This window comes from Undibacterium sp. Ji83W (assembly GCF_049340385.1).
In the GTDB taxonomy this organism is placed as follows: Bacteria; Pseudomonadota; Gammaproteobacteria; order Burkholderiales; family Burkholderiaceae_D; genus Undibacterium.
The window spans coordinates 115344-173014 of the sequence record NZ_JBMPOZ010000001.1; the positions used below are offsets into that span (position 1 = coordinate 115344).

At 50.6% G+C, this 57671-nt stretch carries 53 protein-coding genes, 3 tRNA genes and 1 riboswitch (2 of these 57 cut by a window edge); of the genes, 20 read left to right on the forward strand and 36 right to left on the reverse strand.

The features are described 5' to 3' along the window. Both yiaA and ACO0LD_RS00500 read left to right on the forward strand, forming a co-directional pair. A protein-coding gene (yiaA, locus tag ACO0LD_RS00495) for an inner membrane protein YiaA (RefSeq protein WP_423002708.1) crosses the window boundary here: on the forward strand, window positions 1–333 show its 3' portion. The gene continues 108 nt to the left of window position 1, outside the view; only the last 333 of its 441 coding nucleotides appear in the window; the start codon falls outside the window, past its left edge; it ends in the stop codon at window positions 331–333. Between the two features lie 37 nt (window positions 334–370). Beyond that, window positions 371–865: a hypothetical protein gene (locus ACO0LD_RS00500; protein ID WP_423002710.1), complete on the forward strand. Its 495-nt coding sequence runs from the start codon at window positions 371–373 to the stop codon at window positions 863–865. A gap of 88 nt (window positions 866–953) precedes the next feature. On the opposite strand, the gene ACO0LD_RS00505 is transcribed toward ACO0LD_RS00500, so the two are convergent. The 3 genes from ACO0LD_RS00505 to ribB all read right to left on the reverse strand — a co-directional run bounded on the left by ACO0LD_RS00505 (window position 954) and on the right by ribB (window position 3152). After that, complete coding sequence (locus tag ACO0LD_RS00505; RefSeq protein ID WP_423004036.1) at window positions 954–1877, reverse strand: methyltransferase domain-containing protein; 924 nt, start codon at window positions 1875–1877, stop codon at window positions 954–956. A 340-nt stretch (window positions 1878–2217) separates the two neighbouring features. Continuing rightward, a complete protein-coding gene (locus ACO0LD_RS00510; protein ID WP_423002712.1) occupies window positions 2218–2418 on the reverse strand; it encodes a hypothetical protein in 201 nt (66 codons plus the stop codon). A 41-nt stretch (window positions 2419–2459) separates the two neighbouring features. Next, on the reverse strand, window positions 2460–3152 hold the full coding sequence (ribB, locus tag ACO0LD_RS00515) for a 3,4-dihydroxy-2-butanone-4-phosphate synthase (RefSeq protein ID WP_423002714.1): 693 nt from the start codon (window positions 3150–3152) through the stop codon (window positions 2460–2462). A gap of 273 nt (window positions 3153–3425) precedes the next feature. Further along, a riboswitch (FMN riboswitch) is annotated at window positions 3426–3617 on the reverse strand. Window positions 3618–4156: 539 nt separating this feature from the next. On the opposite strand from ribB, the gene ACO0LD_RS00520 reads away from it, so the two are divergent. The 7 genes from ACO0LD_RS00520 to cobA are packed head-to-tail and all read left to right on the forward strand — an operon-like array spanning window position 4157 to window position 10925. After that, window positions 4157–4930, forward strand: coding sequence for a sulfite exporter TauE/SafE family protein (locus tag ACO0LD_RS00520; RefSeq protein ID WP_423002716.1), 774 nt, complete (start codon window positions 4157–4159; stop codon window positions 4928–4930). 49 nt (window positions 4931–4979) lie between these two features. Then, window positions 4980–6686 carry a nitrite/sulfite reductase gene (locus tag ACO0LD_RS00525; protein ID WP_423002718.1) on the forward strand — a complete coding sequence of 569 codons (1707 nt, stop codon included), beginning with the start codon at window positions 4980–4982 and terminating at the stop codon, window positions 6684–6686. 17 nt (window positions 6687–6703) lie between these two features. After that, complete coding sequence (locus tag ACO0LD_RS00530; RefSeq protein WP_423002720.1) at window positions 6704–7225, forward strand: DUF934 domain-containing protein; 522 nt, start codon at window positions 6704–6706, stop codon at window positions 7223–7225. Further along, window positions 7222–7935 (forward strand): phosphoadenylyl-sulfate reductase, encoded by a 714-nt coding sequence (locus tag ACO0LD_RS00535; RefSeq protein WP_423002722.1) that lies wholly within the window; start codon window positions 7222–7224, stop codon window positions 7933–7935. The genes ACO0LD_RS00530 and ACO0LD_RS00535 overlap by 4 nt, the downstream gene beginning before the upstream one ends. A 12-nt stretch (window positions 7936–7947) precedes the next feature. After that, on the forward strand, window positions 7948–8883 hold the full coding sequence (gene cysD / locus ACO0LD_RS00540) for a sulfate adenylyltransferase subunit CysD (protein ID WP_423002724.1): 936 nt from the start codon (window positions 7948–7950) through the stop codon (window positions 8881–8883). Then, window positions 8883–10199, forward strand: a complete 1317-nt coding sequence (locus tag ACO0LD_RS00545; RefSeq protein WP_423002726.1) for a sulfate adenylyltransferase subunit 1 — start codon at window positions 8883–8885, stop codon at window positions 10197–10199. The genes cysD and ACO0LD_RS00545 overlap by 1 nt, the downstream gene beginning before the upstream one ends. A 3-nt stretch (window positions 10200–10202) precedes the next feature. Beyond that, window positions 10203–10925 carry a uroporphyrinogen-III C-methyltransferase gene (cobA, locus tag ACO0LD_RS00550; protein ID WP_423002728.1) on the forward strand — a complete coding sequence of 241 codons (723 nt, stop codon included), beginning with the start codon at window positions 10203–10205 and terminating at the stop codon, window positions 10923–10925. Between the two features lie 46 nt (window positions 10926–10971). Here cobA and ACO0LD_RS00555 read toward each other — a convergent pair whose 3' ends face one another. The 5 genes from ACO0LD_RS00555 to lptF form a co-directional block, all read right to left on the reverse strand. After that, window positions 10972–11742, reverse strand: coding sequence for a substrate-binding periplasmic protein (locus tag ACO0LD_RS00555; protein WP_423002730.1), 771 nt, complete (start codon window positions 11740–11742; stop codon window positions 10972–10974). Between the two features lie 330 nt (window positions 11743–12072). Beyond that, complete coding sequence (locus ACO0LD_RS00560) at window positions 12073–12585, reverse strand: Sbal_3080 family lipoprotein (protein WP_423002732.1); 513 nt, start codon at window positions 12583–12585, stop codon at window positions 12073–12075. Window positions 12586–12892: 307 nt separating this feature from the next. After that, window positions 12893–13264, reverse strand: coding sequence for a sirohydrochlorin chelatase (locus ACO0LD_RS00565; protein ID WP_423002734.1), 372 nt, complete (start codon window positions 13262–13264; stop codon window positions 12893–12895). Next, a complete protein-coding gene (gene lptG / locus ACO0LD_RS00570) occupies window positions 13264–14397 on the reverse strand; it encodes an LPS export ABC transporter permease LptG (protein WP_423002736.1) in 1134 nt (377 codons plus the stop codon). The genes ACO0LD_RS00565 and lptG overlap by 1 nt, the downstream gene beginning before the upstream one ends. Continuing rightward, window positions 14394–15527 (reverse strand): LPS export ABC transporter permease LptF, encoded by a 1134-nt coding sequence (lptF, locus tag ACO0LD_RS00575; RefSeq protein ID WP_423002738.1) that lies wholly within the window; start codon window positions 15525–15527, stop codon window positions 14394–14396. The genes lptG and lptF overlap by 4 nt, the downstream gene beginning before the upstream one ends. A gap of 50 nt (window positions 15528–15577) precedes the next feature. Between lptF and ACO0LD_RS00580 the strand changes: the two genes are divergently transcribed. Next, on the forward strand, window positions 15578–17086 hold the full coding sequence (locus ACO0LD_RS00580) for a leucyl aminopeptidase (protein ID WP_423002740.1): 1509 nt from the start codon (window positions 15578–15580) through the stop codon (window positions 17084–17086). Between the two features lie 81 nt (window positions 17087–17167). On the opposite strand, the gene ACO0LD_RS00585 is transcribed toward ACO0LD_RS00580, so the two are convergent. Continuing rightward, complete coding sequence (locus ACO0LD_RS00585; RefSeq protein ID WP_423002742.1) at window positions 17168–18028, reverse strand: hypothetical protein; 861 nt, start codon at window positions 18026–18028, stop codon at window positions 17168–17170. A 260-nt stretch (window positions 18029–18288) separates the two neighbouring features. Between ACO0LD_RS00585 and xth the strand changes: the two genes are divergently transcribed. Further along, window positions 18289–19053: an exodeoxyribonuclease III gene (gene xth / locus ACO0LD_RS00590; protein ID WP_423002744.1), complete on the forward strand. Its 765-nt coding sequence runs from the start codon at window positions 18289–18291 to the stop codon at window positions 19051–19053. Between the two features lie 31 nt (window positions 19054–19084). Here xth and ACO0LD_RS00595 read toward each other — a convergent pair whose 3' ends face one another. Next, window positions 19085–20965, reverse strand: coding sequence for a methyl-accepting chemotaxis protein (locus tag ACO0LD_RS00595; RefSeq protein ID WP_423002746.1), 1881 nt, complete (start codon window positions 20963–20965; stop codon window positions 19085–19087). A 355-nt stretch (window positions 20966–21320) separates the two neighbouring features. Here ACO0LD_RS00595 and ACO0LD_RS00600 point away from each other — a divergent pair, with 355 nt between their 5' ends. Then, window positions 21321–21833, forward strand: a complete 513-nt coding sequence (locus ACO0LD_RS00600) for a GNAT family N-acetyltransferase (RefSeq protein WP_423002748.1) — start codon at window positions 21321–21323, stop codon at window positions 21831–21833. A 223-nt stretch (window positions 21834–22056) separates the two neighbouring features. Here ACO0LD_RS00600 and ACO0LD_RS00605 read toward each other — a convergent pair whose 3' ends face one another. Next, window positions 22057–22527 carry a DUF1854 domain-containing protein gene (locus ACO0LD_RS00605; protein WP_423002750.1) on the reverse strand — a complete coding sequence of 157 codons (471 nt, stop codon included), beginning with the start codon at window positions 22525–22527 and terminating at the stop codon, window positions 22057–22059. 6 nt (window positions 22528–22533) lie between these two features. Further along, entirely contained in the window at window positions 22534–24789 is a 2256-nt protein-coding gene (locus ACO0LD_RS00610) for an ABC transporter ATP-binding protein (protein WP_423002752.1), read from the reverse strand. Window positions 24790–25185: 396 nt separating this feature from the next. On the opposite strand from ACO0LD_RS00610, the gene cphA (ACO0LD_RS00615) reads away from it, so the two are divergent. Continuing rightward, on the forward strand, window positions 25186–27363 hold the full coding sequence (gene cphA / locus ACO0LD_RS00615) for a cyanophycin synthetase (RefSeq protein WP_423002754.1): 2178 nt from the start codon (window positions 25186–25188) through the stop codon (window positions 27361–27363). Window positions 27364–27554: 191 nt separating this feature from the next. Further along, window positions 27555–30125 carry a cyanophycin synthetase gene (gene cphA / locus ACO0LD_RS00620; RefSeq protein WP_423002756.1) on the forward strand — a complete coding sequence of 857 codons (2571 nt, stop codon included), beginning with the start codon at window positions 27555–27557 and terminating at the stop codon, window positions 30123–30125. An 80-nt stretch (window positions 30126–30205) separates the two neighbouring features. Here the strand turns inward: cphA (ACO0LD_RS00620) and ACO0LD_RS00625 are convergent, their stop codons facing one another. The 4 genes from ACO0LD_RS00625 to ACO0LD_RS00640 form a co-directional block, all read right to left on the reverse strand. Next, complete coding sequence (locus tag ACO0LD_RS00625) at window positions 30206–30982, reverse strand: SDR family NAD(P)-dependent oxidoreductase (RefSeq protein WP_423004038.1); 777 nt, start codon at window positions 30980–30982, stop codon at window positions 30206–30208. 64 nt (window positions 30983–31046) lie between these two features. After that, window positions 31047–31631: a TetR/AcrR family transcriptional regulator gene (locus ACO0LD_RS00630; protein WP_423002758.1), complete on the reverse strand. Its 585-nt coding sequence runs from the start codon at window positions 31629–31631 to the stop codon at window positions 31047–31049. A 245-nt stretch (window positions 31632–31876) separates the two neighbouring features. After that, window positions 31877–32221, reverse strand: a complete 345-nt coding sequence (locus ACO0LD_RS00635) for a ribbon-helix-helix domain-containing protein (protein WP_423002760.1) — start codon at window positions 32219–32221, stop codon at window positions 31877–31879. Window positions 32222–32317: 96 nt separating this feature from the next. Next, entirely contained in the window at window positions 32318–32899 is a 582-nt protein-coding gene (locus ACO0LD_RS00640; protein ID WP_423002762.1) for a DJ-1/PfpI family protein, read from the reverse strand. Between the two features lie 239 nt (window positions 32900–33138). Between ACO0LD_RS00640 and ACO0LD_RS00645 the strand changes: the two genes are divergently transcribed. Then, window positions 33139–34452: a GGDEF domain-containing protein gene (locus ACO0LD_RS00645; RefSeq protein WP_423002764.1), complete on the forward strand. Its 1314-nt coding sequence runs from the start codon at window positions 33139–33141 to the stop codon at window positions 34450–34452. A 159-nt stretch (window positions 34453–34611) separates the two neighbouring features. On the opposite strand, the gene ACO0LD_RS00650 is transcribed toward ACO0LD_RS00645, so the two are convergent. Together ACO0LD_RS00650 and uvrB are read right to left on the reverse strand one after the other, a co-directional pair. Further along, complete coding sequence (locus tag ACO0LD_RS00650) at window positions 34612–34848, reverse strand: hypothetical protein (RefSeq protein WP_423002766.1); 237 nt, start codon at window positions 34846–34848, stop codon at window positions 34612–34614. A gap of 165 nt (window positions 34849–35013) precedes the next feature. Further along, window positions 35014–37104, reverse strand: coding sequence for an excinuclease ABC subunit UvrB (gene uvrB, locus ACO0LD_RS00655; protein WP_186951792.1), 2091 nt, complete (start codon window positions 37102–37104; stop codon window positions 35014–35016). Between the two features lie 98 nt (window positions 37105–37202). On the opposite strand from uvrB, the gene ACO0LD_RS00660 reads away from it, so the two are divergent. The 4 genes from ACO0LD_RS00660 to ACO0LD_RS00675 all read left to right on the forward strand — a co-directional run bounded on the left by ACO0LD_RS00660 (window position 37203) and on the right by ACO0LD_RS00675 (window position 38994). Beyond that, on the forward strand, window positions 37203–38417 hold the full coding sequence (locus ACO0LD_RS00660; protein WP_423002769.1) for an aromatic amino acid transaminase: 1215 nt from the start codon (window positions 37203–37205) through the stop codon (window positions 38415–38417). 59 nt (window positions 38418–38476) lie between these two features. Beyond that, window positions 38477–38552: transfer RNA gene (locus ACO0LD_RS00665), tRNA-Asn, on the forward strand. A gap of 99 nt (window positions 38553–38651) precedes the next feature. Beyond that, a tRNA-Asn gene (locus tag ACO0LD_RS00670) sits at window positions 38652–38727 on the forward strand. A 191-nt stretch (window positions 38728–38918) separates the two neighbouring features. Further along, a tRNA-Asn gene (locus tag ACO0LD_RS00675) sits at window positions 38919–38994 on the forward strand. 287 nt (window positions 38995–39281) lie between these two features. Here ACO0LD_RS00675 and ACO0LD_RS00680 read toward each other — a convergent pair. The 5 genes from ACO0LD_RS00680 to ACO0LD_RS00700 form a co-directional block, all read right to left on the reverse strand. Beyond that, the gene (locus tag ACO0LD_RS00680; protein ID WP_423002771.1) at window positions 39282–39821 is read right to left on the reverse strand and encodes a cytochrome b/b6 domain-containing protein; all 540 of its coding nucleotides are present in this window, start codon (window positions 39819–39821) and stop codon (window positions 39282–39284) included. Next, a complete protein-coding gene (locus tag ACO0LD_RS00685; protein WP_423002773.1) occupies window positions 39811–40092 on the reverse strand; it encodes a PepSY domain-containing protein in 282 nt (93 codons plus the stop codon). Before ACO0LD_RS00685 ends, ACO0LD_RS00680 begins: the two co-directional genes overlap by 11 nt. Before the next feature lie 28 nt (window positions 40093–40120). Beyond that, a complete protein-coding gene (locus tag ACO0LD_RS00690; RefSeq protein WP_423002775.1) occupies window positions 40121–40804 on the reverse strand; it encodes a Fe2+-dependent dioxygenase in 684 nt (227 codons plus the stop codon). Between the two features lie 23 nt (window positions 40805–40827). Continuing rightward, a complete protein-coding gene (locus tag ACO0LD_RS00695) occupies window positions 40828–41931 on the reverse strand; it encodes an alpha-hydroxy acid oxidase (protein WP_423002777.1) in 1104 nt (367 codons plus the stop codon). A gap of 93 nt (window positions 41932–42024) precedes the next feature. Further along, window positions 42025–44286, reverse strand: coding sequence for a TonB-dependent receptor (locus tag ACO0LD_RS00700; RefSeq protein WP_423002779.1), 2262 nt, complete (start codon window positions 44284–44286; stop codon window positions 42025–42027). Between the two features lie 549 nt (window positions 44287–44835). Here ACO0LD_RS00700 and ACO0LD_RS00705 point away from each other — a divergent pair. After that, complete coding sequence (locus ACO0LD_RS00705) at window positions 44836–45684, forward strand: polysaccharide deacetylase family protein (protein WP_423002781.1); 849 nt, start codon at window positions 44836–44838, stop codon at window positions 45682–45684. On the opposite strand, the gene ACO0LD_RS00710 is transcribed toward ACO0LD_RS00705, so the two are convergent. From ACO0LD_RS00710 to ACO0LD_RS00770, 13 genes are all read right to left on the reverse strand, one after another. Continuing rightward, complete coding sequence (locus ACO0LD_RS00710; protein ID WP_423002783.1) at window positions 45673–46293, reverse strand: 4'-phosphopantetheinyl transferase family protein; 621 nt, start codon at window positions 46291–46293, stop codon at window positions 45673–45675. The two genes, ACO0LD_RS00705 and ACO0LD_RS00710, sit on opposite strands and share 12 nt — an antisense overlap. Before the next feature lie 35 nt (window positions 46294–46328). Continuing rightward, window positions 46329–46910, reverse strand: coding sequence for a hypothetical protein (locus tag ACO0LD_RS00715; RefSeq protein ID WP_423002785.1), 582 nt, complete (start codon window positions 46908–46910; stop codon window positions 46329–46331). 124 nt (window positions 46911–47034) lie between these two features. Continuing rightward, window positions 47035–47484, reverse strand: coding sequence for an excinuclease ATPase subunit (locus tag ACO0LD_RS00720; protein ID WP_423002787.1), 450 nt, complete (start codon window positions 47482–47484; stop codon window positions 47035–47037). 41 nt (window positions 47485–47525) lie between these two features. Next, entirely contained in the window at window positions 47526–48779 is a 1254-nt protein-coding gene (locus ACO0LD_RS00725) for a beta-ketoacyl-ACP synthase (protein ID WP_423002789.1), read from the reverse strand. Further along, window positions 48776–49501 carry a 3-ketoacyl-ACP reductase FabG2 gene (locus tag ACO0LD_RS00730; protein ID WP_423002791.1) on the reverse strand — a complete coding sequence of 242 codons (726 nt, stop codon included), beginning with the start codon at window positions 49499–49501 and terminating at the stop codon, window positions 48776–48778. Before ACO0LD_RS00730 ends, ACO0LD_RS00725 begins: the two co-directional genes overlap by 4 nt. 2 nt (window positions 49502–49503) lie before the next feature. Further along, on the reverse strand, window positions 49504–49968 hold the full coding sequence (locus ACO0LD_RS00735; protein ID WP_423004040.1) for a 3-hydroxylacyl-ACP dehydratase: 465 nt from the start codon (window positions 49966–49968) through the stop codon (window positions 49504–49506). Between the two features lie 2 nt (window positions 49969–49970). After that, entirely contained in the window at window positions 49971–51164 is a 1194-nt protein-coding gene (locus ACO0LD_RS00740; RefSeq protein WP_423004042.1) for a beta-ketoacyl-ACP synthase, read from the reverse strand. Between the two features lie 16 nt (window positions 51165–51180). Next, a complete protein-coding gene (locus tag ACO0LD_RS00745; protein WP_423002793.1) occupies window positions 51181–51741 on the reverse strand; it encodes a DUF3261 domain-containing protein in 561 nt (186 codons plus the stop codon). Then, entirely contained in the window at window positions 51725–54115 is a 2391-nt protein-coding gene (locus ACO0LD_RS00750) for an MMPL family transporter (protein WP_423002795.1), read from the reverse strand. The genes ACO0LD_RS00745 and ACO0LD_RS00750 overlap by 17 nt, the downstream gene beginning before the upstream one ends. A 15-nt stretch (window positions 54116–54130) precedes the next feature. Further along, on the reverse strand, window positions 54131–54724 hold the full coding sequence (locus ACO0LD_RS00755) for an outer membrane lipoprotein carrier protein LolA (RefSeq protein WP_423004044.1): 594 nt from the start codon (window positions 54722–54724) through the stop codon (window positions 54131–54133). A gap of 41 nt (window positions 54725–54765) precedes the next feature. Next, window positions 54766–55200 (reverse strand): acyl-CoA thioesterase, encoded by a 435-nt coding sequence (locus ACO0LD_RS00760; protein ID WP_423002797.1) that lies wholly within the window; start codon window positions 55198–55200, stop codon window positions 54766–54768. Next, entirely contained in the window at window positions 55193–56749 is a 1557-nt protein-coding gene (locus tag ACO0LD_RS00765; RefSeq protein ID WP_423002799.1) for an HAL/PAL/TAL family ammonia-lyase, read from the reverse strand. Before ACO0LD_RS00765 ends, ACO0LD_RS00760 begins: the two co-directional genes overlap by 8 nt. Next, on the reverse strand, window positions 56736–57671 hold the 3' portion of the coding sequence (locus ACO0LD_RS00770; RefSeq protein WP_423002801.1) for an acyltransferase. The gene runs 30 nt beyond the window's last position; only the last 936 of its 966 coding nucleotides appear in the window; the start codon falls outside the window, past its right edge; it ends in the stop codon at window positions 56736–56738. Before ACO0LD_RS00770 ends, ACO0LD_RS00765 begins: the two co-directional genes overlap by 14 nt.

Consider the following 57671-nt stretch of genomic DNA (forward strand, 5'->3'; position numbering starts at 1 on the left):
CAATTGAATGAAAAAGGTTATTACTTCACCGTATTGATGTATGGCTTGTTTTCTGCCGTATCCCTGCAAAAATCGGTACGCGACAAACTTGAAGGCATCCCTGTTACCGGTATTTATTTTGGTCTGTGCTGGTTGTCACTGGGCTTATCCATCCTGTTGCTTGCCGTTGGTTTGTTTAATGCTGCTTTGGGCTGGAGTGAAAAAGGCTTCTTTGCCATGGCATTTTTGCTTAGCCTGTTCGCTGCCGTAGCGGTACAAAAAAATGTACGCGATATCAATCTGCTCAAGCCTGATATGGATACACCGCCTGTGCACGATAGTCATGAAAACTGATTTTCATGTATTTTCTTAACTTATTTATTGAACGACCTTGTTCATTGTGAATAATGATGCTCCAGACAATGGTGATTTTGCCGCCTATCTAGAAAATTTAGACAGGCGAAGCAAAACAAACGCCACACCAATTCCTGCACCAGGCACAACTCCGGCTGCTTTCAAATATCCACAGGATGAAGATGTAACAGATCAGGAAAGACTGCGCCTGCAGGAGCTTGCAGAACTTCCACCAATTTCTGATGATGATCTGTTGATGCAAGCCCTGGCAACTGCAGGCGAGCGCAATGAATATGATCTGGATGAAAAAGTAGCAAGCAATGTGAATAAGGAAGGCATGGAGACAGAGACTGGCTCCAGCGATGGGCCAGGCTCTGAGCAAGCTACCCTGGCATTTCTCGGTGAACATGCACTGGAATTAGCAGATCAAGTCGGGGCTGAAGAACTCACTGAAATACCGCCGATTACTGACGAAGAATTGATGCAGCAGGCATTGGCATTTCCAGCAGACGAAGATACTCCGCCTGAATAAGTCTGCTTCATCAAAGAGAAAGAGCCTGCATTTGTTCAATTTATTCACTTGAACAAATACAGGCTCTTTTTTCATTTACGGAAATTATTTAGCCATAAGCCAGTGTCAAATGTCCGGCACGGGCAACTGATGTGGATTTCACTTCTACCTGCATGGAATTTTGCAGCGAGGCGATGGAGCCACCAGCACGGTACTGGAAGCTGACTTGCAGCAGATCGCCCTCTTTGACCACCACTGGCTGCGTCAATGGCAAAGCCATATAGTGATTCAGCCAGTCTATGGTCGTTGAAGTTTCCATCAAGACCGCCAGAATATTCTTGGTCACAAACCGCAAGGCGCTGACTGTGCCCGCTTTTTCCACGGTAAAACTACCCTCCCATTTGATCTGCATGTCATTCGGCTGGCTGAAATCGATAATGCTGTACAAGGCAGGTTGCGCAAGTTCCACCGTGTCGGCAGAAAAAACACCGGGTTGCTGGAATTGAATGATCGGTGCCTGGTAGCCAGAAAAATCATAAGTTTGCTGCAGGGGCTGCACTGCCATGACGACAGCTTCGGGAATGAACAGGGGCAATGGCCCGCCAAATTTTGCTGCATAACGTTTCTTGAAGTTCTCTATGACTTCCACCTGTTTTTCCCGCAACATGGCAACGTGTATCATTTCGCAAATGACGATATCTACAGGTTCTGGTGGCAGGTATTCAAATGCATCAGCGTGGATGACTTCGACTTTTTCACCATAGCGGTTCATGGCCAGCAAGCGGCGCGCTTCATCGACCATATCAGGATTGAACTCGACGCAATATACTTTAGAGGCAGCCTGCGCAGCAAACCAGGACAAGACTCCCGTGCCTCCGCCCAGTTCCAGCACTTTTGCGCCATCAAATACCTGACGCCGTATGGCCGCTTTGAAATTATCCATGCGGTTTAAGTCCATCAACATATTGTGATGGTATTGCAGGGGGATAAACTGTCCGAGGTAGCAGCTCTCTGCCTCACGCTCAATCAACATGGTCACTCCTTCTTTACCTGGTTTCATCATGTGGCTGCCATCTGAAGAGTTCAACAGGACAGTCAATTTTCTCGCCACCAACAAGCAAATCTTGAAATTCGTTTTGTGTATGGCCTGAGAAACTGATTATCCTTGGGTTGCAAGGAAGTGAATCACGGAGTTGAATAGCGAATCTGCGTCAATTCTTGCGTATGCTAAAGCTAGTCGCATGCAATATGTCGGCAAATTAACTTTATGCAAAGAAACGACTATGCGCAATACCAGTTTTGAAAAAACAAGTAACAGTATCTGCCAAATAAACGCAAATGAAAGAGGAATTGGCTGAGCTAAGTCAGTCTGATCAGCCTGGCTTGGGTCGCTCGCAGCGCCCGTCCTGATATGCCTTGGGCAGTTGCTCCCAAGCCTCGCCTGGCGAAGTTTGGGAACAGACTACATGCGCATTGAGTTTGCTGCGCCACTTATACCAGGCTGCCGGTGCGGCATGCACCAGTGTGACGGCCAGCAACATGGTCAGTATGAAAACTTTTCTGAGCATAGTCATGGCCGTCACTCCTCCTGATATTTAATGCAAGTTGATGCTACTTAGGTTTTGGCTAGCGCACGATAGCTGGCAAGTTCATCTATAGTCAATACCACGATATCGTGAGTAACTGCATATTCTATGATTTGCTCGCCTTTGGCCATGCTGCCATCCGGGTTCATCAATTCACATAATACAGCTGCTGGTGACAATCCCGCCATCATAGCCAGATCAACCGAGCCTTCGGTATGGCCGCGCCGGCTAAGCACGCCGCCTGGTGCTGCACGCAAAGGGAAGACATGGCCGGGACGGGCCAGGTGATCTGGCTGGGCACCAGGTGCGATGGCAGCCAGGACGGTGGTAACGCGGTCAGCTGCAGAAACCCCGGTCGTCACACCTTGTTTGGCCTCTATTGACACCGTGAAAGCCGTGCCATAACGGCTTTCATTGTGGCTGACCATGGGTGGCAAGTCGAGTTGCTGCAGCCTGTCATCGGTCAGACACAGACAGACGATGCCACTGCAATCGCGGATCAGCCTGGCCATGGATTCGACCGTGATTTTTTCGGCGGCAACGATGAGGTCAGCCTCGTTTTCCCGGTCATAGTCATCCATGAGTAATACAGGACGACCATTGCGCAGGTCTGCCAATGCCCTGGACAGGCGCTGATCAAATGGACTAAGGGATAATATTTCCGGCTGGGCGGAATTGGAGGATGGGACAGTAGTACTAGTATTACTAATAGTATTCAACATAATGAAACGCTCCGGCAAAAGTAAATGTGCAAAAGACGTTTCAGGGAGTAAAAAACGAATAGCCATACACAAACACCCATGGCCTTCACCATAGGAATTTTGTGTAAGAACCTGTTTACGATCTGTCGCGAGCGAGCGTCAGCGGGGTCAGGGTAACAAAAACGCAGCGCAAAAAGCGGAATGTACTTAAGTACATGAGCATTTTGAGCAGCACATGAGCCCCGCGTGGACTCCGATTGCGCACCCGCAGTAAGATCAAAAACAAGTTCTAAGGCGCATCTTCTCTCATCCGGACTATGACCGTCGGCCCTGGAATCACACCAGATCTGCTGACCTTGCAAACTGCTGCAAAATTACTGCAACCGTTTTTACTGCAAGCGCTCGCGGGCTTGTGTACGAGAATTACCAAGGTAATCCTGTGCATTTACCGCCGGTGGGGAATTACACCCCGCCCTGAAGACGTACAACCTACCGAGTTATTCGGCAGATGAATTATACGCAAAAATAAAATTACTGTTTGGGCAAGCACAAAGCCCTTATGTCATTAACAGACTTCAAACCTTGCGGTTTCTTTATGTCCTGGACATCAACAAATGCGGGGCATATAAGGACAGGATATATATCTGCCAATATTTCTTTATGCGAAAAACATATATTCATAGAAGAATTGTTAAAAATATTGTCTGATTTAACTCGCATTTCCACATGGCAACATCTATTCTTAATTTCAAAGGTATTTCCAGCTTTTTCACACCAACATCTTTGTGAATCAGAAACACAAATTTCTGTCGTGGCTTCAATTCGATAAAAAACACATCAAAAGCGCAAGCTTTCTTGCATAAATTATCTCTTAAATAATTTATTCTGATTTTACGAATTAAACTAAAGGCAATATCAGTCCAGCGATTTTGCATATATCAAATACGTATATAAGCAAATGAATACTAAGTAGTTTGGAATAAAGCCTTAATTCATTACGATGCACCTACTTTGCGCGAGGCGACATGACGTTAACCTATATATTTTCGGGATTTGCAGTGGGCACCCTGGTCGGTTTGACCGGCGTAGGTGGCGGCTCGCTGATGACTCCCCTGCTTACCCTGCTGTTTGGTGTATCACCAACGGTGGCCGTAGGCACTGATCTCGCCTTTGCCTCGATTACCAAGGCCACCGGTACTTTTACCCATAGATTGCGCGGCACAGTTGAGTGGAATGTGGTGCGTTTGCTTTGCTACGGCGCTTTGCCGGCAGCTGTCGTTGCCACGCTCTTCCTTAAGAATTTTGGCGCACTGGATAAAGAAATTGGCCAGCTCATACGCTATTCCATTGCTGTTTCTGTACTGCTGACCGTGGTCGCCTTACTGTTCAAGGGCAAGATGCTGAACTGGCTGAACAAGCACCCAGAAAAACAATTACAAGGAAAAAAACTGGCCGCTGCCACTATCATCTCTGGTGCAGTACTGGGGACGCTGGTGACCATCTCCTCCATCGGCGCCGGTGCGATTGGTGCGACTTTGCTGGTCATGCTATATCCACGCATGTCTGCCGCGCATATCGCCGGTACAGATATCGCCTATGCTGTACCTTTGACGGCCATTGCTGCTTTTGGTCACTGGTGGCTGGGTTCGATAGACTGGGTCTTGCTGGGCAGCCTGCTGATAGGCTCTTTGCCAGGTATCACTCTCGGGTCTCTGGCAGCCCGCGCCGTACCAGAAAAATTTTTACGTGGCCTGCTGGCAACCACCCTGACTTTGGTTGCCGCCAAGCTTGTCCTTTGAATCTGTTTGCAATCGCGTACTTACAGACGCATTTTATGGGTAATTAAAGATGTATCGTTACGACCAGCACGATCACCAAATCATCAAGGAACGTATTGCACAATTCCGTGACCAGGTTAGCCGCCGGCTCTCGAATGAATTGAGTGAAGATGAATTCCGTATTTTGCGTTTGCAAAACGGTCTGTACATGCAGCGTCACGCCTATATGCTGCGGGTGGCAGTGCCTTACGGCATGCTGTCGTCGAATCAGGTACGCAAGTTTGCCCATATTGCCCGCAAATATGACCGCGGCTATGGCCACTTCACGACCCGTCAGAATATCCAGTACAACTGGATCAATCTGGAAGATACACCAGACATACTGGAAGAACTGGCATCAGTAGAAATGCATGCCATCCAGACCTCCGGTAACTGCATGCGCAATATCACTTCAGATGAATTTGCCGGGGTTGCTGCAGACGAACTGATAGATCCGCGTGCCTATGCAGAAATCCTGCGTCAATGGACTACCTTCCATCCAGAATTTGCCTATCTGCCGCGCAAATTCAAGATCGCCATCAATGGTGCAAAAGAAGACCGCGCCGCGATTGCCGTGCATGATATCGGCCTGACCGTAGTACACAATGAAGCTGGTGAAGTCGGCTTCAAGGTCATGGTTGGTGGCGGCATGGGTCGCACCCCTATCCTGGGTAGTGTGATACGTGATTTCCTGCCATGGAAGCATGTCATGACCTACCTGGAAGCGATTTTGCGTATCTATAACCAGTACGGTCGTCGCGACAATATCTACAAAGCACGTATCAAGATACTGGTGAAAGCCATCGGTGCTGAAGAATTTGGTCGCCAGGTAGAAGAAGAATGGCAAGACATCAAGGATGGCCCAGCCACTCTGACAGAAGCAGAATTGAAACGCGTGGCCAGCTATTTCACGACGCCAGACTACGAAAATCTGCCTGCGCAAAATGCCGCTTACGAACAACATTTGCAAGACAATAAATCCTTCGCCAATTGGGTCAAGCGCAATGTCAAACCACATAAAGTGGCTGGTTATTCTGCTGTGGTGCTGTCGCTGAAAAAACCGGGTGTGCCACCGGGCGACGCCAGTTCTGAACAACTGGACTTTATTGCTGATCTGGCTGACCAATACAGCTTTGGTGAATTGCGTGTCACGCATGAGCAAAACCTGGTGCTGGCAGACGTTAAAGTTGCTGACTTGTTCACCGTCTGGCAAGAAGCCAAGGCCCATGGACTGGCGACACCAAATATCGGCTTGCTGACCGATATGATTTGCTGCCCTGGCGGTGACTTCTGCGCGCTTGCAAATGCCAAATCCATTCCTATCGCGCTGGATATCACTGACCGCTTCAACGACCTTGATTACCTGCATGATATCGGCGACATAGAACTCAATATGTCTGGCTGTATCAATGCCTGCGGCCATCACCATGTCGGCAATATCGGCATCCTCGGTGTAGATAAAGACGGCAGCGAGTTTTACCAGGTGTCCATCGGTGGCGCACAAGGCAATAATTCGGCCATAGGCAAGATCATAGGCCCGTCTTTCGCTGCCGGACAAATGCCGGAAGTGATAGACCGCATCATTCAGGTGTATGTGCGTGACCGCCTGGAAAATGAGCGCTTCATCGATACTGCACAACGACTGGGTATCGCGCCATTCAAAGAATTTGTGTATGCAACGCCGATACGTACCAATGAGCATCATGGTGAAGACGCCGGTACTGCAGTCAGCTACTGAAATTAAGAAAGTGCATCATGCGAGAAATTATTAAAGATAAAGCCATCGTAGCCGACGACTGGACAGTAATGCGTCTCACCGAAAATGAAACACCGGACGCTATCAGCGTACCGGCAGGCAAAGTCATCATCCCTTTGAAAGTATGGTTGCTGCAACGCGAAAGCCTGCTGAACCGTACTGATATCGCCGTCTGGTTCAGCAGCGATGAGCAGGCAAAAGAATTGAAAGAAGATATCAGCCGCTTTAGTCTGCTGGCAGTGGATTTCCCTAAATTTGCAGATGGTCGTGGTTATTCCATCGCCTACAACCTGCGCTCACGCCTTAACTTCACTGGCGAATTGCGCGCCATCGGTGATGTCTTGCGCGACCAGTTGTTTTACATGCAGCGCGTGGGCTTCAATGCCTTTGCCACACGTGAAGACAAAAACATCCATGACGCGATCAAGGGCCTGACTGATTTTTCTGAAAAATACCAGACTTCCTGGGATGAAAAAAACCCCTTGTTCCGCCGTGCGGAGCGCACTGGAGCGCAAGCATGAGTGATTTTTTGGAGCGCCTTGCCGCAACACAGGCTATATTGGAAAGAATCGCCAACGACTTTGAGCCAGCCGTGTTTGCATCCAGCCTGGCAGCAGAAGATATGGTGTTGACTGACTTGATTTTGCGCAAGAAACTGAATATCACGATTTTCTCACTGGAAACAGGACGCCTGCATGCAGAAACACTGGGCATGCTCGATAAAGTCAAGGAAACCTATGGCACAGAAATCAAGCTGTTCAAGCCTGATGCCGCCGCTGTAGAAAATTATGTCAGCCAGCATGGCCGTAACGCTTTTTACGACAGCGTGGAAATGCGCAAGGAATGCTGCCGCATACGCAAGGTAGAACCGCTGAAACGTGCCCTGGCAGGCAACAAGGCCTGGGTAACCGGCCAGCGCCGCGCGCAGTCGGCGACAAGAACTGAGCTGGCGATGCAGGAAGACGATGCAACACATGGCCTGCAAAAGTTTAATCCTTTGGCAGATTGGTCAGAAGATGATGTCTGGCACTATCTCAGAAGCAACAATGTGCCTTACAATCCTTTGCATGACAAAGGATATCCATCCATAGGCTGTGAACCCTGCACCCGTGCGATACAGCCAGGTGAAGATGTACGGGCTGGACGATGGTGGTGGGAAAACCCCGATTCCAAGGAATGCGGCCTGCATGTGGTTGATGGCAAGCTGATCCGAATTAAACAAGCTGTCTGAAGAAGAAAAATCATGAATACTGTCGTGGAAAACCATTTTATTGATGCTGCGAGCAATCGCCACCTGGATTGGCTGGAATCCGAAGCCATCCATATCATGCGCGAAGTCGCGGCTGAATGCAGCAACCCTGCCCTGCTGTTTTCTGGCGGCAAAGACTCCATCGTCTTGCTGCGCCTGGCAGAAAAGGCTTTCCGCCCGGGTAAATTTCCTTTCCCGCTGGTGCATATCGACACTGGTCATAACTTCCCTGAAGTCATCGCATTTCGCGATAAGCGCGTGGCGCAACTGGGTGAACGCCTGATCATTGGTTCGGTAGAAGAATCGATACGCCGTGGCACAGTACGCCTGCGCAACCCGGCAACCGATTCGCGCAATGCCGCACAAGCCGTGACCTTGCTGGAAACCATTGCCGAGCATAAGTTCGATGCCTGCATAGGCGGTGCCCGTCGCGATGAAGAAAAAGCGCGTGCCAAGGAAAGGATATTCTCCTTCCGTGATGAATTTGGTCAATGGAACCCGAAAGCACAACGCCCAGAACTATGGGATTTGTATAACACCCGCGTACACGCCGGTGAAAACATGCGCGTCTTCCCTATTTCCAACTGGACCGAGCTCGACGTATGGCAATACATCGCCCGTGAAAAACTCGAATTGCCACAGATTTATTTTGCCCATGAACGCCAGGTCATACCGCGCAATGGCTTGCTGGTGCCGCTGACGGATTTGACACCACCACGCGAGGGTGAAACGGTAGAGACGCAGATCGTGCGCTTCCGTACTGTGGGTGATATCTCCTGCACCTGCCCGGTATCTTCAGATGCTGCAACGGTTGAAGCCATCATCGCCGAAACCGCAATTACCCAAATTACAGAACGTGGCGCCACACGTATGGATGACCAGACATCAGAAGCATCGATGGAAAAACGTAAAAAAGAAGGATATTTCTAATGAACGCCGTAGAACAATTTACTGCCGCTGTCGGTAAAGAACGTGGCCTGTTGCGCTTCATCACGGCTGGTTCTGTCGATGATGGCAAGAGCACTTTGATCGGTCGCCTGCTGTTTGACAGCAAGGGTATTTTTGCTGACCAGCTTGATGCCATTTCCCGCGCCAAGCACAAACGCACCGTTGGCGACACGATAGACTTGTCCCTGCTGACTGATGGCCTGGAAGCAGAACGCGAACAAGGCATCACCATCGATGTAGCCTATCGCTATTTCGCCACACCCAAGCGAAAATTCATCATTGCCGACACGCCTGGCCATGAACAATACACGCGTAATATGGTGACTGGTGCATCAACTGCAGATGCGGTAATTATTCTGATCGACGTCTCCAAGGTCAAACTGAATGATGATGGCAGTGTCGATTTGCTCACGCAAACCAAACGTCACTCCACCATTGCCCATCTGCTGCAAATAGAACATGTGATTGTTGCCGTCAACAAGATGGATCTGATCGATTATGACCAGACCGTGTATGACCGCATCGTTGCTACTTATCAGGCATTTGCAGATCAACTGGGTTTAAAAAACATCCGTCCTATCCCCTTGTCTGCCCTGGCAGGTGACAATGTCGTTACCGCCAGTGAAAAACTGGCCTGGTATAAAGGCCCGACGCTGATAGCCCTGCTGGAGTCATTAAGCGTGTACGACGCCTGCCATGACGAACCTTTCCGCTTCCCGGTGCAACTGGTAGCGCGCCACAATGGTCATGAAGCGAATGACTTCCGTGGCTATATGGGCCGTATCGAAGCTGGCAAGGTCAGCAAGGGTGACAAATTGCTGGTGCAACCTGGTGGTCAGACAGCGACTGTCAAAGACATTTTGACACTGGATACTTCGCTGGATACTGCAGTCGTCGGCCAGTCTGTGACGATCTTGCTGGACGAGTATGTCGATATTTCACGCGGCGATATGCTGGTAGGTATAGACCGCCCTGCGACGCTACTGAAAACCGTGAAGGCTGATTTATGCTGGTTGTCGGAAGATGCACTGGATATCCGCCGCAAATATTGGCTCAAGCATACCACCAGACAAGTCGCTGCCAGAGTTACTGGTATCGACACCCTGCTGGATATCAATACGCAAGAGCGCCGTCCTGCAGACAGCCTCAAGCTCAATGATATTGCCACAGTCACGCTGAATGTGGCTCAGGCGCTGGCAGTTGATGATTACAATGACTTGCGCTCTACGGGTGCATTCATCCTCATTGATGAAGTCACGCATCAGACCGTGGCAGCTGGCATGATACATCTGGCCTGAGTTATGTCGCAAACTCCGGGCAAGGTTTATCTGATAGGTGCTGGCCCTGGCGCTGCGGACCTGATTACGGTACGCGGTGCCCGTCTGCTGGCACTGGCAGATGTTGTACTATATGACGCCCTGGTCACGACTGAAATGCTGGATCTGTGTCCGCAGGCAGTCAAAATCTCGGTTGGCAAACGTAGCGGGCAACGCTCTGCTGCGCAAGAGCACATCAATCAACAAATGCTGGAATGCGCGGCGCAATATGCACTGGTGGTTCGCCTCAAAGGCGGTGATCCCATGCTGTTTGGCCGTGCTGATGAAGAGCTGACTGCACTGGAGTCGGCAGGCATAGCCTATGAAATCGTACCCGGCATCACCACCGCGCTGGCAGCCGCAGCCAGTGTGCGGCAACCCCTGACCAAGCGTGGAGTAGCACGCAGTGTCGCCCTGTTTACTTCCAGCACAGCTCCTGGCGAAAGCGCAGACACCCGCATACCTGAATGTGACACCCTGGTGCAATATATGGGCGGCAGAGAAGCCACACTGACCGCGCAACGCATGTTGGCCGCCAACTTCCCCAAGGATTTACCTGTAGTCATCATAGAAAATTGCAGCCGCCCGGACGAATGCAGCCAGGCTTTGAGCCTGGACGAATTATCTAAAGGCTTGCCCATCAGTACAGGGCCGGTATTAGTGATGATGGGTGAGGCAATGCGGGCACGTACCAGCAAATTATCATGAGGATGGCGCACTAATAAGTAGTGCCAGGTGGCTAAATGGGCTGTGGCTAAGGAGGCAACCTGACACCCAGCCTGCGCGCCATTAATTGCAAGGCACCGCCATCTCTCAGTTGCTCGTACCATTCGTCGTAACGCAAACGCAATTGCTCGCAAGCGGTATTTTTACAGTATGCCAGATAGCCATCCTGCATATCCATGAAGGGTTCTATCATTTGCAATTCATTGCTGATGCCCAGAGTCTTCATCGTCGCCTCGGTATTGCGCATATTGGTCGCCAGAAAATCGACCCGCTTTGCCAGCAACATATTCAAGCCATTCGTCAGGGTATTGGCGATGACAGGTTTGATAGTAGCGCGCAGGCTTTCAAATTGCGGGCCATATACCCAGCCATTGATGACACCCAGTTTAGGACCGGGCAGACTGGCATAATTGCCATCCCAACTTAGGTCCGAACCTTTGCGTATATACAAGGCCATGATGTCACGATAGAAAGCACGTTTGGCGAAGCCATATTTAGCTTCCCTTTCTGCCGTCTTGTAAGGGCCTATGAGTATTTGAGCCTGCTCATGTTCAACCATCCACTGGGCTCTGGCCCAAGGGTAAATTTCGAATTTGACTTCATCCCCATTTTGTCTGGCAAGCACGCGTATGATGTCGGCACCCAGGCCAGTGAATTCACCATTGGGGGTGCGCTCAAATACATTAGCGAATTCAGTACCTACCGCCAATATCTGGCCTGCCTGAACAGAACCAGCCAACAATGCAAACAGTGCGAATATTGCAAAAGAAAATGAACATATTGTTTTTTGTCGAAGCATGGTCTATTGCCTGGCAAATCAAAAAACACATTAAGAACAAGGGAGTTTGTTTATCTAATTTGCGGCTTATGTTTTTAACAGCAAACGCAAAACCAGATTCACATGCATTTGTTGGTGAAACTCACAATTTACTCGCTAATCAAAAAGAAACTGTAAATTATTTTTAATAGCTACTTAATCGCTACTCAATTGTCACTTACTCTGGACTGTTCGCTGAGTTTGCCTCTCCATTCCCTACCCATCAAGTGAAAGCTTGGCAACCGTTGCCAGTGTCAGAACCGACTGCCATGCACCTGCACTCGCACGCAGATGCCAAGCTTATTGCAATTATTAAAGTGACTCTACCATCGACAGCAATTTTTTCCTGGCATCTATAAATTTGTCAGGGCCTCCTCCTGCCTGATAAGAAGTGTCAGCAAATCTTTTTGTCAGTGTCGGGTCTGTGACCCAGATATTTGCAAACCTCATGTACATGGCCAAGTCCCAATGCCAGTTCGCGACATAAAAAACGATAGCTTCACAATTTGCCGCTTCTGATGGATTAGGTGTCGGATACCATGCACTATTTTTCTGAACATAGCTGGAACTAATCACTTTGGTTTCTATACCTCTTGCGCGAAAACCTTCTTGCAAAACTTCCAATACCGTGTCACGGACGGCTTCATGTTTAGCGATGCAAACACTTTTAGGAATAGTCCCGGAAAATTTTGTGAGTGTTTGCTTGGAAGCGCAGCCACTAAGGACAGCAATAAAAAGTACCAGGACTATTTTTTTCATCGTTTTGAGGTTCAGGATAGAGAGAAAATTGATGGATTTATCGTATTCAATTTTGAATCCTGGCATTTAATAGAAAATCCTGGAGATCAAAAAAAAGAACACGATACTTGAAAGTTACATCAGCATTGTTCTGTTATTTACTCATTTTTGCAAGAGCAATCGAATTGAGAAGTGTCCAAAATTTGCAGTTTAAAGATGCGGCTACACAAAGCAAGGCAGGAGTTCTATTACAAGTTTTCAACTCATCTCAGACGCTCAGAAGCAGGATGGATGATTGTGACCTTGATCAATAGAAAGGAAGGGGGCGAGTAAGTGAGTCAGGCAAAATTTACATTGTGGCGCTTCTGTCAGTCACAGAATTGCCACAATGATTTCATAGCATTTTCAAACAATAATCACGTATCGCCTGCAAGACAGTTTCATCTTCGCCGACAGCATTTACTATCTTGAATTCCAGGCCAGGGTGGCTAGCACGTATTGCATCTGCCAACACGGGCAAATCCCGCAAGACATGGCCACCCTGCCCCAGAAACACCGGGGCCAGTGTGATATTCTCACATCCTTCGCTCACTAGCTGCGCTGCCAGTTCTGGCAATGATGGCGTCATGAATTCAAGAAAAGCCAGTGCCACGGTAACATCAGGCAAGCTGGTTTGTGTCATTGCTTGCAGGCGCTGAAAAGGCGCAGCCCAGCGGGGATCACGGGCACCATGGGCAAACAGGATCAGGGCAGATTTATTTGCCATCAGTTTCTTTCCACGTAGCGCAATCCCGCTGCCGCAATGATCAGGAACAAAATACTTGGCACCACCGCAGTCACCAGTGCCGGCCAGGTGTTGAGCAAGCCTACATGTGAAAACAAGGCATTGATCAGATAAAAAGTCATGCCCAACATGATGCCGCTAAAAATCTTCAGGCTGACACCGCCGCTGCGTACATGCAGATAAGCAAACGGCAGAGCCAGCGCCATCATGACCAGTACCGCAAATGGATAAGTGATTTTTTTCCAGAAGGCGATTTCATAGCGCTCACCATCCTGTTTGTTATCTGCCAGATGTTTGGTGAATGCCGCCAGATCGGTTGCCGACATGCGGTCAGGGTCCGCAAACAAGACCGACAAAATATCCGGCGTGACTTCTGATACCACATCACGGCTGGCCAGTTTCTCACTCTTGACGGCAGCAATATCTTCACTGGTCAAAGTTTTGGGGAAAGAAGTCTCGATGACATCAGACAGGCGCCAGGTATTTTTACCCATGTACTCAGCATCTGTTGCTGTCATTTCGCGTGACAGATGGAAGTTTTTGTCAAATTCAAATATTTTGACGCCCTTCAAATGACGGTTCGGCAGGATTTCTTTGACATTCAAAAACCTTGAACCAATGATATCGCCAGTCAAACCATTTTCGCGCACCAGATCCTTGGTCCACAAGCCGGTACGAAATTCCTGCTCCAATGATTCGCCAATGGCACTGAGCTTCATTTTTTCTGCAAACTTGCTGGAAATCGGTGAAATAACTTCGCCAAATAAAAATGTCAGCAACACAAATATCATGCCTATCTTGAGCAGGATAGTACCGGCCATCATGGTAGACATGCTGGAAGCTCGCATGATGGTGAATTCAGAATTGGACGCGAATTGTGCCAACACGTAAATCGTACCTATCAACACAGCAATAGGCATGAATTCATAGATACGGCCAGGCCAGCCCAGCAGGACAAAAATCACTGCATGCTTGAGCTGATACCCCCCTTTGTTCACAGAAGATTGCAACTCACTGACCAGGTCAAAGAACGAGAACAGGGCCAGCAAGGCCAGCATGACGAACAGGACTGAACGTAATATCTCAACGCCAAAATATCTTTGTAAAATTTTCATGCTGGACACTTTTCTTTGCCGCGGAAACCAGATTTGCAGCGGGACCACAATATCAAAGGGTGCCAGCGGCTATTTACTTTCAAACGCCAAAAAAACATGCTGAGGGTCATTAAAGCCACAAACAAATGGTGCGGCCACCAGGCCATGCCGAAGCTGCTACGCTCCTGCACCACCAATGCTTGCAAGATATTCGTCACCGACAGATAAATCACAACCAGCAGCAAGGCCACAATCAAATTGGCAGAGCGCCCGACACGCGGGTTGACATAGCCCAGCGGAATTGCCAGCAGCAACAATATTGCGCACATCATTGGCAGGGATATACGCCATAGCAACTCACCCAACTTGGTACTATCCAAATTTTCGATCAAGGCCATCAAAGGCATGGATTTGGCAGATTTGTCACTGGCGATGCTGGCATTCTGGCTGGACACCAATACGCCGTATTTTTCAAACTGCATCATCTGGAAATCAGGCGCAGTCGGCAAGCCATCGTAACGGCGGCCTTTGCTCATGACCAGGAATTTATCCCCTGCCTTGTCGATTTCTATCATGCCTTCTTTGGCCACAACGATGCTGGAACGGCCATCTTTATAGGTATTGATGAAAATATTTTGTACTTTACTGAGGTCCCCGGCCACTTCTTCGACGAAGAAAATGCGGTCAGATGACGCTGATTCCTGGAATTTTCCTGGTGACACCTTGGCAATATCAGAACGTTTTTCAAAGCGCTCGCGGAATTCCACGTTCTGCTGATTGGCCCAGGGAGTGACGATAAAACTCAATAAACCAGTGAGAATGATGAGGGGGCCACCAAAGCCCAGCACTGGTCTTATCCATTGCGTCAGGCTCAGGCCAGAGGCAAACCAGACCACCATCTCGGAATCCTGATAACTGCGTGTCACCACCAGCAAGACCGAAATAAAACCGGTCAGTAGCAGCAAAATATGCATATTCATCAATGCGGTAAAGCCGATCAAGGCAACCACGTCCGCGGACGCAACTTTGCCTCCTGCCGCTTTTCCAAGGATGTTAATAAGCATCACGGAGATCGTGATGGTGAACAGAGTTGTGAAGACTGCGCCTGCGGCACTGTTTAATTCACGTCGAAGCGCGCGCTGAAAAATCATGAGTAGGATTATAATGTCTGTTTTACGAGACTTACAAAGAGGAGTAATACGTGGACTTTAGCATAAAAACAATCGACGCAAAAAGTGCCTCGACTGCCCATAAAGCAATTAAGACAGGCTGTATTGTAGTTGGCGTGTACGAAAACAAGAAACTTTCTGCCGCTGCAGCAGGTCTGGACAAGTCCGGCGACATCGCCGCCGCCCTGAAATCTGGTGATATCACAGGCAAAGCGGGAACATCCCTGCTGTTGCGCAAACTGGCTGATGTCGCTGCAGAGCGCGTATTGCTGGTAGGTTTGGGTGAAGAAGCAACAACCGTGGGCGAAAAAGCCTATAACCAGGCTGTGCAGGCTGCTGCCCGCACCCTGGCTGGTTTGGGTGCCAATGATGCAGTGATTGCCCTGCCTGCGGTAAAAGACCGTGATCTGGGCTGGTCCATCCGCGCCACAGTCCTGGCTTTCCGCGAAAGCATTTTCCGTGCTGACGGCCTGAAAAGCAAAAAAGACACATCCACTGCTGGCGTCAAAAAAGTCGCCATCGCCGTTGCAGCTACAGAAGCTACTGCAGCAAAAAATGCACTGGTACAGAGCGAAGCCCTGGCCAATGGCATGGATTTGACCAAAGAACTGGGTAACCTGCCACCTAACTTCTGCACACCGACCCACCTGGCCAATACTGCCAAGAAAATCGCTACCGACTACAAAATGGCCGTAGAAGTGCTGGACCGCAAACAGATACAAGCCCTCAAAATGGGTAGTTTCCTGTCTGTCACCAATGGTACGGTAGAACCACCTAAGTTCATCGTGCTCAAGCACAATGGCGGCAAAGTCAAGGATGCCCCAGTAGTTTTGGTAGGCAAAGGCATTACTTTTGACTCCGGCGGTATCTCGCTGAAAGCCGGTGCTGGCATGGATGAAATGAAATACGACATGGGCGGTGCTGCTTCTGTACTGGGCACCATGCGCGCTATCGGTGAAATGAAACTGAAGCTGAACGTCATCGCCGTTATCCCTACTTGCGAAAACATGCCTTCCGGCAGTGCCACCCGTCCAGGCGATATCGTCACTTCCATGTCTGGCCAAACTATCGAAATCCTGAATACGGATGCCGAAGGCCGCCTGATTCTGTGTGACGCCCTGACTTATGCAGAACGCTTCAAGCCAGCAGCCGTGGTTGACGTCGCAACACTGACCGGTGCTTGCGTGACCTCGCTGGGTCATCACAATTCTGGCCTGTTCACCCGCCATGATGAGGCGCATGACCAACTGGCAGCAGAACTGCTGGCAGCTGGCAAGCAAACTGGTGATACGGCATGGCGCATGCCTATCGAAGAAGCCTATAACGAGCAACTGAAATCCAATTTTGCAGACATGGCAAATATTGGCGGCCCAGCCGGTGGCAGTATCACGGCAGCCTGCTTCCTTGAGCGCTACACCAAGAAATACACCTGGGCCCATCTGGATATCGCCGGTACAGCCTGGAAATCCGGTGCTGCCAAAGGTTCCACTGGCCGCCCAGTGCCTTTGCTGACAACGTTCCTGATCAATCGCGCAGCTTAAGTAGCAAGCTGTATATAGAAATAGAACGTGAAGGCCAGAGTCTGATTAATTCAGGCTCTGGCTTTTTCTTTTGTTTAACGATCAGGGCTTGAACCAAAGCTCTGCCCGGCTCAAGGGCATATTCGCAGGATTCAGGAAAGGATTTTGCAGCTCCAGTACAGTTCTTTGCTTCAGACCAGCTTTTTGTATAGAGCTTTGGTGGTATTTCAAGAACAGTTTCTCGAATTGCCCGTTGTGAACCATGATTTCCAGTCCATTGGTCAAATCCTCAGCAAATTGACGCTTGGTCGGCGCGACAAAAAAATAATAGGCGGCAGGATAATGCAAGGCGATATCCTGGCTGATGATGATATTTTTACCGGCATGCGACTCCTGCTCTTTCCAGATTTCCATGACAGACCTGGGAAAATAATCAAAACGCCCCGCTTCCAGCATGCTGAATAAAGCCTCGTAAGAATTAGCCGTATTCACCTTGAGACCATTGTGTTCAAGAATTTTGACATCTGGCCAATCCAGCTCTTGCCCGGCAGAGTAATTCTCCATATCACGCAAGGTCCTGATAGTTTTGAACATTTGCCGGTTTTCACTGATAACAAACGGGATACGCCAACCCAACAAGCCTTTGTCGATAGGTATTTTAATGGCGATCAGCGCTTTTTCTCTTTCATCCGTAGACATGCTCCACAAGAGATCCACTTCTCCCGTACCGTTTTTCATCTCATGCACAGCCCGCCCCTGTTGCATGGTCGCCTTGCTGGGCAATAACTGGTATTTGTGAGGGGAAAGGGACAGAGCTTCAGCCAGCAACTCATGCACATAATCAAAATGGCTGTCTGTCCTGGCTGCCGGACGGGGATAACGAATCACAGCGCCATCTGCAAACACTGTCTGCGTGCCAAAGATGAACATTGCAATAAAACAGGATGCGAGACACTTGAGCATGACAAATTCAAAAAGGGACTACGTTTATGCATTTTAGTATCTTTCTGAAACGAAATACGCTTAACAGAATGAAGAATCGTCAAAGATTGAAAAGTCCAGTTTAGTGTGTGAACACGCGCTACACTTTGTGATTCGCATTGCCAGCATTATCAATTCACAACATCGTATAATGTGCTTCAAATCCATAGTCATTGCTACAACAGTGCTTATTCTCACGTTTTGCCTGCAATGATTACAACCTATCCGCACAGATCAATCATATGAAATTAGTCACCTGGAACGTTAACTCCCTCAAAGTCAGGTTGCCGCAAGTCTTGCAGTGGCTGGAAACCAATCCCGTAGACGTGCTATGCATACAGGAAACCAAACTCACTGACGACAAGTTCCCTCAGGCCGAAATAGAAGCTGCAGGCTACCACGTCGCTTTTACTGGCCAAAAAACTTATAACGGTGTGGCGATTTTATCAAAGCACCCTATGACGGATATTCAAAAGAATAATCCGCAGTTTGAAGATGAGCAGCAACGCATCATCGCTGCCACCATTGACGGCATACGTGTCATTTGTGCTTATGTGCCGAATGGTCAGTCACCGGATTCAGACAAGTTCCAGTACAAGTTGAAGTGGTTTGCAGCACTGGAAAACTGGGTCAGAGAAGAAATGACACGCCATCCGAAACTTGCCGTATTGGGCGACTACAATATTGCCCCGGAAGACCGGGATGTGCATGACCCGGCAGCCTGGGTAGGCATGAACCTGGTGTCACCAGAAGAAAGAACTGCGCTCAAGAACCTTATAGCTCTTGGATTAAGCGATAGCTTCCGCCAGTTTGAACAGGCAGAAAAATCCTTCAGCTGGTGGGACTACCGTGCACTCGGCTTCCGTCTCAACAAAGGTGTACGCATAGACCATATCCTGTTGTCCGCAGAACTGGCGAAGCAATGTACTTCCTGCGTTATTGACCGCGTACCACGCAAGTGGGAGCAACCATCGGATCATGCGCCGGTGATTGCTACCCTGGCTTGAGTTTTAGTCAACAAATTTTTCGTCAATAAGTTTAATCGTCATATCCCAGGCTGGGCGCAGAAGCCTTATTCTTCGCCCAGCTTGATCTGGCTGGCGCTATGCGTGGGCCAGAAGCTGAATCTTCCATACGGAATGCTGACATCGCAGTTTTCAGCAAATTGGCCTGTTCTTCCAATGAACCTGCTGCTGCTGCCGCCTCTTCTACCAAGGCAGCGTTTTGCTGGGTTGCCTCATCCATGTGGGCCAGCGCCACATTGACTTGTTGGATACCATCGCTTTGCTCTACTGAAGCGGTGGTGATTTCATTGATAATGGCGGCGACCTGGTCTACCGCCGAGACGATGCGGTTCATGGCTGCACCAGCCTTATCCACCAGCTCAGACCCTTCACTGACTTTATTGACCGAGTCTTCAATCAGGTTCTTGATCTCTTGCGCCGCAGCGGCACTGCGCTGCGCCAAAGTACGCACCTCACTGGCAACGACTGCAAATCCCCGCCCCTGCTCACCTGCCCTGGCAGCTTCCACCGCTGCATTCAAGGCCAGGATATTAGTCTGGAAGGCGATACCTTCAATCACGCTGATGATGTCAACAATCTTGCGTGAGCTCTCGCTGATGCCCTGCATGGTAGTGACCACCTTGCCCACCACTTCGCCACCCTGGGTTGCGACATCGGATGCATTCACAGCCATCTTGTTGGCTTCGCGGGCATTGTCGGCATTATTGCGTACGGCCTCGGTCAGCTCTTCCATGCTTGCAGCGGTTTCTTCGAGGGATGATGCCTGTTGCTCGGTGCGGCCAGACAAATCCATATTACCCGTAGCAATTTCTGTCGCACCTACGGTAATCGAGTCTGTTGCCTTGCGCACGTCCACAACCATGACGCGCAACTGTTCAAGGAAGCGATTAAAGGCTGAGGCAGTCTGGGCCACCTCATCATCACCTTCAACATCAATCTTGCGGCTCAGGTCACCACCACCAGCGGCAATATCCGACATGGCATCGCGTACTCTTTGCAAGCCAGCCAGCATGCGCCCTACCAGCAAGGTCGTCATAGGCATGATCACACCAAGCAAGACCAGCAGGACGACAGCGGAAAGTATCAGCAACTGATCCAGGGCTTCCAGCGCTTTTTTCTTGTCAATGACCAGCGCCAGGTAAATATCAGAACCGGTAATTTGCTGCAAGAGCATGAAATGCTGTTTACCGCCAATTTCAGTCAGTATCGGGTCTTTTTGTTTGGACAGGTTGGGCAGATTATCCAATGCAAGGTCAGGGGTGATTTCCTTTGCCATTTTCATGACCCTGGCCTGATCTGCATGTGCCAGCACCTGGCCGCTTTTATCCAGCAAGAATGCATAACCGCCGCCAGCCAGTTTGATGGTCAGGATCTGGTCAACAATCTTGGTCAGGAACACGTCAGCACCGACCACACCACCCTCGCCACCTTTGACAGGTGCGGCAAACGTAATCATCAGTCCAGGAGGTGCGACGCCCATATAGGGAGAAGTGACGATGGGCTTTTTGGCTTCCATGGCAGCTTTATACCAGGGGCGCACAGTAGGATCGAAACCGGCAGGCGGTGGGTCAGGCGGGATATTCGTGAACTGCTTGTCAGGCTGGCCCTGGTAGACGCTCAGAAAACTGCCACCGCCACGCATCATGGTCAGACTGGCCTGTAAATCAGCGCCATTGCCCAGGCCTTGTGACAAGCTGTCCATCATGGACAAATTGGTTTGTATCCAGTTACTCAGTACTGCGTTATAACCTGCAGCGACGCCACGCATTTCATTATTCAGATCAGTTTCTATCTGGGATTTCATCCTCAGATAACTGCCTACGGTCAAGACTATCGTACAAACTGCGAGCAACAATCCTATAACGACAATGAGTCTGGCCTTGAGAGATTTCATAGCTTCCCCTGAGTACGGATATGGATAGATAAAAGACTTTGAAGACTTTGCCCAAGCTAACTCAATGGTAAAACGGTACCCCGATATGGGTCTGAACATTCAACATGAAAAGCTATCGTAGTGACCGCGCACGAAGAAAAGCTTAATGCTATACAACAATATAGCGCCGCAGACTAAGCAATGTGAGAAAAAGTTTATCTAATTTACCAGTTTGTAAAACAAGTTCACAAGTCTGTGGGATTGCAGCATCAGCACTACTCAGGTGGTTTGTTTCAATTCCTTGCTACCAGCAAGTAAAAGCGCCTGGCTCTTTTAATTCACTGGTTGTAAACTGCGCGTTTCCCGGGAGACAACAATGACCATCATCATCACGACAGAAAGACTCAATCTGCGCACTATTACGCCAGATGATGCCGCTTTTTACCTGGCACTGGTGAATGATCCCGCTTTCATAAAAAACATACGCGACAAAGGTATACGCACGCTGGAAGAAGCCCGGACAGATATCATCAATGGCCCGATGGCAAACCAGGAAAAAATCGGTTTCAGCCTGTATCTGATGGAACGCAAGGAAGATGGACAGGCAATCGGCCTGTGCGGCCTGGTCAAGCGAGAAACCCTGAAGAATGTGGATATAGGCTATGCCCTGCTGCCGCAATTCATAGGACAGGGTTATGCCAGGGAAGCTGCCAGGGCGACGCTGGAATATGCCAACCAGCATTTGCGCATCACCAGACTGGCCGGCATTACTTCACCTGCCAATGGTCCTTCAAACCAATTATTGCAAGACCTGGGATTTCAGCTGGAAGCTGTAGTGGTGTTGGCAGGTGAAAGCAGAGACACCAATTTATACGGCTATGAGTTTTAATTTGGATATCTTGGCAGTTTTTTTTAAAATAGGACTTGCACAAAATTGTCCCAGCAAAGCTATCGCCTTAGGAAATCTTCCTTGCAAGGAAGATTCGTTACGTCGGCACGCAACATATTGCCTGAAACCCCGACTACACCGTAGCGACGAAGACAGTATTTAGTACCGAATTTGCTAAACGCGGGAGCTGCAACGCAGCTGGGGCGGTTTTGTGCAAATCCGCTTACAAGAAGCGGTCGAGTATCTTGCGGCTGTGCTTGTCTATTTCATACATATCACGTATCAGGAATTGTATGCCGTGATTATCGGTAATCAATAAAGAGGTCTTGCCGATGCGGCGTATATCTTCGTCGCCCTTGAGGACGAAATCAGTCTCACCGCGGTCGGTTGCTACCTTCCATGTGCATGGCAGGGCAAAGCTGGTGACGCTGATGATGCTGCTGATTTCAGGCATGAACTCGCGCCCTTCCAGCTCTTCCATGACCAGTTCACGCACGTCTGCTGCCAGATCATCAAGTTGATCTATCCATGCCACTTCGCGCCCGTCTGTCATGACCAGGGACATGCCCACCAGTGGTGACTGAATCGGAAATGCCCGCACCGGGCTGACACCTTCAAACACTTCGCCAGCCTCATTGCCGAGTACCAGCTTACCGAAAGAATTGCGGGTCAGGGTAAATTTTGTTGTTGTCATTGTCTTTTACTCCTCAACCAGTTCTGCATTACGGGCTTGCGCCTGGTACAGATTATAGTAAGCACCTTCTTTGGCCATCAGTTCATCATGGCTGCCCACCTCGACTACCTGGCCTCTGTCGAGCACAACCAGGCGATCGGCCTTGTGCAGAGTGGACAATCTATGCGCAATCGCTATGGTGGTACGGCCTTGCACCAGGTTATCGAGGGCTTTCTGGATTTCTTTTTCTGTTTGCGAATCGACGGAAGAAGTCGCCTCATCCATGATTAAAATGCGTGGATCAATCAGCAAGGCACGGGCGATCGAAATACGCTGGCGTTCACCACCCGACAGGCCCTGTCCACGTTCACCGACCATGGAGTCATAACCCTGAGGCAAGCGCAAGATGAATTCATGGGCATGGGCAGCACGCGCCGCCGCAATGATTTCATCGCGAGTCGCTTCTGGTTTGCCATAGGCGATATTCTCGGCAATGGTGCCAAAGAACAGGAAAGGCTCTTGCAAGACCAGGCCGATATTCTGGCGGTAATCAGACACCGCAAATGAGCGTATATCCACACCGTCGAGCAAGATCGCACCTTCCGACACGTCATAGAAACGGCAGATCAGGTTCACCAACGTACTTTTGCCCGAACCACTATGCCCAACCAGACCTATCATTTCGCCAGGTTTGATGTTCAGGTTGATACCACGGTTGACCGCACGGTTACCATAGCGGAAGCCCACTTCGCGCAACTCTATCTGGCCTTTGACTTCTTTAACCTTCACAGGATTTTGTGGATCAGGCACGCTCGATACATGGTCAAGAATGTCAAAAATACGCTTGGCGGCCGATGCCGATTTCTGTGTGACAGAAACGATGCGGCTCATGGAATCGATACGGCCATAGAAATTGCTGATGAAAGCAACCGCAGCCACCAGAGAACCGACAGTAATATCACCCTTGGAAATCTGCCAGATACCAAAGCCCCAGACCACCAGAATGCCGAGATCCGTCAAAAATGATACGGTAGGTGAAAACAGCGACCAGACCTTGTTAAGCTTGTCGTTGACCGCCAGATTATGTTTGTTCGCCTCACGAAAACGCCCTGCTTCACGTTTTTCCTGTGCAAAGGCCTTGACCACACGTATGCCAGGAATAGTATCCGCCAGGACATTGGTCACCTCGCCCCATACCCTGTCTATCTTTTCAAAACCGGTACGCAACTTGTCACGCACCAGGTGGATCATCCAGGCAATAAATGGCAGCGGCAGCAAGGTCACCAGGGCCAGCTTGGTATTGATCTGCAACAGAAAAGCAGCAGTCATGATGAACATCAGTACATCAGTCGCAAAATCCAGCAGATGCAGGGACAGATAAACGCAAATGCGGTCACTTTCGCTGCCTATGCGTGACATCAGGTCGCCAGTGCGTTTGCCACCAAAATATTCCAGCGACAATTTCAACAGATGTTCGTAGGTAGCGGTACGCAAATCGGCACCTATGCGCTCTGACACAAGTGCCAGGATATAAGTCTTGCCCCAGCTCAGCAGCCAGGCAATTACCGCAGAACCGAGCAAACCACCGATGTAAAACACCACCAGTTTGGGATCGACATGCGCACCGTTTTGATAGGGAATCAGTACCTCATCTGTCAGTGGTTTGGTCAGGTAACGCGGGATCATATGCGCAGCCGTACCCAGCAACATCAACGAGAAGCCGATGAACAGTTGCAAGCGGTAAGGATGGGCAAATCGCCACAGGCGTAATAGTGTCCAGGTGGATGGCGGTGTATAGGTGACCTTGGTGCACACCGGGCATTCTTCCTGGTCCGGCTCCAGCACAGCTTTACAACTAGGGCAGATATTTTGCTCGGCACGTACTACCGGCATGCCTGTGACATGGCTTAGCAATTGTTCCTTGAAGTGGTCCAGCAGGCGTATGGCATGCAAATTCTGGCCCAGGGTAAAGCGCCAGCTAGCTTGCAAGCCCTGCTCATCTACCAGCTCAAGATGGCCAACGCCAGCATGATCATGATGACTTAATTGCAAACCCTGACGAAAACGCCATTCTTTCCAGTCAGTTTCGCCGGGCGATTTGGTCAGCAAACGCTGTTCTGTCACGACCAGCAAGCCCTTGCGGAAGCGAAGTTTGTTGTCGAGGTCAACCTCCAGGGCAGTTAAAACGTTCTCGCCCTTGGCGATCTGACTGTTGAGGTCAGACTGCCAGGATACTGGAAGTGATGTAACAGGCTGTTCGGGGCTGAATTGTGTTGTGGTCATCGTGAAACGAACTCCGGCTCAAGAGCTGGTCCCGAACAAAATCAGGACATAAATTTTAGTAAAAGAGATCACTTGGTTTCCGTTTCCGGCATAAGCCATGTCACGGAAGCAGCAATTTACGGTATTCTATCGGAAGAAAAATAATCAGATAACTCTGATCAAGAGGATGAACTGCTTTTGCGCTGGCGCGCAAGTATATCAGCAAGCGTGCCTTTCACAGCCGCTTTCAATATGATATGCAAAGTAACATTGTGGCTATGGCAAGATTTTCAAGATATCAGGAAATCTTGCCTAGCCTGGCCAGCCCAAGATGTTGCGCATTCAGGGAAAACGAAGAAACGCTCTAAAATGACAAGACCTGGTCTGCATAAACCCGGCTTATAAAAGTTTATATACATGACAACAAACAAGAAAGACATCCGCATTCTCAGCGCAACGCACTTGCGTGGCCCGAATATCTGGACTTACCGCCCTGTCATTGAAGCAGTGCTGGATATTGGTGCGCTGGAAGAATTTCCATCGAATAAAATCCCCGGTCTGTATGAACGCCTGACGACATGGTTGCCTGGCATTATTGAACATCGCTGTGGTGTCGGTGAGCGTGGCGGATTTCTGGAGCGCCTGCGTGAAGGCACCTGGTCTGGTCATATCCTTGAACATGTCGTACTCGAATTGCAAAACCTGGCAGGCATGCGTACTGGTTTTGGCCAGACGCGCTCTACCAATGTAGTTGGCGTTTACAAAATGGCCTTCCGCACCCGTGAAGAACAGGTAGGCCGCGCAGCGCTGCAAATTGGCCGTGACTTGCTGATGGCGGCGATTGAAGACCAGCCATTTGACCTGCAAACCAAGGTCACGGAATTGCGCGAACTCGTGGACGACCGTTGCCTGGGTCCCAGTACGGCCAGTATCGTTGATGCCGCCACTGACCGCCGCATTCCTTCCATACGCCTGACAGATGGCAATCTGGTGCAACTGGGTCATGGCGCAGCGCAACGCCGCATCTGGACCGCAGAAACTGACCGCACCAGCGCCATTGCTGAAAGCATTGCCAGCGACAAAGACCTGACCAAGACCCTGCTGCAATCTTGCGGCGTACCTGTCCCTGAAGGCTCCTTGGTGCGCAGTGCGGAAGAAGCCTGGGAAGAAGCACAGGATATCGGCCTGCCGGTTGTCATCAAGCCTTATGACGGCAACCATGGTCGCGGTGTTTCACTGAACCTGATGAGCAAGGAAGACGTGATTGCGGCCTATGAACTGGCTTCCCGCAAGGGAGATAGCAAGAGCGTCATCGTTGAGCGTTTCGTCACTGGTGATGAGCATCGCGTGCTGGTGGTCGGCAACCAGGTGGTCGCTGTTGGCAAAGGTGAATCGCTGTGGGTGACTGGCAATGGCAAATCGAATGTGACTGAACTGGTCGATGACCAGATCAATACCGACCCGCGCCGTGGCACGACAGAAGACTGCCCACTAAATGCCTTGGACCCGGCAGCAGGTGCCGAAATCATACTCGAATTAAAACGCCAGGGCATGGATGCCAACTCCATCCCGCTGGCGGGACAAAAAGTATTGATACAGCCAAACGGCAACGTCGCCCTCGACGTCACCGATAAAATCCATCCTGATATTGCCTATGCTGCGACTCTGGCTGCACGTATTGTTGGCCTGGATATCGCGGGCGTTGACCTGGTGGCAGAAGACATTTCCCGTCCTATGTCAGAACAAGGTGCGGCGATTATTGAAGTCAACGCCAGCCCTGGTCTGCTGGCCCACATCAAACCAGCCAATGGCGAAGGCCGCCCTGTCGGCAAGGCCATCATCAATCATTTGTTTGCGCCCGACGAAAGTGGCCGCATCAGCATTGTTGGCGTTGCTGGCACCAAAGGCTGCAGCCTGATTGCGCGCCTGATCGGTGCCTTGATCAATATCAGTGGCAAGGAAACCGGTGTCGCCTGCGCCCAGGGCCTGTTCCTGAACAAACGCCTGGTCACCGATGGCGATTGCGCCAACTGGGAAGCGGGCCAAAGGCTGCTGATCAACCGCTCAGTGCAAGCTGCCGTATTTGAAACCAATGCCAAAGCCATGCTCAGCGATGGCCTGGCCTATGACAAGTGCGCCGTTGGCGTGGTCACTGATATGGAAGGCTATGCCGACCTGGCAGCGTATTACATCGACAGCCCGGATCAGATGCGCAAAGTCTTGCGCACCCAGGTGGATGTGATTTTGCCGGATGGCGTGGCGGTATTGAATGCGGCTGATCCTGACGTAGTCGATCTGGCAGAGCTCTGCGATGGCAAGGTGATTTTTTATGCCAAGGACCCGGCGCTGGAAGCCATCATCAATCACCGCGCCCTGGGTGAGCGCGTCGTGTTCTTGCGTGATGACAATATCGTGCTGGCAGATGGCGAAACAGAAACTGCCCTGCTGCCACTAAGCACCTTGAAACCTGCAAAAGTTGCCCAGGCAGAAAGCGTACTGGCTGCAGTTGCAGCAGCATGGGCCTTGAACATCACGCCAGAACTGATCGGTGCTGGTCTCAGGACTTTTGACTCCAGCAAGAAAGCTCCTTACTGACCGCAGTAACTAGTGACACTTGTGCGGGTACCGATCTGGTATCCGCAAATACAAGATATATTGTTTACGTGTTTTCTTAGAATTTGCTATTTATCTGTTGGTATGATTTCTGATAATTCTGATACTTGCATGTTCAGATTACGCATGGAACACACCATCGTTTGACGCCTTTTTCAACAGGACTAAGTTTTATGGAAGTATCACGCATCCGTGCCCTGCGCGGTCCCAATCTCTGGAGCCACCATACGGCCGTAGAAGCGATTGTTGCCTGCACAAATGAAGAGATGTCAATTGCCGGCCTGAACGGATTTGAAGACCGTTTGCGCGCCCTTTTTCCGCAACTCAGCATATTGCAACCTACTGGCCATGACGATGCCATCCCCATGGCCCATGTGTTTGAATTGCTGACCCTGGGTCTGCAGGCAGAAGCTGGTTGCCCAGTGACCTTCAGTCGCACCACGCAAACCCTGGAGGCAGGCATTTCCCAGGTCGTGGTTGAATATTCGGAAGAAGCCGTTGGCCGTCTGGCGGTAGAACTGGCTGAGCAAATCATCAATGCGGCGCTGAATGACCAAACTTTTGATCTGGCTGTCGCGCTCGAACAATTGCGTGACCTGGACGAGGACGTGCGCCTTGGGCCATCTACTGGTTCCATCGTGAATGCCGCCGTCGCCCGCAATATCCCATACCGCCGCCTGACCGATGGCAGCCTGGTTGCTTTTGGCTGGGGTAGCCGCCAGCGCAAGATACAGGCAGCAGAAATGGATGGCACCAGCGCCATTGCTGAAGCCATTGCGCAAGATAAAGAACTGACCAAAAAGCTTTTACACGCTGCTGGCGTGCCTGTGCCATTGGGGCGTTCAGTATCCGACCCGGATGACGCCTGGGCAGCCGCCCTTGAAATCGGCCTGCCTGTCGTTGTCAAACCCAAGGATGGCAATCAGGGCAAAGGCGTGACAGTGAATGTTACAACGCGCGAACAACTGGATGCAGGCTTCCATGCCGCCAGTGAATTCCGTGATGACATCCTGGTAGAACGCTTCTTGCCCGGCAATGATTTCCGCCTGCTGGTGGTAGGCAACAAGCTGGTTGCCGCTGCCCGCCGTGACCCGCCGCAAGTGGTGGGCGATGGCAAGCAAAGCGTGCGTGAACTGGTTGAGCAAGTCAATAAAGACCCGCGCCGTGGCAGTGGTCACTCTACTTCCCTGACCAAGATACGTTTTGATGATATCGCTCTGGCCAGCCTGGCCAAGCAGGGTTTTGTGGCTGACTCCATCCCACCCAAGGGCCAGCGCGTGGTATTGCGCAATAACGCCAATCTCTCTACTGGTGGCGCTGCGACCGATGTGACGGATGATGTGCACCCGGAAGTTGCCGCCCGCGCAGTGGCTGCAGCGCAAATGGTAGGTCTCGATATTTGTGGTGTTGACCTCGTCTGCGACAGTGTCTTAAAGCCGATAGAACAGCAAAATGGCGGCATCGTTGAAGTCAATGCTGCGCCAGGTTTGCGTATGCATCTCTCCCCTTCTTTTGGCAAAGGTCGCCAGGTCGGTGAAGCGATTATCGCCTCGATGTTTGATGACAATGACGATGGACGTATCCCCATCATTGCGGTCACCGGCACGAATGGCAAAACCACGACCGTGCGCCTGATCGCCCATCTGCTGACAGCCAGCGGCTTGCGTACAGGCATGACCAATACCGACGGCGTCTATGTTGCAGGCCGCCAGATCGATAGTGGCGATTGCAGCGGCCCGCGTAGCGCCCGCAATGTCTTGTCCCACCCTGATGTAGATGCAGCCGTGTTTGAAACAGCACGTGGCGGCGTCTTGCGTGAGGGTCTGGCCTATGACCGTTGCCAGGTTGCGGTCGTCACCAATATCGGTTCCGGTGATCACCTTGGCCTGAATTACATCACCACGGTAGAAGACCTGGCCGTATTAAAAAGAGTCATCGTGCAAAACGTTGCTGATACTGGCTATGCAGTGCTGAATGCAGCTGACCCTATCGTTGCGGCAATGGCCAGCAATTGCCCGTCTGCCGTTATCTTCTTTGCTGCAGATCACCAGCATCCCGTGATGGCAACACACAGGGCCCAGGGCAAGCGTGTGGTGTATATAGAAAACGGGCATCTGATCGCTGCAGAAGGCAAGACACGCCATAGCGTGCCGCTGGCTGATATCCCTATCACCCGTAATGGCAGCATAGGCTTCCAGGTCGAGAACGTCATGGCATCTGTAGCCGCTGCCTGGGCAATCAATATTGACTGGGACAGCATACGCGCAGGCTTGTTGTCTTTTGCCAATGAAGCTGACAATGCGCCTGGCCGCTTCAATGTTTTCAACTTCCGTGGTGCGACCCTGATTGCTGATTACGGCCACAACCCTGATGCGATACTAGCGCTGGTGCGTGCAGTAGAAACCATGCCTGCCAAACGCCGCTCTGTTGTCATCAGCGGTGCAGGTGACCGCCGTGATCAGGATATACGCCAGCAGACTGAAATCCTGGGTGAGTCTTTTGATGACGTGGTGCTGTATCAGGATCAATGCCAGCGTGGCCGTGCCGATGGTGAAGTTGTCGCCCTCTTGCGTGAAGGCTTGAAGCAGGCAACAAAAACCTCGCGTATAGATGAAATCAACGGTGAATTCATTGCCATTGATCTGGCCATGGACAGACTGGAAGCAGGTGATCTTTGCCTGATCCTGATTGATCAGGTAGAAGAAGCACTTGCGCATATCGCCAAGCGTGTTGCAGCAGGTTAAGCTTACAGTAAGACCAAAGAAACGAAAATGCCGGGTCCGTTCATTTAAAACTGACCCGGCATTTTTTATTTCTGATTTCTTCAGGTATTACGCCCTGCCATCACACCACCATCCACATCCCAGATTGCCCCGGTTACCCAGGAGGCCTTATCTGACAGCAAGAAGCTAATCGCTTCTGCCACATCCTGTGGCGTACCTATACGGCCTATAGGATGGAAAGCATTGAAACCCTGCAAGGCGGCAGGAATATCCGCCTTCGGTATGAAGCTTTCATAAACAGGTGTCTCCACTACAGCCGGTGATACTGCATTCACACGAATATGATGGGATGCAAGTTCCATGGCCAGATGCTGGGTCAAGGAATGTATGCCTGCTTTGGCCATGGAATAAGCAGATGACGGAGTTGCCGCAATCGCCTGTCTGGCCCACATCGATCCTATATTCACGATAGACCCAGGGTGCCGGCTGGCTATCATGTTGGCAGCGATTTTTTGGGTAATAAAGAACAAGGCCTTGTTCAAAGCCTGGTATTGATCATAGTCATTTTCGCTATGCTCAAGAAATGCCTTGGGTGCAAATATGCCTGCGGCATTCAACAAGAGATTGATGTCCTTGTGTGCTTCATCGATTTTTTTCAAGAGTTGTTGCACTTCTTCGGTCCTGGACAAATTCGCGACAAATACAGTGACTTCACCCAGGGCTGACAATTGCTGCTGAGCTGCGGTCGCCTTGTCCTGATGCTTGCCGACCAGCACCACTTTACCGCCTTGCGACAAAACCATACGCGCTGTTTCCAGCCCCATGCCACTAGTACCGCCGATTACCAGTAATTTCTTGCCTGCAAAATTCATACTCATCATATACCTCATTCATTTATCTACCTACTAATTGGTAGGCATTGGTTTTAAAAAAATGTCAACCTCAGGCCGACACAGTGGAAAGAAAAGTTCGTGCAATATCAGCAGGCCCCTGCAGGGTACGCATGCCACGCCCCAGCACCATAGCCCCTTCCAGCGCACTCAAATAAGCTTGCGCCAGAGACTCAGCAGCACAGTTGCTTTTGATCAGCCCTACAGTTTGCGCATCACCTATCATACGGCTCAGCCAATCGAGATTGAGCTTGAAAAAAAGAGCAACTTCATCCGCTGCAGACTCTGGCAACGATCCAGATTCTGCCCCGAGCATGCCGCAAACACAAAGACGCTTGTCGCGGTTAAAGGTTTGTTCAAACAGAGCCGCATAGGCAGCCAGTCTGTCCATGGGGCTGGTGTGCTGCCCTTCTATACTCAGAAATTCTTCACGAAACTGATGGGTATAGCGTTGCACCAGCACACACACCAGATCCTCTTTTTTGGCGAAATGGTGATGGATACTGGGTTTTTTGATACCCACTATTTTGGCCACGTCATCATAGGAAAAACCGTTGTAGCCCTGCTGCTGTATCAAGCCCTGGGCAGCATCTATGATGCGCTCTGCCATAGGCGAGATTTCCGAGAAATGCTTCATGCCTTGCCTGTGTAAAGTGAGCAACCGTCTTGCTTAATTAATTTACCTACTAGTTGGTAGGCATATTAAAACCCAACCTTGCATATGTCAAGCAGCTTTTTGAGTTCCCGGCTTTTGAGAGGGGGTAAAATTCTGCATGAAGCTCTAAAACAAGGAAAAGACAGCGACAAGACGGAAGGGGGAATACGCAATCAATGCTCGATCAGGTCTGCATAAATGCTGCCACGCAGACCTGACAGGTATCCTCAAATCAAGAAGCCCTTGGTTTCAGGTTTGGCATTGTGCAGGCCTGCCAGTGGCAGATGCTTGTCAGTGGTGATTTCGCCATCCAGCATCAGCGAGGTATAACGCAAACAGCAAACTCGCAAGAAAGATGAGAAATTGTCGATATGGCCGCGGTAAGCAATCAACTCATCATACAGCTTGGTGATGAGTTGATTGGTATTCATACCGTCGCGTACAGCGATCTCTTCCAACACATTCCAGAATATATTTTCCAGCCGGATGGAAGTCACCACACCATGCAGGCGCAGGGAGCGCGCCTTGGACTCATACAAGCCAGGATCGGCTTTCACAAAAATCTCGCACATTTTTCCTCCCGCATATCGTCAAGAAAATGATTTCCTGACGATTATACGGCACTTGCCTGATTTGCAAGCTTAACCATCAATGTTAACCATCAATGCTTACAACTTGATTTCGGTACCCAGCAATTGCAGGAACTGCCCTATCCATGCAGGGTGCGCTGGCCATGCAGGTGCCGTGACGAAATTCTTGTCAGTCACAGCATCGGTAACAGCGATATGTGCATAATGGCCGCCTGCTGCCTCTACTTCTGGCTGGCAAGCTGGGTAAGCAGAGCATTTTATGCCTTCCAGCACTTTGGCTGCTGCCAAAATCTGCGCGCCATGGCAAACAGCTGCGATCGGTTTGTTTGCCTGCGCGAAGTGCTGCACAATAGCAATCACTTGCGGATTCAGGCGCAGATATTCAGGTGCACGCCCGCCAGGTATCAGCAAAGCATCATAATCTTGCGCCTTGACGCTGGCAAAGTCGTGGGTGATGCTAAAGCGATGGCCGGGCTTTTCTGTATAAGTCTGCTGACCTTCAAAGTCATGGATGGCAGTGGCGACATAGTCACCAGGTTTTTTGTCCGGACACACCGCGTGTACTGCATGCCCAACAGCCAACAGACTTTGAAAAGGCACCATAGCCTCATAGTCCTCTACAAAATCACCGACCAGCATAAGAATTTTTTTGGCTGCCATGATGTCTCCTGAATCTTGGTTTGAAGGAGACCCATTGTTAAGCAAATTTCACGATCACAGGTAATGACGGGTTACTACATTCACCAGAAATTGCCATGCGGAAATTAACTATATTTTGCGCATTCTTATTGATATTTTGCGACTTATTAATCAAACAGTAACAAGAACTCGTATAAAATCAAATCATGCTCTGGAATTCGATAACACGGGGCAAGTATCGTTTATAGCCTGGAGACAACATGGCAGAAGCAGGACCGCTGTACAAAAATCGGGTATTGCTGCTTGCGCAGACTTTCTTCATCATCGATAACAAAGAAGAGTTATTGATTGGTGCCCATAAGTACGACTTCGACATCCTGTTTTTTGACCAGATGAGCGGTTTTGTAAAGGCAGTCCAATCTTCCGAAGGTCATGACCTTTTCGTGATTGACCTCGACGTGTTGCACAACATGCAGGAAGATATGCAGCACACCCGTCGCCAGACCATGTTCCTCAGCGATTTGCTGCAGCGTCTGCCAGATGATCAAAGCTACATCTACCTGCAAACCGTGCGCCAAGGCGAGCGCTTTTTGCTGCAACAAAAACTGGTCGACAGCAATTGCATGGCCTATGCGGAAAAACCCATCACCAATGAAGTGCTGGTCGACAAACTGTTCAATATCTTCGCCCGCCAAAAGCGCGGTGAAACCAATACCATCATCCATTGCGGTGAACTGTCTTCATTGGATACCGTATTGCTGGCAGAAAATCATATCGATTTATTGCACAATCCTGATCCCCGTTCATTGCACTTGCGCGTCAAGGAAACCCAGCCAGATATCGTCCTCATCGATGAAGCACAATATTTGCAGACTGAAGCCCTGGTGCGTGTACTCAAGAAGAATATAGAATTTGATCCCAGTCGTGAAATCATCTTGCTGCAAAGCCGCCCCGACCCTGAAATGGCCAGGCGTGCACTGGATAGTGGCTTCGACGAAATACTGATCCCCAGTGACGCCGATGTGCTGACGCGCCAGTTACTGAACCGTGTCAATAAAATCCGCGCCAGCAAAGACTTGATCAGCCGCGACCGCGCCACTGGCTTGCTCAATAAAGTCGGTTTGCAAAAGAAAGCCCAGGAATGGATACGCCGCGCCAATAGTGAAAACAAACCACTAGCCTACGGCATCATCGATATTGATAAATTCAAAATCATCAATGACACCTGGGGTCATTATTTTGGTGACATCGTCATCAAGCGTTTATCTTTGGTCTTGTCAGCACAATTAGGTGAGCAGGATTTACTGAGCCGTTTTGGCGGTGAAGAATTTGTCGTGGTTTTCTGGGATTGCACGCCAGCACAAGGCAAACAAAAACTCGACGCCATGCGTGAAGCCTTTGGCAAAATCGTATTTGAAGTCAAGCCAGGTGAAAATAAAAACTTCAGCTTCAGCGGCGGCGTCGCCGACTTCCCGACCTGGAATACCGAGAATGCCATGTTCTTGCAGGCTGATGCGATGCTGTATCTGGCCAAGCAAGGTGGGCGGAATCAGATTTGTGTTAGCGCCAGATAATTCATTTAAGGCGCATCCCGTAGGTTGGGCTACGCCTCATCAGCCCAACACTGGGCCTAAAATAAACGCATACATAAACGCATACCTTATTTAAACGCCGAGTGTTGGGTTAATAACACCGCAGCCTTGCAGGGCTTGGCACACCTGCAAACTGACCAATTACTCTACGTCATACTCGATAAATTCCCATGGAATTTTTTGCTTGAAAATTTGTATGCTTTCTTCCATAAGTTCAAGTGATATATTTTCCTTGAAAGTGGTAATGGTCCGCGTCCTATCGGTATCATCCCGGAAAATTTCAATTACGAGCTCGTCGTCGCGATAAATCTCAACACCAATACCATCTCTTAGATGAACATCGCTAGCGACCTCCACCCTATCTTTTGAAAGTCTCATCAACACTCCATCATGCAGCCTTATAAGTTGGGCTGGGCCTCGCTAGGCTACGCCTCACCAGCCCCACACTGTGCCTCAACAAACGCATACCTTATTTAACCGCCGAGTGTTGGGCTGATAAATCGTAGCCCAACCTACGCGCTGTTCCAGCATAGGCAAGCAGTATCAAAGCACAGAATCATGCCCACCCGCCCCAAACAACTGTTCCTTGACATGCGCTAACTGATCCCTGACCTGGGCCGCTTTTTCAAATTCCAGATTCTTGGCATGATCCAGCATGAGTTTTTCCAGGCGCTTGATTTCACGACTGATCTGTTTCTCACTCATGACTTCATAACGCGCTTGTTCTTGCGCTACTGCCAGTTCTTCCCTCGCCTCCTGCGGATTGTAGACGCCATCAATGATGTCCTTGATCTGCTTGCGTATACCTACCGGGGTAATATTATTGGCCAGATTGAAGGCGAGCTGCTTGTTGCGACGGCGCTCGGTTTCACCCATGGCGCGGCGCATGGAGTCTGTCACTTTATCAGCATACAAGATGGCCTTGCCGTGCAGGTTACGAGCAGCGCGACCTATGGTTTGTATGAGGCTGCGCTCAGAACGCAGGAAACCTTCTTTGTCTGCATCAAGTATCGCCACCAGTGACACTTCAGGAATATCCAGACCCTCGCGCAGCAAGTTGATACCGACCAGCACATCAAATGTGCCGAGGCGCAGATCGCGGATAATTTCTACCCGCTCTACCGTATCGATGTCGCTATGCAGGTAACGTACCTTGATGCCGTTTTCGCCCAGGAATTCTGTTAACTGTTCTGACATGCGCTTGGTCAGGGTAGTGACCAGTACGCGCTCGTGTTTTTTAACGCGCTCGATAATCTGGTTCATCAAATCATCGACCTGCGTCAGGGCCGGGCGTACTTCAATTTCAGGATCAACCAAGCCGGTAGGCCTGACCAACTGCTCTACAGTTTGATCAGAATGCTGATCTTCATAATCACCCGGCGTGGCCGAGACAAATACGGTCTGGCGCAATTTGCTTTCAAATTCGGCAAACTTCAACGGGCGGTTATCCAGTGCAGACGGCAGGCGGAAGCCATAGTCCACCAGGTTGGTCTTGCGCGCCCTGTCGCCGTTGTACATGCCATTCAACTGGCCTGTCAGCACATGTGACTCATCAAGGAACATCAGGGCATCTGCTGGCAGGTAATCCACCAGAGTCGGTGGCGGTTCACCAGCCTTGGCACCACTGAGGTGGCGCGAGTAATTTTCAATGCCTTTAGTAAAGCCAATCTCGGCCATCATTTCCAGATCAAAGCGGGTACGCTGTTCTATGCGCTGCTCTTCGATGAGTTTGTTTTCGCGGCGGAAGAAATCCAGGCGCTCGCGCAACTCTTCCTTGATGGTATCGATGGCACGCAAGACCGTTTCGCGTGGCGTCACATAATGCGAACTTGGGTAAACCGTGAAGCGCGGTATTTTTTGTTTGATGCGCCCAGTGAGCGGGTCAAACAATTGCAGGTTTTCGATTTCATCATCGAACATTTCGACACGTACAGCCATCTCGGCATGCTCTGCGGGGAATATATCAATGGTATCGCCACGCACACGGAAAGTACCGCGTCCAAAGTCAACTTCATTGCGCTTGTATTGCATTTGTATCAGACGAGCGATGACATCGCGCTGGCTAACCTTGTCCTTGGCACGCAAGGTCAAAATCATCTTATGGTATTCGCTAGGGTTTCCGATACCATAGATGGCTGACACAGTTGCCACAATGATGACATCACGTCTTTCCATCAGCGATTTGGTACAGGACAGACGCATCTGTTCTATATGTTCATTGATGGCAGAATCTTTCTCAATGAACAAGTCGCGCTGCGGCACATACGCTTCTGGTTGATAGTAATCGTAATAACTGACAAAATACTCCACCGCATTGCGTGGAAAGAATTCCCTGAACTCACTGTACAACTGTGCCGCCAGGGTTTTATTAGGTGCAAAAATGATGGCCGGACGACCTGTCCTGGCAATCACGTTTGCCATCGTATAGGTCTTACCCGACCCCGTCACTCCCAGCAGTGTCTGAAAAAACAAACCGTCACTGATACCCTCGACCAATTGTGCAATCGCCGCTGGCTGATCACCCGCTGGCTGGAACATTTGATACAACTGATAAGGTGAATCAGGGAAACTGATAAATTTCGATTCGTCCAGCTGTTCTGACAAAGCTGTTGAATTAACTGGTGCTACGGCCATGATGCGATTACCTTTGCTAAAATAGGTGGCTGTACTATGCAATCTGCCTCATTCCAACCTTTATTGTCGGCAACGACAAATATTTCAATATTATCACGATGACTGCTCACGCTTCTTCCCCCCTGTTTTCTGCCATAGAAATGGCCCCCCGCGACCCTATCCTGGGCATCACTGAAGCATTCAATGCTGACCAGAATCCTGCCAAGGTCAATCTGGGTGTAGGCGTATATTATGATGACAATGGCAAGGTGCCATTGCTGGAATGCGTCAAAAAAGCAGAAGCTATTTTGATGGAAAAATTTGCCCCGCGTACTTACCTGCCTATCGAAGGCCTGGCTGCCTATGACAAAGCAGTGCAAGAACTGGTATTTGGTGCTGACAGTGACGTAGTCAAGGAAAAGCGTGCAATTACTGCCCAGGCTATCGGCGGTACCGGTGCACTGAAGCTGGGTGCTGACTTCTTGCAGCGCTTCACGCCAAATTCTGAAGTATGGATCAGCGACCCAAGCTGGGAAAACCACCGCGCCCTGTTTGAATCGGCTGGCTTTAAGGTCAACTCCTACCCTTACTATGATGCAGCGACACGCGGCGTCAATTTCGCTGGCATGCTGGATGCATTGAAATCCATGCCTGAAGGCTCCATCGTGTTGCTGCACGCCTGCTGCCATAATCCAACCGGTGCTGACCTGACAGATGATCAATGGACAGATGTGATTGCCGTGGTCGCCCAGCGCAACCTGATCCCCTTCCTCGACATGGCTTATCAAGGCTTTGGCGATGGCATTGAAGCAGATGGCAAAGTGGTACGCCGTTTTGCCGAAGCAGGCGGCGCCCTGTTTGTCTCCAACTCTTTCTCCAAATCCTTCTCCCTGTATGGCGAACGCGTCGGTGCACTGAGCATTGCCGCCTCCAGCGCAGAAGAAGCAGCGCGCATCATGTCACAACTGAAACGCGTGATCCGCACCAACTACTCCAACCCACCTACCCACGGCGGCCAGGTGGTGGCAACCGTGCTGGCAACCCCAGAACTGCGCCAGTTGTGGGAAGAAGAACTGGCAGGCATGCGCGTGCGCATACGTGAAATGCGCACCGCCTTTGTCAGCAAGCTCAAGGAACACGCTCCAGGCCATGACTTTGATTTTGTGATCCAGCAGCGCGGCATGTTTTCGTATTCTGGCCTGACGAAAGAGCAGGTTGGCAAGCTGCGCGAGAACAATTCCATCTACGCAGTTGATACTGGCCGCATCTGCGTGGCTGCCCTCAATAACAAGAATATTAACAACGTTATTGCAGCAATTACTGCGGTTTTGTAATTCGATTTGACTTGCGTATTGACAAACAGGGGTCGAGAGAATATAATTTTTGTCTCTGTTCCCTGATAGCTCAGTTGGTAGAGCGACGGACTGTTAATCCGCAGGTCCCTGGTTCGAGTCCAGGTCGGGGAGCCACAGAATTCGAAGTAAGTAGTGAACTTAGCAAAAAATCACTGCGAACGAAGTAACAAGTATTAGATTATAAAGTTTAACGAAGATCATCAAATCTTCTATTCCCTGATAGCTCAGTTGGTAGAGCGACGGACTGTTAATCCGCAGGTCCCTGGTTCGAGTCCAGGTCGGGGAGCCAAATTTATAAAGACAGAGTTACTTGCTCAAGCTGGTAACTCTTTTTTTTCCACCGGAGTTGTCCGGTAAAGCATGAAAAGTAAAATCCTGAAAGGGTTTTGCAGCAAGAGATTGAAGTGAGCAGTGAACTTGACCATAATCACTGCCGAAGAATAGTTTTACAAGTTTAATGAAGATCATCATATCTTCTATTCCCTGATAGCTCAGTTGGTAGAGCGACGGACTGTTAATCCGCAGGTCCCTGGTTCGAGTCCAGGTCGGGGAGCCAAATTTAGAAAAGAGTTACTTGCCAAGGCCAGTAACTCTTTTTTTTCCGCCCCGCCCTCACCAGGTATGTCGGACAAGTAGCACAGAGTTCAGAGTTTCAAAGGGCCAGGCTTTTATGTACGCGGCGTAAATAGCGGCTCGCAACGACTCAAAAATTCAGATGAACAAATACCGGTTGACGTACTATCCCGGGTAAAGAAAATCGTACAAGAATCTCCTCCTCCCTTTCGTAACAAATCCCACAACGATCGCTAGACAAAAGCCCGGACGGCACTGGCAGCACCTTGCTTAATCTACATCGCCAGGTTCTGGCGCTGCCTTATTACCGAAAATCATCGCCTTGGCAAGGTTTTCGCGATGCTGCCAGCTGGTGAATATCACACCGAATATATGCAAGGCAATAAAACCCACCATAGTCCAGGCGATAGCCACGTGTACGCGCACCGGCCACTCATAACCCCATAGCAAATCGGTGCCCATGGCCCAGCCTGTCAAGACCAGCAGACTCACGCAAGATAGAAGAATAACTGCCATCCACCCACCCAGGGGATTGTGGCCGATATAACGTGGGGCTTTGGATCTGATGACCAGGCGCAGATAATCCAGCGTTGCCGGAACCGGCTTCAGGAATTGTGGGAAACGTGCATAGCGATTACCGACACAACTCCACACCAGGCGCACGAGGACCAGTGCACCTGCGCTATAACCCACGTATTCATGGGCTATACCTGTCATGCTGCTGGTGATCCAGGCGGCGATGATAATGACTACCTGCGCCCAGTGAATCAGGCGCACAGGCAAGTCCCAGACCGGCCGACTATTCTTCAACGCGCTCGAATGTAACCGGGTTAAAGAAGGCTTCTACACGCTTGCCTTTAGGGTCTTTGGCATACACTTCGTAGCAGCTGGTGGTTTTTTCCATGCGACGGATTTGCCAGCCTTCCTTGACCAGTTTTGCTTCCAATTCAGTATGCGGACGCCATTTTTCTTTTGGCTCAGTGGTACATTTGACGTCGCCATGTGCCAGGGCGCTGCCGGATGACATGGCAAATACCAATGGGACGAGTGCGACAAAAATAGATCGTTTGATTACTGTCATGAATGGCTCCTGATAAGTTAAAACAAATTCAAGTAATAGCCCAGCGGCGCAATAAATTATGATAAATGCCCGTGAGCCTTAAGAGTGCGGAATTTTGTGCCTCAACCAGTGGCGTCAGCTTCTGGATGGCCTGATCAAGATCGTACAGCATGGTGCGCTCAGCGTCATCGCTGACCATGCTTTCTATCCAGAAAAACGAAGCTACTCTTGCACCTGCCGTCACAGGCCTTACCCTGTGCAGACTGGATGAGGGATAGAGCACCATGTCACCAGCTTCAAGCTTGACTGTCTGCGCGCCAAAATCTGTTTCAATTTCCAGCTCTCCGCCATCATACTCTCCAGGCTCAGCCAGGAATAAAGTTGCTGAGATATCGCTACGCAAATTTTGACGGGTGCCGGGCATCATCATCACGGCACTGTCCACATGCAGGCCATATCCACCACCATCCTGATAGCAGTTGAATTTTGGCGGGTAAATTTTTTGCGGCAAGGCTGCTGAAATAAATACAGGATGCTCGCCAAGTTTGCGCAGGATGTGGTTGCCCAACTGGATCGCCACATCTGAATTGTCATCTATCTGCAAATTATTTTTGACTTGCAATGCGAGTGTGCCGGCAGTGCGCGCACCGCTCTGCCAGTCGGCCTGATCCAGATGGGCACGAAACTGCCGTACTTCGTCCTTGCTCAAAACACCTTCAATTACGTTTAGCATAGGTCTGCCTGTCTTCCATCAATTCATTCACAGCGTAGCAAGGAACCATTACCTATATCGTCCAGCGTAGCGCATCCAGCCTGGGCCATGCATATTTCCAGTTCTTCACGCAGCAACTTGATCATATGCGCTACCCCCAGGGCACCAGCAACACTGAGCGCATACATTTGCAAGCGCCCGACCAGAACAGCATCAGCCCCTAGCGCCAGGGCCTTGAAAACATCATTGCCGGAACGTATGCCACCATCCAGCAACAAGGGAAATTCATCACCAACTGCAGCACGGATGGTGGGCAGCACAGACAGGCTGGCAGGTGCGCCATCCAGACTACGTCCGCCATGGTTGGATACAACGATACCAGCAGCACCAGCCGCCTTAAGGGCCCGTGCGTCATCGGGATGCAAGACACCTTTTACCCATATGGGCAAGCTTGTTTCTGCCATTAGCCAGGCAAGATCGGGCCAGGTGGGTGCGGCATGCATAAGCCCTTGAAAAATACGGCTGGCATCGGCGGCAAGCTCAACAGGCTTTCCTGCATTTGTCGTTTGCAGATTAACGGCCACGCAATCAGCAGGCATGCGAAACCCTGCCTCCATGGCACGGACACTCGCCACCTGTATCGCTGCGTCCAGCGTCACGACAATCGCGCTGTAACCTGCAGCCTCTGCACGTGCCAGCAAGGCGCGGGTATCTTCGCGCCTGGTTTGAAAATACAGTTGGAACCATTTATGCGTGCCAGCAGCTTGCGCCACATCTTCGAGAAGACTGGAGGATAAGGTACTGCATACCACGCAACTATCTGTGGCGTGCGCAGCCCGTGCAGTGTCTATTTCGCCTGCAGGATGTGCCAGTTTTTGAAAAGCAACTGGTGCCAACAGAATGGGATGAAGGAAGCTTTGCCTGGCTAGCGTCACACGTGTGTGACCACCACTTACGTCACGCAATACACGTGGATAGACTGCCCATTGCGAGAAAGCCGCCAGGTTGGCAGCGACAGTCAGGTCGCGCCCGCTGCCACCTGCCACATAGGCGTAGCTTGCTGCTGCCATGCTACGCTGCGCCGCAAGCTCATAGTCCTGGGCGCAGCGTATGTCTGGCGGAATGACGGAGGTAGCAGGGTTTTTCATCAATGAAAATTATGAATAAAGAGCCTGTATTCTAGCTGAATCACAAGAACCCACTGCTATAGATAACATGGGCTCTTGCTCTCCGTCAAATGATTACATTTCGTAGTTCAGAGTGAAGCGAACAGCGCGTGCATCACCTTTGTACAGGAATGCGCCAGAACGATACACAGCTGTGTAGTAGTCTTTGTTAGTCGCATTCAGGACGTTGACACGGATGTCAAAACGGCGGGAGAAGCGATAAGCAGCAAATACGTCATACACGGTGAAGCCAGGTACTGGTTGTGAGCACAGGCCGGTTGTTGTATAGCCAGCTGCCGTATCTGGCTGACCACCGCAACGATCACTCTCGTGACGGGCAACGCCGCCAAACGAGAATGCATTCGTCAATTGATACTTGGCTTGTGCCGAGAAAGTTTTCTTGGCAAAGTTACTCAAAGGATTACCGATATTGGTTGCTGTTGTCGATGCCAGCACTTTGGAGTCCATGAATGCTGCGCCAAACTGTACAGACAAATCTTCAGTCAGGTTACCACTCAGGCCAAATTCCACACCTTGCACACGGTTCTTACCTGTATTGAATGTACCGACTGTATCGTAGTTGGCACCTTCCATGACGTCTTTTTTCGTAGTTTGGAACAGGGCTGCTGTTGCCAGCAATTTGTCATCCATCAAGTTCCATTTCAGGCCCAGTTCGTAGTTGACAGAGGTTTCTGGCTTGGCACCTGCGATCTGGTTTTGATACAGGACTGCGCCACCGTAACCGCTGCTGGTACCAGCATCAGCTTCACCGCCATTGATGTCTTGTGCGCTGGCGACAGAACCATAGACGATCAGTTTAGGTGTGATCTTGTAGCTCAGGCCAAAGTGACCATTCAGCAAAGTATCTTTGTAACCATAGTCACCAGTGATCACGCCAGTGGTGTTGTTACGACGAGTCAGGCTCAGGTCAAAGGAGTCTGCACGTACACCGCCGAAGGCAGTGAATTTATCAGTCAGGTCAACTGTGTCCATCAAAGTCAGGGCCAGCGCCTTGATGTGCCAATCCTGGTTCCAGCTCAGGCGGGTGGAATTACGGCCAGCCAGGTTGCCCAGGTTGGCAACAGGTGTGCCGTTGCTGTCCGTGAAGCAGAAGCCATTATTCGCGCCTATGCCAGCAGTAGTTTTGCAGTTGAACGTACCTGTGTTGGTGATGCCATAAGTACCGGAGACAACTTTGTGGTCAGCATATTCGGCACCGAAGATGAACTCATGCTTCATGCCAGCAATTTGCTTGTCCCAGCGCAGATTGCTTTGGTGTGCAAAGTAATCGATATCTTGCCAGCCAGTGTGACCACCATCAAGGACGCCCGTAGTGTAAGCCACGCCTGTCGTGCCGTTATAACGGGTTGCAGAAGACGCACCTGTCGTGACATAGCCGTTACTGGACTTGCCGTAACGTGTCAGGCTGGTGAGTTTCATATCAGGAGCCAGTGTCCAATTGACGCGCGCAGTAACTGTATCAACGTCAGACTTGAGGAAATCATTTGCCTGACCATACACCGGGACATTGGTAGCAGGGAAGCGACTTGGTACGGTACCTACGAGGTAGTAACCCAGATCTGGTGAAGTGTCTTTGGTGCGCAGACCATAGTAGTCCAGTGTCACAGACAAGTCTTTGCTAACTTCATACAAGCCAGACAATGCAATACCTTTGCGTGAACGGTTGGCTGGTGAACGATTAGGTACATCCTCATCGCCGTACAACAAGTTGGTGCGCAGTGCGAAATGTTCGCCAAAACCTTTGTTGATGTCAGCAGAAATACGTTTTTGTAAATCGCTGCCTATACCTATGGAAACACGCTCAAAGTCATGGTCCAATGTTGCTTGTTTGGTGATCGCATTGATCGCACCACCGGCAGTACCACGGCCAGCAAAACTGGAATTTGGGCCCTTGGAAATCTCTACCTGTTCAACGGCAAAACTTTCGCGTGTCGACATACCTGGGTCACGCAAGCCATCAACAAAAACGTCACTACGCGCTTCCTGGCCGCGAATGATGTAACGGTCACCAAAGGCATTACCGTTTTCACCAGTTCCCAGTGTGATGCCTGGCTGTGCGCCCAGCACTTGTTTCAAGTCTGTCAGGCCAGAATCATCCAGCGCTGCACGGGTCAGCACAGAAATTGTCTGTGGTGTTTCTGCCAGTGGGCGGGTGTGGCGAGAATCAGCCGATGTTTTAGCTTTGTATGGAGAACCGACTTCTGCATTTGGATTGGACTCTACTCGCTTGCCCAGAATTTCCACTTCTGGCAATTTTTCTTTTTGTGTCTTGACAGTTGGCGGAGTTGCATCCTGCGCCATGGCAAGCATAGGCATGAACATTGCACTGGATATGCCTAGGGCCAATGTAGTCTTCGTCATCGAAGTGAATACCAAGTCGTCGACATCACGTAGGCTTTTTGGCTTTTGAGCTTGCGAGTGTTTCATGTAAGTTCCTGATTGCGTTGAGCAAAATATTGTAGATAAGATATTGATAGTGGAGCGAATAACTGACTAATACGAATGATATCTATATTGACAATGAGAATCAATATCATTCACATTCCAAATGTTAAATATCTATACTTAATGAAGTTCGCTTTCAAAATCCCGGGATAGCTTAATTGAGGGACGTTGCTTTCTTGAATACGGGATCCCGCAGGAATCGGGCATGAATTACTAACTAATTTGAATTACCATCATTCACACTCAACGCCCAAACCTGCTATCTGCATTAAGTCAACGAAGGTCTGGGCGATGTGGCATCCGCGCATCAGATTAAATCAGGAAAGTTTTTTTGCTTGCGGATACAATGAGCGCCTTCCACTCAAAAACTCTTTTCTGATTTTGCTTACCATCCGCACTTGGCATAGGGCCGTTTTTTGTTTGTTCGCCACACTCAGCTCTAGCTTTTGCAATGCAGCGGCAGCAGATGCCTGCCCCGCCAATCCTGCCCCGATCAGATTTTTGCTGAGCTTTGACGATGGCCCCAGCGCTGTACAGCCTGATAATCCGACAGAAAAAGTATTAAAGGTTTTGCAAACCAATCCTTATCAAGCAAATATCAAGGCAATCTTTTTTACGCAGACAAGAGCGGTAAATGGTGGCGGGACAGAATTTGGCAGAAGCTTGTTGAAGAAAGAAGTAGAGGCCGGGCACCTGCTGGCTTTTCATACGGCAACTCCGCGCCATTCAAATCATCGCTATCTGAACGAGCAAGAATTGATCGCCTCGCTGGAGTTAGGTATTGCAGATTTAACTGACATTACCGGCACGCCACCTAAACTGGTGCGCCCGCCCTTCTGGAACTTTGATGCACGTACGTTGGGTATTTATCATAGCCATGGCTTACGCATGCTGTTGACCGATTTGAGTGCCAATGATGGCATCATCTATGGCATCAACTTTAGCCTGACCAAGCGCAAAAACATGCGCAAACTCTTGCTGACCTTACGGCCAGAATGGTGTCAGAACGCCATGCCAGTGGTAGATGGTGTCACGCCCATCGTCGTCACCTTCCACGATATTAATCCTTACACAGCCAATCACCTGGAAGAATATCTGGATATATTGCTGGATGTTGCCAGGGAGCTTGAGATGCCAACCAGCAGCAAGGCCTTTTACGATGACAAGGCAGAAATCGAAAGAGCCGCGCTGGCACGTGCAGCGGATGATGCTGGCAGCAAACCTCACTTACCTGGCATCTGGGAATGGTTCTGGGGTCTATTTAGCTGACAAACTGCTTAGCAAAAATTGTGGCGGAGACGCAAACCTTGTGTCACTACACAGCGTAACCGACAATTCAGGATGAGGAAAGTGCATGCATTGCGCACTTGCTGCATTGAGTTTGATCTGCGCTTCTTTGGTGGTCCATAGTTGATAAAAATCACGCACGCGATTGCCAGCATCCTGTTGCGCTAACCAGGCATTTTCGTCTGTATTAAATGCCTGCAATGCCAGGGCTGAAAAATCGCGGCCTGAATTTAGCAGCTCAATGTCCAGACCCAGTTTGCTAGTGGCACTGACTGCGCACGCTACCCACGGACCACTATGCGAGAGGCTGAATCCTGCATGAGTTAACTCTGGATTATTCAAGCGAGGTGCACTACCGGGTTGCTCTGTCAATTCAAGTTCTGAGGCAGGCAAGCCCAGCAAACTGGACAGCGCCTGTCTCAGGAGAATACGGCCAGCCAAAAATTGCTGCTGGCGCTCAGGACGAATAAAGTGCTGATAGCGTTGCACTTCACTGCTACTGAGCCAGGGTAAAAAAGCAGACAGATCGACGTCATTCAGGGCACGCAAACTGAGCAGATAAATACTGGCTTCATCAGGCTGAGTTTTCATACCATGCACCGATCTGGCTGCGGCATATCTATGGTTTAACGCAATGCCTTGTCATCAGCACCGGTTGGGCCACCGACAGCACTACTGTAGTTACTGATGACATACCCACTGGCAAGTGTAGCAACACGGGTCAGCATCAAATTATCATGCACGCCGAACACGAAACCCGCAGCCATGGCACCGGCACGCTGGAAAAATTCTGGCCTGGCGATAGTATTGCCATTCGAATCGGTGACATTCAACCGCAGCAAAACACCTGAGCTACCCGCGAAAGGTCCCAGCAAAACTCGCTTGGCACCGTGTTGAAACTGTATTTCTTCAATCACTGGCTGGATTTCCAAAGTACGACCATTGGCTGGGCGCTTGTTCCATTCTTCCAGAGAACTAGCCAAATCTTTTTGGATATTGTCATTGATTTTGACAAGCCCGGAAGTATCGCCACTATAACCCTGCCTGAATACAGTAGGTTTAACTATGATGCGACCATAATTTGAAAAAGCTTCTTTCGGGGCGGGATTCTGTGTAGCACTCGCCTTCACAGAAGTAGCGCAACCTTGCAACAAGGCCAAAGCAAACAATACAGACGCCAGCAAACCACGTTTCAATACGGTATTCATACTTTCCTCTTATCTATGATGGAAAGGGATATGGTGGTCATATCCCTCATTTCATTCTTACTTCGTGAATGCCAGATCCCCGGCAATGCTGAAGCCCGACTTTTTACTTATTTTTTACTTATTTTTACTTATTAGCGATCTTGACGAAATCACCTTTGAGTGCAACGCCAGCGACAACTGCACCGACATGACATTCAAACTCAGCTTCATTTGCATAATCAATGTTGTCGTAACTGCTGACAATATTGACGACTGCATTGGCGCCCAATTCTATGGCGCGCTTTTGCAATTGCAACATCGCAGACAAAAACACCCAGTTGCAGGCCTTTTCGTTTGACTTGCCGAAAGCATTTGTTTTCAGATTGCTTCTGTCACTGCCAAGTTTTTCAAGGACTACTGGGCCAGGTTGTTTACCAAAATAAAATTTGACCGAATCTCCCAAGCGACTCTTTGCATCATTTGCATTCATGGCAGCAGAAATAGGTAACAAGACTTTTTTGTCGTTAGCTTGAACACTGGCCACACTTGCCATCATCACTGTAAATACAATTGCTGTGGAAATTACTTTTTTCATTCTGGTTTTCCTCGTTAAATAAGTATGGGCCGCATTATTGATTAGCGGTATTTTTTAAAAATCAGCGAAGTATTTATTCCGCCAAATGCGAAATTATTCGACATCACATATTCACAATCTATCGCCCTGCCCTCGTCCCTGATGTAATCAAGGTCTGCGCATTGCGGGTCCAGCTCCTGCAAATTGATCGTGGGAGCAAACCATCCCTCCCGCATCATTTCTATACTGATCCAGGCTTCCAGTGCACCACAGGCACCCAGGGTATGCCCCATATAGCTTTTCAATGAACTGATGGGCATGGTATTGCCAAACACTTGCGCTGTAGCCTGGCTTTCGGCGATATCACCCTGCTGGGTACCAGTGCCGTGGGCGTTTACGTAGCCAATATCAGATGCCTGCAGTTCTGCATCTTCCAGCGCCAGTTGCATGGCGATTTTCATGGTCTCGGCATTTGGTTGCGTGACATGGCAACCATCGCTATTGGTGCCAAAACCCACCAGCTCGGCATGTATGGTGGCACCGCGTGCGAGTGCATGCTCCAGTTCTTCCAGTATCAGGCATCCGGCACCTTCGCCAATGACCAAGCCATCGCGCCCTGCATCAAAAGGGCGTGGCGTGATCTCTGGCGTGTCGTTGCGCACGCTTGTTGCAAACAGGGTGTCGAAGACTGCGGCTTCTGTTGCGCATAATTCTTCAGCGCCACCGGCAATCATGGCGACTTGTTTTCCGCCACGTATGGCTTCATAGGCATAGCCTATACCCTGGCTGCCGGATGTACATGCAGACGATGTCGTGATGACGCGCCCGGTCAGGCCAAAGAACACGCCTATGTTGACAGGCGCAGTATGCGCCATCATCTTGATATAGGTAGTGGCATTGATACCCTTGGTAGTGCGTTCTTCCATCATGCGGCCAAAGTCACCAATCGCACTCGGTGTGCCAGCAGAAGAGCCAAAGGAGATACCCATTTTGCCACTGGTGACAACAGGATCATTGAGCAAACCTGCATGCTCCAGCGCGAGTTCACTGGCCCGTGTTGCCATCAGGGCGACCCTGCCCATGCTGCGCGTGGCCTTGCGGTGGTAGCGTTCATTCAATTCAAAGTCTGCCGCTGGCGCACCCAGTTGCGTGTTAAGACCGTCGTAGTCACTCCATTCATCCATGCGCTTGATGGCATTTCTGTATTCGCCCAATTGCTTGCGTATGCTGGCCCAGTCATTGCCCAATGGGCTGATGCCGGCCATGCCGGTGACGACGACGCGGCGTTTAGCATTATTCATTTCATTATTACTCATGCCATTCCTCCATTGACTGAAATGACCTGGCGCGTGACATAAGCAGCATCAGGCTGCATGAGAAAGCTGACGACGGCAGCCACTTCTTCCGGCTTGCCAACGCGTTTGGCAGGTATCATTTTCAAGGCTTCTTCCATGGGCACATCTTCTATCATGTCTGTTTCAATTAAGCCTGGGGCCACGCAATTAACAGTGATTGCCCGTTTTGCCAATTCAATTGCCAAGGCCTTGGTGGCACCAATAATGCCAGCCTTGGCAGCGCTGTAATTGACCTGGCCACGGTTGCCGATCAGACCGGATACCGATGCCATCGTGACTATGCGACCAGGTTTGCGGCGCTGCACCAGGGGCATGACCAGGGGATTGAGCACATTATAAAAACCATCAAGATTGGTACTCAGCACGATATCCCAGTCCTCGCCTGACATGGCAGGAAAGGCATTGTCACGTGCCACGCCAGCATTACAGACTACGCCGTAATAACAGCCATGCTGCTCAATATCGGCAGTCAGTATCGCTGCTGCCTGCTCGCGCTCGCTGATATCAAATTGCAGGACACGCACCTGGCGGCCCATGGCAGCAATTTCACGCGCGACAGATTCTGCTTCTTCACGCTGACTGCGGCAATGCAAGACGATATCGTAACCATCACTGGCCAGGCGCAAAGCAATTGCCTTGCCTATGCCACGCGACGATCCAGTCACCAACACACTCATACTCATTACTAACTCCGTTGCAGAAAATCTTTGACATTAGCGGGCTGAAACACCGTAATTGTCGCATTTGCCAATGATGCGCCATTCGCGCTATTCCTGATTTGACATTCAAAAGCACCCAGGCCATTGTCACCTTGCAAGGCCTTATGCACGTGAATGTGCAAGACGCTGCCCAAGACAAATGCTGGCTGGCTGCAATCATAGCGCCTTGAACCCAGCAAAAACCCCACTTTAACAGGCTCACCGCGCAATTGCGCCAGGTAACCGGCATGGGCAGCAATGGCTTGCGCCATATATTCAATACCAACCCAGGCACCTACACCTGATGTTTCACAGAACAGGGTTTCTGGCCTGATGCTGACTTCTGCACACAAATTCTCATCATCAGCGCTCAGCACCCTGTCCAGCAAGACCATCTCGCCATCATGCGGTACCAGGTCGCGCACCGGGGGCAATTCTTTTTCATTCAGCATGTTCATGCTCTTCCCAGTATCAAGGCCGCGTTGGAGCCGCCAAAGGCAAAGGAATTGCTCAGTACATAACGCACTGGCCGCCCCAGTTGTTGACCATGGAAAACCACATTCAGCACGGGCAATTGTGGGTCGGCGACCGCATCCCACAGATGAGGTGGCAATCTTCCTTGCATATTGTCGTCCTGCATCGTCAGCCAGCACAATGCAGCTTCTACTGCGGCAGCAGCACCCAGTGTATGTCCGGTAAAGGGTTTGGTAGAACTGACTGCCACAGCATCACCAAACAAATCATGAATCACGCGCGATTCCATCGCATCATTTTGCGGGGTGGCCGTGCCATGCAGGTTGATGTAATCGATATCTGCTGCTGAAATACCGGCACGCTGCAAAGCCTGGCTGATCGCCAGACGAGCACCGCCACCGGCAGGGTCAGGTGCCGACATGTGATGACCGTCGGACGATTCGCCCCAGCCACACAAGGCCACGCCAGAACCTGTGCTATCAGCTTCAGCACTCATCAGGAATAAAGCCGCACCTTCACCTATATTGATACCGTGACGATTGGCACTCAAGGGATTGCACAAACTATCACTGACCGATTCCAGTGCTGAAAATCCGGCAACGGTGAAGGCGCATAGCGTATCGACGCCGCCAGTCAGGACAACATCGCAAAGCCCCATCTTGATCAGGCGCGCAGCGCTGGCCATGGCCTTGGCGCTAGAAGAGCAGGCGCTGGAATGCACATAGGCCGGGCCAGTGATACCCGCAACATGAGCCAGGAAATCTGCAGGTGAAGCCATCTCTTGCTGGCCATAATGAAACTCTGTTGGGAGTGAAGCGTCAGCGTTGAACTGGCGCAAGGCAGCCTCGGTACTGGCGATGCCTGAGGTACTGGTGCCTATCACTACGCCAACGCGGTCTGCGCCAAAGCGTGCTATGGCAGCATCCAGTGCTGGCCGTATCTGTGTCAGTGCAGCCAGTGCCAACTGGTTATTGCGGCTGCGCATGCTCAGTGGCATGGCGCTGATATCCGGCAATGCGCTGGTGACTTGCCCGAGTGGTAGTGTGCGACCGCTTGACCAGGCATCAGTGGGCAAAACGCCAGTCTCAGCCTCATCCAGCAAACGATGCAGGATGTCCCGATGATTGTCGCCCAGTGCGCAGACGATGCCACAGTGATGTAAATACAGCTTCATCATAATATTCAGGTACTCAAGGTGCTGACTGTATGGTCAGGCGATAGTGGTAACGCAAATTATTCAGTACAACCGTGCCGCTCCAGCGTGGCATGCCACTGTAGTCAACGGTGACGACCAGCTTGTCATCCAGGTAAAGCGAACGGTGCAAACCCTGCTCTTCTATGCGCCAGCCTGCAGGCAGTGCCTGGGCAATCGCACTCACTGGCCACAGGCTGAGTTGCATGTCTTCCAGTACGTCTTCTGCCCTGACCTGTGCAGGCAGCATGACATGCCGCCAGGACTTTAACTGCTTGCCGTCATAACTGAGGCTCAGGACGCGCTGTCCAAACGCCAGGCCAACGAGTTCCAGATGGCCAGGTTCAACTTCCAGCGCCGCATCCAGTTCGTCTATGCGGCCATTTCTTTCCACGATCAAATGTTGCTGTACGCTGAAAGAAGCATCCAGTGCGGCAGGAGCCAGCATCAGACCCAGGCGCGCTTCAGGTTGCACAGGTTTGCTGGCGCAGGCACTCAGCAATGCAAGTATGGCCGCTGACGCAACCAAGCTGAGCCATGATTTAAGTTTGAGCGACATGCGCACTTTCTGTAGTAGAAGTAAAACAGGGAACAATCAGCCACACCAGCGCAGTTCCTATCAACATAGTTAAACCAAAGGCTTGCAATGCCGGTGTGCGGCTCAATCCCAACAAACCAAAGGATAGCAAGGTATTGGCAGCCGACAAACCAACTGCCAGCCAGGGCGTGGCATTGCGCCTGTCAGGATGCTCTTGCATAAAGATACCGTAATCAACACCCACACCCAGCAACAGCATCAGCGCCAGGACATGGAATAACTGCAGGCTTTGCCCCGCCAGACCCAGCAAACCCAGCGTCACCAGGCTGGAGCACATGGTAGGTGCCAGCACGCGCCAGGCATTGCGGCGGTAACGCGGAAATAACAAGGCAAACACCACCAGATAAGCAGCGGACACTACCCAGCCCATATAGGCACGATAGCGCCCCAGCACCGAAGATATCTCGTTGACTTTATCCACCCATTGCACACCTTCCAGCCCCTGCCCTGTTTGCTGCAAAGTCGCCAGGCCATTATTGGCATAACTGAGGCCGCGCAAGGCCACGATGCTGGCGTATTCATTACCGATCTTCCCTAACCATAAATGCCGCCAGGGTTCCCCGGCAGAGGTCTTCAGAAACTCATCAATGGAAGTGCTGGCTGTCAGTGTCAGCAAATGCTTGCGTATGGTAGCAGCCCAGGCGGCATCTTCCTCCACCTTGCTGGCCAATTGACTCAAAGCCCCGCCCTCTGCCAGAAGTTTTTCGTCTATCAATTGATGGCGCTGTTTTTGTAATTGCGCAGACGGTATCCAGTTTGACAAAGCCTGATAGCCGGAGATGGCATGACGCTCTATCAGAGGATCAAGTTTGCGCTTCAGGGCTTCTTCACGCTGCAAGACAATTTCAGAACTGCCACCGCGCACCAGGAAATACTGGACTGGCGTTGGCGCATCCAGCAATTTGCCCAGTTTGATCTGATCAGCAATCAGATGCTTGGGGGAATTTTGCAAGAGGCGTATGTCGTCATTGGCACCCAGGCGTGAACAACCTATTGCTGTAGCTATAGCAAAAATAGTCAGGACAACAAGGCTGCGCGGATTCAAGCCCAGGCGTGGCCAGTGCATCAGCGCTGCCGAATAACGCGCCACCAGCTTGCCACTTTTCAAGCTGCCAGCGCTGATCAATTGTGGGAACCAGCAAATCACGGTAAGCCATGCAAACACCAGCCCCAGTGCAGAAAATACTGCCATATGGCGCAAACCGGGGAAAGGTGTCAACCCCAGGCCCAGATAACCAATAACTGCCGCCAGCAAAGTCAGGCTCAGGCCTGGCAGCAAGCGCTTCAGTAAAGTGGGCGAATCAACACTGGCATCCGCACTGAGGCGGTTGCACAAAAAATAAATACCATAATCCTGCGCCACACCGATCAGGCTGGCACCAAATACCAGCGTCAGCAAATGTATGCCGCCAAACAGCATCCAGCACACTGACAAGGCACCAAGAAAACCTACGCCTATGGACAGCAATATCAAGGTGATGGGTTTCAGGGAACGGAAGCTCAGCCACATCAGCAAGATGATGCCAATTAATGAGCCCAAGCCTATGGTAGACACTTCGCCGCCCGCCTGTTGCCCGGCGGCGGCAGCATGCAGGACAACACCCGCGCTGATGATTTCTACCGAAGGTGTTGCCAGCAAAGCTGCTTCCGCCGCCTTGCCCAGCAAAGGCAAAACCGCCTCTTGCGCAGTCAGGGAAAATGCTGATGGTTTCAGGTTCAGGGGCAATAGTACATATTGCTTTTCCTTATCTGCCACGAACAGATAACCATCGCGCGGGCGCACTGGCGTTTCTTGCGCTCTTTCCTGCACCCAGCCAGAAAAAAGATTAAAAGGATCATCCTGAAAGTTACCCAACTTGGGGCCTGAGAAGGCGTTATACATCTTTGCCAGCGCCAGGTCAGTCCAGTATTGCGCTGGTTCTGTACGCAATTGCTGTTCTTGTTGCGCTGTCAGCAAACCCAGGCTTTGTTTTTGGAATACTGCCAGCCAGTCACTCTGAGCCTGGTCGCTGATATTGGTTGCCGTCAGTAAATCCGTACGGCTTGCCAGTACTTTTTGGTAAGCAGCGGCGGCATGCTTGGCCTGTTCCCAGTCATTTGCACCGATCAGTACCACTACCCTTTGCTGGGCAGTGTCGACCATGTGGGCAAAGGATTGTTGCAAGACCGGGTCACGTTCTTGCACAGGCAACAGGGCCAGGATATCGGTATCAGGCGCGATACGCTTGCCCAGCCACAAATAGGCATGATGAGCCAGCAACAGGCAAACCACGATTGCCCATGTGATTGCCAGCCCTTTAGTCCATCCATGCTGTTTTTTCGTACCGTCGCTCATGAGTTTGCTTTTTCCTTATTGAGCAAACAAGGCCAGTTCTTCAGCCGTCATGGCCGTTTCACCAGTTTTAATATCTGAAAAAATGATGGTGGTACGGTCACCACTGGCTTCGTCGATATGGATATTTTTTACGTAAGCACCACCGTCCAGCGAAATCGCACCTATCGCTTTTGCCAGGGCTGCTTCGCGCGCTTTGAGTGCCACCTTCCAGCTAGTGGCATCAGCACTGCCGTCGACTTCAAACAGGGTTTCCAGCTTGCCCAGGTCACCAGACAGCAGAGAAAACAGCACGCTGTTGATCATGCGTACCGTAGGTTCTTTTTGTGCGTCCAGGCGCATTGCTACACGCTCACCTTGCAAGTGTACGATTTCATCACGTGTCAGGCGCAAGGTATTGGGGAATGGTTGCAGCGTGCGCCACAAGATACCCTTGCCATTGACGACACAAAACCGACCATTGGATGCCAGCGGTTTTTTCATGCCCTGCAATTGCTTGGTCTGATCAAACCTGCCACACAGTACTGATGGCTTGGCCAGCATGTTCTGGATTTTACTGATAGGTGCTGCGGCATTGCTGTTGTCTGCCCAAAACAGGCTCAGCAACAGCATGCAGATAATAGATAGCAAACGCAACATGGGCATCATAGGTATCATGGAATAGGTACTCCCAATTTTTCAAACAAGATGGCAGGAGATACAAAGCACATCTCTCCATTGGCAATTTCAACGGCAACCTGGGTCGTGCTGGCACGGTTCAGGCGCTTTCCGGTTGCGGTGTCGGTGATCAGGTAATCTATCTTCAAACGGTTTTCCCATTCGACTATCTCGGCACGCAGGGTCAGCTTCTGGCCAAAACTGGCGGGAGCAATATAGCGTAACTGCATGTCGATGACGGGCCAGGCATAGCCGGACTCTTTCATCTGCACATAATTGTAATTAATATGATCCAGCAAGGCACAGCGCGCCACTTCAAGATACTTGACATAGTTGCCGTGCCAGACGATTTCCATGGGGTCCAGGTCAAAGAACTGGACTTGCATCTCAACTTCGGCAGCCCATGGACTGGGCGTATTCTTTTTACGCATACAACTTCCATTCTTGCTGACGGATACGTTCCAGCATCAGACGCAAGTCAGGCTCCAGGCGACGGTCTTCCTGCACAGGCGCTACATCGCCAGCCAGTGCATCCATCATTTGTTTCAACGCTGGCGATAATTGCAAATCCTGATTCACGCGTGAACGCAGCCAGATGCCCTGCCTTACTGTAATGAGCAAGGCAGCCACTACCTGTTCTGTCAATTCCAGCACACGCAGGCAATCTCGGGCAGCGATGGTGCCCATGCTGACCTTGTCCTGGTTATGGCATTCGGTGGAACGTGAAAAAACCGAGGCAGGCATAGTCAGCTTCAATGCCTCTGCCGTCCAGGCTGAAGCACTGATTTGCAAGGCTTTCAGGCCATGGTTGATTGCGGCACGCGGCCCTTCCATGCCAGACAGATTGGCGGGCAAGCCATGGTTATAACGACTGTCGACCATCAAGGCCATTTGCCTGTCCAGCAAATCTGCCAGATTGGCGACAGCATTCTTCATGCCATCCATGACGAAGGCGATATGGCCGCCGTAGAAATGGCCGCCATGAAGTACGCGCTCATTGTCGCCGTCGATAATCGGATTATCGTTGGCGCTGTTCAATTCATTTTCTATGGACTGACGGAAGAAAGGCATGGCATCAGCCAGCACACCAATGACGTGAGGAGCACAGCGTATCGAATAACGGTCTTGCAGGCGTTTGCCATTGCGTTCAGCTTGCCCTGCTGGCAAATCCTGGCGCAGCCACGCAGCCACACCCTGCATGCCGGGATGCGGTTTCACTGAAAATAATACTTCATCAAAATGATGGGCATTGCCATCCAGTGTCACTGAGGCCATTGCTGTGATGCGCGTAGTCATCTTCACCAGATAATCAGCACGCTCATAGGCCATGCAGGCCAGTGCTGTCATGACGGCTGTGCCATTCATGATGGCCAGACCTTCTTTCGGGCGCAGGCGCAGAGGTGTGATCCCGGCTTCACGCAGAGCCTGTGCAGCAGGTACCTGCACGCCATCGCGCCAGACTTCACGCTCGCCACACAGGACTGCGGCCAGATAAGACAAAGGCGTCAGGTCACCACTGGCACCGACAGAACCTTCGCTGGGTATCAGCGGCAAAAGACCGGCCCCCAGCAAACGACTGATCTGTTCCAGCAACTCTACACTGACACCAGAAAATCCTTTGGACAAAGATGCGAGACGTGTAGCCATGACAGCACGGGTTTGTGCCGGTGACAGATATTCACCCAGGCCGCAGCCGTGGTAGGTATACAAATGGTGCGGCAATTCTGCTACCAGGTCTGGTGGCACGGTGACAGTACAGGAATCGCCATAGCCGGTCGTGACACCATAAATGGTGCCATCTTCACGTAACAGACGGTCCAAAAAATCTGCGCCACGGGCTATCGCTGCGCGAAACCCAGGGTCAGCAGACAGTGCCGCATTGGCGCGGCCATGGGCGATATCGACGATGTCTTCTATGCTCAATCTGTTACGGTCGAATTGTACGGTGCGCAGCTTGGTGCTCTGATCAGCGGATAGCATCTTGTTTTTCCAATTCGGGTAAATGCCAAAAATCATAAAAATTAAACCATTGCAGCGGTGCCCGCACTGCATAATATTCGAGGCGGGCGGCGTACTCGGCGACTACGCTGCGCAAGGCCTCATCCCGCCCCTTGCGTGGCAGCCTGATAGCTTCACGCAAGAGTTCAAAGCAGACTTGCGGCACGCCGTCCATTTGCAAGGAAAACAGCAGATAGACAGGGCAATGCAAGACACTGGCCAGCACATAAGGGCCGACCGGGAAAGCAGCATCCCGCCCAAGAAAAGGGGTCACCGCCACCCTGGGTTGCGGCGCTACCGGGATACGGTCACCAGCAATCACCACAAAACCACCTTCAGCAATTTTATCTGCCAATAGCATGGCGGTAGCAGGTGTCATTTCTGTCACCTGCAATAAATTCATCTGGCTCTCAGGATCAAGCCTGGCCAGCATGCGATTGAACGCCTGCGCATGCTTGGTATGCACCAGCACCGTCAATTTCACTTCAGGAAAACGGCGCGACAACACGCGGCACATTTCCAGATTACCCAGATGCGAACATACGATCAGGCCACCACGCTTTTGGGTGACCTGGACATGCATTTCTTCTTGCCCGACATACTTGACTTTGCTCTCATCAAACAAACCACCCCATAACAACATCTTGTCGAGGATGTTTTCTGCAAAGGCGGCAAAATGCTGTAACACACCAGTCCAACCCTGAGCTACTTTGGTATAGCCGCTCATGCGTTGCAGGTAAGCCATGGATGCACGGCGCGGCGCTGGTTTGGTGAAGACATACCAGGCCAGTACCGGGTACAAAAATATACGGAACGGCCAGCGTCCACAAACCTTGAACACCCAGAACAAAAACCGCATGCCAGCCACAAAGCTGACTTCATTGATGCTGGCCCAATGCCAGGC

What these genes read in the sequence shown, in the direction of transcription:
- ACO0LD_RS00505 (WP_423004036.1), bottom strand. Translation starts at nt 1,877, where the DNA reads ATGTTGATTGAGCGTGAGGCAGAGAGCTGCTACCTCGGACAGTTTATC.
- ACO0LD_RS00510 (WP_423002712.1), bottom strand. Translation starts at nt 2,418, where the DNA reads ATGACTATGCTCAGAAAAGTTTTCATACTGACCATGTTGCTGGCCGTC.
- ribB (WP_423002714.1), bottom strand. Translation starts at nt 3,152, where the DNA reads ATGTTGAATACTATTAGTAATACTAGTACTACTGTCCCATCCTCCAAT.
- ACO0LD_RS00520 (WP_423002716.1), top strand. Translation starts at nt 4,157, where the DNA reads ATGACGTTAACCTATATATTTTCGGGATTTGCAGTGGGCACCCTGGTC.
- ACO0LD_RS00525 (WP_423002718.1), top strand. Translation starts at nt 4,980, where the DNA reads ATGTATCGTTACGACCAGCACGATCACCAAATCATCAAGGAACGTATT.
- ACO0LD_RS00530 (WP_423002720.1), top strand. Translation starts at nt 6,704, where the DNA reads ATGCGAGAAATTATTAAAGATAAAGCCATCGTAGCCGACGACTGGACA.
- ACO0LD_RS00535 (WP_423002722.1), top strand. Translation starts at nt 7,222, where the DNA reads ATGAGTGATTTTTTGGAGCGCCTTGCCGCAACACAGGCTATATTGGAA.
- cysD (WP_423002724.1), top strand. Translation starts at nt 7,948, where the DNA reads ATGAATACTGTCGTGGAAAACCATTTTATTGATGCTGCGAGCAATCGC.
- ACO0LD_RS00545 (WP_423002726.1), top strand. Translation starts at nt 8,883, where the DNA reads ATGAACGCCGTAGAACAATTTACTGCCGCTGTCGGTAAAGAACGTGGC.
- cobA (WP_423002728.1), top strand. Translation starts at nt 10,203, where the DNA reads ATGTCGCAAACTCCGGGCAAGGTTTATCTGATAGGTGCTGGCCCTGGC.
- ACO0LD_RS00555 (WP_423002730.1), bottom strand. Translation starts at nt 11,742, where the DNA reads ATGCTTCGACAAAAAACAATATGTTCATTTTCTTTTGCAATATTCGCA.
- ACO0LD_RS00560 (WP_423002732.1), bottom strand. Translation starts at nt 12,585, where the DNA reads ATGCCAGGATTCAAAATTGAATACGATAAATCCATCAATTTTCTCTCT.
- ACO0LD_RS00565 (WP_423002734.1), bottom strand. Translation starts at nt 13,264, where the DNA reads ATGGCAAATAAATCTGCCCTGATCCTGTTTGCCCATGGTGCCCGTGAT.
- lptG (WP_423002736.1), bottom strand. Translation starts at nt 14,397, where the DNA reads ATGAAAATTTTACAAAGATATTTTGGCGTTGAGATATTACGTTCAGTC.
- lptF (WP_423002738.1), bottom strand. Translation starts at nt 15,527, where the DNA reads ATGATTTTTCAGCGCGCGCTTCGACGTGAATTAAACAGTGCCGCAGGC.
- ACO0LD_RS00585 (WP_423002742.1), bottom strand. Translation starts at nt 18,028, where the DNA reads ATGCTCAAGTGTCTCGCATCCTGTTTTATTGCAATGTTCATCTTTGGC.
- xth (WP_423002744.1), top strand. Translation starts at nt 18,289, where the DNA reads ATGAAATTAGTCACCTGGAACGTTAACTCCCTCAAAGTCAGGTTGCCG.
- ACO0LD_RS00595 (WP_423002746.1), bottom strand. Translation starts at nt 20,965, where the DNA reads ATGAAATCTCTCAAGGCCAGACTCATTGTCGTTATAGGATTGTTGCTC.
- ACO0LD_RS00600 (WP_423002748.1), top strand. Translation starts at nt 21,321, where the DNA reads ATGACCATCATCATCACGACAGAAAGACTCAATCTGCGCACTATTACG.
- ACO0LD_RS00605 (WP_423002750.1), bottom strand. Translation starts at nt 22,527, where the DNA reads ATGACAACAACAAAATTTACCCTGACCCGCAATTCTTTCGGTAAGCTG.
- ACO0LD_RS00610 (WP_423002752.1), bottom strand. Translation starts at nt 24,789, where the DNA reads ATGACCACAACACAATTCAGCCCCGAACAGCCTGTTACATCACTTCCA.
- cphA (WP_423002754.1), top strand. Translation starts at nt 25,186, where the DNA reads ATGACAACAAACAAGAAAGACATCCGCATTCTCAGCGCAACGCACTTG.
- cphA (WP_423002756.1), top strand. Translation starts at nt 27,555, where the DNA reads ATGGAAGTATCACGCATCCGTGCCCTGCGCGGTCCCAATCTCTGGAGC.
- ACO0LD_RS00625 (WP_423004038.1), bottom strand. Translation starts at nt 30,982, where the DNA reads ATGAGTATGAATTTTGCAGGCAAGAAATTACTGGTAATCGGCGGTACT.
- ACO0LD_RS00630 (WP_423002758.1), bottom strand. Translation starts at nt 31,631, where the DNA reads ATGAAGCATTTCTCGGAAATCTCGCCTATGGCAGAGCGCATCATAGAT.
- ACO0LD_RS00635 (WP_423002760.1), bottom strand. Translation starts at nt 32,221, where the DNA reads ATGTGCGAGATTTTTGTGAAAGCCGATCCTGGCTTGTATGAGTCCAAG.
- ACO0LD_RS00640 (WP_423002762.1), bottom strand. Translation starts at nt 32,899, where the DNA reads ATGGCAGCCAAAAAAATTCTTATGCTGGTCGGTGATTTTGTAGAGGAC.
- ACO0LD_RS00645 (WP_423002764.1), top strand. Translation starts at nt 33,139, where the DNA reads ATGGCAGAAGCAGGACCGCTGTACAAAAATCGGGTATTGCTGCTTGCG.
- ACO0LD_RS00650 (WP_423002766.1), bottom strand. Translation starts at nt 34,848, where the DNA reads ATGAGACTTTCAAAAGATAGGGTGGAGGTCGCTAGCGATGTTCATCTA.
- uvrB (WP_186951792.1), bottom strand. Translation starts at nt 37,104, where the DNA reads ATGGCCGTAGCACCAGTTAATTCAACAGCTTTGTCAGAACAGCTGGAC.
- ACO0LD_RS00660 (WP_423002769.1), top strand. Translation starts at nt 37,203, where the DNA reads ATGACTGCTCACGCTTCTTCCCCCCTGTTTTCTGCCATAGAAATGGCC.
- ACO0LD_RS00685 (WP_423002773.1), bottom strand. Translation starts at nt 40,092, where the DNA reads ATGACAGTAATCAAACGATCTATTTTTGTCGCACTCGTCCCATTGGTA.
- ACO0LD_RS00690 (WP_423002775.1), bottom strand. Translation starts at nt 40,804, where the DNA reads ATGCTAAACGTAATTGAAGGTGTTTTGAGCAAGGACGAAGTACGGCAG.
- ACO0LD_RS00695 (WP_423002777.1), bottom strand. Translation starts at nt 41,931, where the DNA reads ATGAAAAACCCTGCTACCTCCGTCATTCCGCCAGACATACGCTGCGCC.
- ACO0LD_RS00700 (WP_423002779.1), bottom strand. Translation starts at nt 44,286, where the DNA reads ATGCCTATGCTTGCCATGGCGCAGGATGCAACTCCGCCAACTGTCAAG.
- ACO0LD_RS00710 (WP_423002783.1), bottom strand. Translation starts at nt 46,293, where the DNA reads ATGAAAACTCAGCCTGATGAAGCCAGTATTTATCTGCTCAGTTTGCGT.
- ACO0LD_RS00715 (WP_423002785.1), bottom strand. Translation starts at nt 46,910, where the DNA reads ATGAATACCGTATTGAAACGTGGTTTGCTGGCGTCTGTATTGTTTGCT.
- ACO0LD_RS00720 (WP_423002787.1), bottom strand. Translation starts at nt 47,484, where the DNA reads ATGAAAAAAGTAATTTCCACAGCAATTGTATTTACAGTGATGATGGCA.
- ACO0LD_RS00725 (WP_423002789.1), bottom strand. Translation starts at nt 48,779, where the DNA reads ATGAGTAATAATGAAATGAATAATGCTAAACGCCGCGTCGTCGTCACC.
- ACO0LD_RS00730 (WP_423002791.1), bottom strand. Translation starts at nt 49,501, where the DNA reads ATGAGTATGAGTGTGTTGGTGACTGGATCGTCGCGTGGCATAGGCAAG.
- ACO0LD_RS00735 (WP_423004040.1), bottom strand. Translation starts at nt 49,968, where the DNA reads ATGCTGAATGAAAAAGAATTGCCCCCGGTGCGCGACCTGGTACCGCAT.
- ACO0LD_RS00740 (WP_423004042.1), bottom strand. Translation starts at nt 51,164, where the DNA reads ATGAAGCTGTATTTACATCACTGTGGCATCGTCTGCGCACTGGGCGAC.
- ACO0LD_RS00745 (WP_423002793.1), bottom strand. Translation starts at nt 51,741, where the DNA reads ATGTCGCTCAAACTTAAATCATGGCTCAGCTTGGTTGCGTCAGCGGCC.
- ACO0LD_RS00750 (WP_423002795.1), bottom strand. Translation starts at nt 54,115, where the DNA reads ATGAGCGACGGTACGAAAAAACAGCATGGATGGACTAAAGGGCTGGCA.
- ACO0LD_RS00755 (WP_423004044.1), bottom strand. Translation starts at nt 54,724, where the DNA reads ATGCTGTTGCTGAGCCTGTTTTGGGCAGACAACAGCAATGCCGCAGCA.
- ACO0LD_RS00760 (WP_423002797.1), bottom strand. Translation starts at nt 55,200, where the DNA reads ATGCGTAAAAAGAATACGCCCAGTCCATGGGCTGCCGAAGTTGAGATG.
- ACO0LD_RS00765 (WP_423002799.1), bottom strand. Translation starts at nt 56,749, where the DNA reads ATGCTATCCGCTGATCAGAGCACCAAGCTGCGCACCGTACAATTCGAC.